At 36.9% G+C, this 54020-nt stretch carries 44 protein-coding genes, 1 tRNA gene, 1 pseudogene and 1 riboswitch (1 of these 47 only partly in view); of the genes and pseudogenes, 37 read left to right on the top strand and 9 right to left on the bottom strand.

Translation table 11 applies throughout. The features are described 5' to 3' along the window. Positions 1-85 precede the first annotated feature (85 nt). The 14 genes from JL102_RS21015 (at position 86) to JL102_RS20950 (ending at position 14845) form a co-directional block, all read left to right on the top strand. Positions 86-544 carry a DUF1493 family protein gene (locus JL102_RS21015; protein ID WP_202246436.1) on the top strand — a complete coding sequence of 153 codons (459 nt, stop codon included), beginning with the start codon at positions 86-88 and terminating at the stop codon, positions 542-544. A gap of 416 nt (positions 545-960) precedes the next feature. Beyond that, positions 961-1362 (top strand): hypothetical protein, encoded by a 402-nt coding sequence (locus tag JL102_RS21010; protein ID WP_202246435.1) that lies wholly within the window; start codon positions 961-963, stop codon positions 1360-1362. Positions 1363-1925: 563 nt separating this feature from the next. After that, positions 1926-2387 (top strand): DUF1569 domain-containing protein, encoded by a 462-nt coding sequence (locus JL102_RS21005; RefSeq protein WP_202246434.1) that lies wholly within the window; start codon positions 1926-1928, stop codon positions 2385-2387. A 347-nt stretch (positions 2388-2734) separates the two neighbouring features. Beyond that, a complete protein-coding gene (locus tag JL102_RS21000; RefSeq protein WP_202246433.1) occupies positions 2735-3142 on the top strand; it encodes a hypothetical protein in 408 nt (135 codons plus the stop codon). Then, a complete protein-coding gene (locus JL102_RS20995) occupies positions 3135-3590 on the top strand; it encodes a hypothetical protein (protein ID WP_202246432.1) in 456 nt (151 codons plus the stop codon). Before JL102_RS21000 ends, JL102_RS20995 begins: the two co-directional genes overlap by 8 nt. Positions 3591-4000: 410 nt before the next feature. Continuing rightward, the gene (locus tag JL102_RS20990; RefSeq protein ID WP_202246431.1) at positions 4001-4588 is read left to right on the top strand and encodes a hypothetical protein; all 588 of its coding nucleotides are present in this window, start codon (positions 4001-4003) and stop codon (positions 4586-4588) included. A 410-nt stretch (positions 4589-4998) separates the two neighbouring features. Further along, a complete protein-coding gene (locus JL102_RS20985; protein ID WP_202246430.1) occupies positions 4999-5550 on the top strand; it encodes a hypothetical protein in 552 nt (183 codons plus the stop codon). A 210-nt stretch (positions 5551-5760) separates the two neighbouring features. Then, entirely contained in the window at positions 5761-6297 is a 537-nt protein-coding gene (locus JL102_RS20980; protein ID WP_202246429.1) for a 3'-5' exonuclease, read from the top strand. Positions 6298-6493: 196 nt separating this feature from the next. Further along, a complete protein-coding gene (locus JL102_RS20975) occupies positions 6494-7276 on the top strand; it encodes a hypothetical protein (protein ID WP_202246428.1) in 783 nt (260 codons plus the stop codon). Positions 7277-7755: 479 nt separating this feature from the next. Then, entirely contained in the window at positions 7756-8199 is a 444-nt protein-coding gene (locus JL102_RS20970; protein ID WP_202246427.1) for an SMI1/KNR4 family protein, read from the top strand. A 21-nt stretch (positions 8200-8220) separates the two neighbouring features. After that, positions 8221-9126, top strand: coding sequence for a DUF6892 domain-containing protein (locus JL102_RS20965; protein WP_202246426.1), 906 nt, complete (start codon positions 8221-8223; stop codon positions 9124-9126). Positions 9127-9282: 156 nt separating this feature from the next. After that, on the top strand, positions 9283-10527 hold the full coding sequence (locus tag JL102_RS20960; protein ID WP_202246425.1) for a hypothetical protein: 1245 nt from the start codon (positions 9283-9285) through the stop codon (positions 10525-10527). A 23-nt stretch (positions 10528-10550) separates the two neighbouring features. Then, positions 10551-13034, top strand: coding sequence for a leucine-rich repeat domain-containing protein (locus JL102_RS20955; RefSeq protein ID WP_202246424.1), 2484 nt, complete (start codon positions 10551-10553; stop codon positions 13032-13034). 327 nt (positions 13035-13361) lie between these two features. Further along, positions 13362-13558: riboswitch (cobalamin riboswitch) on the top strand. 180 nt (positions 13559-13738) lie between these two features. Next, positions 13739-14845 (top strand): 5-methyltetrahydropteroyltriglutamate--homocysteine S-methyltransferase, encoded by a 1107-nt coding sequence (locus JL102_RS20950; protein ID WP_202246423.1) that lies wholly within the window; start codon positions 13739-13741, stop codon positions 14843-14845. A 117-nt stretch (positions 14846-14962) separates the two neighbouring features. Here JL102_RS20950 and JL102_RS20945 read toward each other — a convergent pair whose 3' ends face one another. After that, positions 14963-15556 carry a LemA family protein gene (locus JL102_RS20945; protein WP_202246422.1) on the bottom strand — a complete coding sequence of 198 codons (594 nt, stop codon included), beginning with the start codon at positions 15554-15556 and terminating at the stop codon, positions 14963-14965. A gap of 112 nt (positions 15557-15668) precedes the next feature. Here JL102_RS20945 and JL102_RS23880 point away from each other — a divergent pair, with 112 nt between their 5' ends. Both JL102_RS23880 and JL102_RS20935 read left to right on the top strand, forming a co-directional pair. Beyond that, on the top strand, positions 15669-16511 hold the full coding sequence (locus JL102_RS23880; protein ID WP_317191657.1) for a TPM domain-containing protein: 843 nt from the start codon (positions 15669-15671) through the stop codon (positions 16509-16511). An 8-nt stretch (positions 16512-16519) separates the two neighbouring features. Next, positions 16520-17179, top strand: coding sequence for a TPM domain-containing protein (locus tag JL102_RS20935; protein ID WP_202246421.1), 660 nt, complete (start codon positions 16520-16522; stop codon positions 17177-17179). A 74-nt stretch (positions 17180-17253) separates the two neighbouring features. Here JL102_RS20935 and JL102_RS20930 read toward each other — a convergent pair whose 3' ends face one another. Further along, positions 17254-18009, bottom strand: coding sequence for a class I SAM-dependent methyltransferase (locus JL102_RS20930; RefSeq protein ID WP_202246420.1), 756 nt, complete (start codon positions 18007-18009; stop codon positions 17254-17256). 216 nt (positions 18010-18225) lie between these two features. On the opposite strand from JL102_RS20930, the gene JL102_RS20925 reads away from it, so the two are divergent. The 4 genes from JL102_RS20925 to JL102_RS20910 all read left to right on the top strand — a co-directional run bounded on the left by JL102_RS20925 (position 18226) and on the right by JL102_RS20910 (position 23610). Next, entirely contained in the window at positions 18226-21501 is a 3276-nt protein-coding gene (locus tag JL102_RS20925) for an amidohydrolase family protein (protein ID WP_202246419.1), read from the top strand. Between the two features lie 174 nt (positions 21502-21675). Further along, positions 21676-21900 (top strand): hypothetical protein, encoded by a 225-nt coding sequence (locus tag JL102_RS20920; protein WP_202246418.1) that lies wholly within the window; start codon positions 21676-21678, stop codon positions 21898-21900. Between the two features lie 3 nt (positions 21901-21903). Then, entirely contained in the window at positions 21904-22296 is a 393-nt protein-coding gene (locus JL102_RS20915) for a hypothetical protein (protein WP_202246417.1), read from the top strand. Between the two features lie 132 nt (positions 22297-22428). Beyond that, positions 22429-23610, top strand: coding sequence for a glycosyltransferase (locus JL102_RS20910; RefSeq protein WP_202246416.1), 1182 nt, complete (start codon positions 22429-22431; stop codon positions 23608-23610). Between the two features lie 75 nt (positions 23611-23685). On the opposite strand, the gene JL102_RS20905 is transcribed toward JL102_RS20910, so the two are convergent. Beyond that, positions 23686-24468 (bottom strand): SH3 domain-containing protein, encoded by a 783-nt coding sequence (locus JL102_RS20905; protein ID WP_202246415.1) that lies wholly within the window; start codon positions 24466-24468, stop codon positions 23686-23688. 302 nt (positions 24469-24770) lie between these two features. Here JL102_RS20905 and JL102_RS20900 point away from each other — a divergent pair, with 302 nt between their 5' ends. From JL102_RS20900 to JL102_RS20865, 8 genes are all read left to right on the top strand, one after another. Then, positions 24771-25760 (top strand): lipoate--protein ligase, encoded by a 990-nt coding sequence (locus JL102_RS20900; protein ID WP_202246414.1) that lies wholly within the window; start codon positions 24771-24773, stop codon positions 25758-25760. A gap of 65 nt (positions 25761-25825) precedes the next feature. Then, a complete protein-coding gene (locus JL102_RS20895) occupies positions 25826-26959 on the top strand; it encodes a hypothetical protein (protein ID WP_202246413.1) in 1134 nt (377 codons plus the stop codon). 390 nt (positions 26960-27349) lie between these two features. Beyond that, on the top strand, positions 27350-29500 hold the full coding sequence (locus JL102_RS20890; RefSeq protein ID WP_237390687.1) for a protein-disulfide reductase DsbD family protein: 2151 nt from the start codon (positions 27350-27352) through the stop codon (positions 29498-29500). A gap of 642 nt (positions 29501-30142) precedes the next feature. After that, entirely contained in the window at positions 30143-31132 is a 990-nt protein-coding gene (locus JL102_RS20885; protein ID WP_202246412.1) for a fatty acid desaturase family protein, read from the top strand. A 58-nt stretch (positions 31133-31190) separates the two neighbouring features. Further along, the gene (locus JL102_RS20880; RefSeq protein ID WP_202246411.1) at positions 31191-32408 is read left to right on the top strand and encodes a DEAD/DEAH box helicase; all 1218 of its coding nucleotides are present in this window, start codon (positions 31191-31193) and stop codon (positions 32406-32408) included. 35 nt (positions 32409-32443) lie between these two features. Then, a complete protein-coding gene (locus tag JL102_RS20875) occupies positions 32444-32638 on the top strand; it encodes a cold-shock protein (RefSeq protein ID WP_202246410.1) in 195 nt (64 codons plus the stop codon). Between the two features lie 207 nt (positions 32639-32845). After that, on the top strand, positions 32846-36070 hold the full coding sequence (locus JL102_RS20870) for a T9SS type A sorting domain-containing protein (protein WP_202246409.1): 3225 nt from the start codon (positions 32846-32848) through the stop codon (positions 36068-36070). A 167-nt stretch (positions 36071-36237) separates the two neighbouring features. Continuing rightward, positions 36238-39378 carry a PAS domain S-box protein gene (locus JL102_RS20865; protein WP_202246408.1) on the top strand — a complete coding sequence of 1047 codons (3141 nt, stop codon included), beginning with the start codon at positions 36238-36240 and terminating at the stop codon, positions 39376-39378. Positions 39379-39423: 45 nt separating this feature from the next. On the opposite strand, the gene JL102_RS20860 is transcribed toward JL102_RS20865, so the two are convergent. The 5 genes from JL102_RS20860 to JL102_RS20840 all read right to left on the bottom strand — a co-directional run bounded on the left by JL102_RS20860 (position 39424) and on the right by JL102_RS20840 (position 45345). After that, positions 39424-39918, bottom strand: a complete 495-nt coding sequence (locus JL102_RS20860) for a DUF4625 domain-containing protein (RefSeq protein WP_202246407.1) — start codon at positions 39916-39918, stop codon at positions 39424-39426. A gap of 74 nt (positions 39919-39992) precedes the next feature. Next, the gene (locus JL102_RS20855) at positions 39993-40808 is read right to left on the bottom strand and encodes a DUF4625 domain-containing protein (RefSeq protein ID WP_202246406.1); all 816 of its coding nucleotides are present in this window, start codon (positions 40806-40808) and stop codon (positions 39993-39995) included. Between the two features lie 6 nt (positions 40809-40814). Continuing rightward, a complete protein-coding gene (locus JL102_RS20850) occupies positions 40815-43229 on the bottom strand; it encodes a TonB-dependent receptor (RefSeq protein ID WP_202246405.1) in 2415 nt (804 codons plus the stop codon). Positions 43230-43533: 304 nt separating this feature from the next. Continuing rightward, complete coding sequence (locus tag JL102_RS20845; RefSeq protein ID WP_237390686.1) at positions 43534-43902, bottom strand: DUF1801 domain-containing protein; 369 nt, start codon at positions 43900-43902, stop codon at positions 43534-43536. Positions 43903-44079: 177 nt separating this feature from the next. Beyond that, on the bottom strand, positions 44080-45345 hold the full coding sequence (locus JL102_RS20840) for a porin (protein ID WP_202246404.1): 1266 nt from the start codon (positions 45343-45345) through the stop codon (positions 44080-44082). A gap of 176 nt (positions 45346-45521) precedes the next feature. Here JL102_RS20840 and JL102_RS20835 point away from each other — a divergent pair, with 176 nt between their 5' ends. Together JL102_RS20835 and JL102_RS20830 are read left to right on the top strand one after the other, a co-directional pair. Next, on the top strand, positions 45522-47273 hold the full coding sequence (locus JL102_RS20835) for a hypothetical protein (protein ID WP_202246403.1): 1752 nt from the start codon (positions 45522-45524) through the stop codon (positions 47271-47273). Positions 47274-47377: 104 nt separating this feature from the next. Beyond that, positions 47378-47665 (top strand): annotated as a pseudogene (locus JL102_RS20830) (ankyrin repeat domain-containing protein); the annotation flags it as partial. 78 nt (positions 47666-47743) lie between these two features. Here the strand turns inward: JL102_RS20830 and JL102_RS20825 are convergent. Further along, a tRNA-Cys gene (locus JL102_RS20825) sits at positions 47744-47814 on the bottom strand. Between the two features lie 276 nt (positions 47815-48090). Between JL102_RS20825 and JL102_RS20820 the strand changes: the two genes are divergently transcribed. The 7 genes from JL102_RS20820 to JL102_RS20790 form a co-directional block, all read left to right on the top strand. Next, entirely contained in the window at positions 48091-48594 is a 504-nt protein-coding gene (locus JL102_RS20820; RefSeq protein WP_233778231.1) for an RpiB/LacA/LacB family sugar-phosphate isomerase, read from the top strand. Further along, positions 48591-50000 carry an NADP-dependent phosphogluconate dehydrogenase gene (gndA, locus tag JL102_RS20815; RefSeq protein ID WP_202246401.1) on the top strand — a complete coding sequence of 470 codons (1410 nt, stop codon included), beginning with the start codon at positions 48591-48593 and terminating at the stop codon, positions 49998-50000. Before JL102_RS20820 ends, gndA begins: the two co-directional genes overlap by 4 nt. A gap of 41 nt (positions 50001-50041) precedes the next feature. After that, positions 50042-51541, top strand: coding sequence for a glucose-6-phosphate dehydrogenase (zwf, locus tag JL102_RS20810; protein ID WP_202246400.1), 1500 nt, complete (start codon positions 50042-50044; stop codon positions 51539-51541). A gap of 13 nt (positions 51542-51554) precedes the next feature. Then, positions 51555-52277 carry a 6-phosphogluconolactonase gene (gene pgl / locus JL102_RS20805; protein WP_202246399.1) on the top strand — a complete coding sequence of 241 codons (723 nt, stop codon included), beginning with the start codon at positions 51555-51557 and terminating at the stop codon, positions 52275-52277. Positions 52278-52945: 668 nt separating this feature from the next. Continuing rightward, positions 52946-53482, top strand: a complete 537-nt coding sequence (locus JL102_RS20800) for a hypothetical protein (RefSeq protein ID WP_202246398.1) — start codon at positions 52946-52948, stop codon at positions 53480-53482. A gap of 4 nt (positions 53483-53486) precedes the next feature. Then, on the top strand, positions 53487-53789 hold the full coding sequence (locus JL102_RS20795) for an STAS domain-containing protein (RefSeq protein ID WP_202246397.1): 303 nt from the start codon (positions 53487-53489) through the stop codon (positions 53787-53789). 22 nt (positions 53790-53811) lie between these two features. Next, a protein-coding gene (locus tag JL102_RS20790) for a response regulator (RefSeq protein ID WP_202246396.1) crosses the window boundary here: on the top strand, positions 53812-54020 show its 5' portion. It continues 160 nt past the right edge of the window; only the first 209 of its 369 coding nucleotides appear in the window; the start codon lies at positions 53812-53814; its stop codon lies beyond the right edge, outside the window.

Here is a 54020-nt window from a genome sequence, read left to right as displayed (position 1 = left end):
GCGCTGATAGTTCTATTTTACTATATTTATAGAAAATTAGAGCTATCAGGCTCTACTCTACTCTGGAATTAGAGCAACGCAGAAAATGATCACCAAAGAAATAGAATTCTCAAAACTACGTCATGCATACACAACCATTAAGAAATTTCTGGAAGATTCTTCAGGGGTTGAAGTAAACTCGGTGAACCAGCGAATAGCTGAAGACCTTGGACTTTTTGGTGATGACAACTACTTTCTGCTTGAACAATTTGTTGAGAAGTTCGAACTAGAACATGAGGGATTGGAATACGAAAGATATTTCTATTCCGAGGCTGAACTGTTTGACTCTAAAGCCGCACTCTTCAACCTTTTTACTCTCTCCGTTTGGCTTCCCATGAAGACTATCGAACTGCTAACTCTAAACAAGTTCAAACTGAATAAACCGAGTTTCTATAAACCCGAACATCCTGTGAACGATATGACTTTTAAGGACATGCTAACGTGGTATTTGGAAGGAACCTATGCAACATCTGAACACGTACAATATCGCATAAAATCCACATAACAGACTGTATGAGGCATATGCTTACGTGCTTTCTACAAACGGCATCAGGACTCGACCGTGAGTCAGCCGTCGAGAAAGATTTGTGCTATTTGGAATCTTCAGTTCGCGGGATTTTGTGACTTTTGGAACGCAGTGCTTTCTACAAACTTTGGAAGCACCGGAAGACTTCACTGCTTTAGTATTGTCCACAAAGTGAGAGCACACCCCCGTTGCCACAATGCTCGGCATGGTGGTATGCTTACGCCAGCTCTGTTGCATAGGAAGCAAACTGTTATTGCTCTCACAAAATGCCGCCATTCATTTTTAACATTAAGTTAGATTAACTACATAAAGGAAATAAGGGGAATGTGTTTCTCTTAGATGGAGGTTTGAATTCACGATTACAACTGAAAAATAGATTTGGGTGTCTAATGAATATGAAAGCCACATCTTACATAATTTTAGCGATTATCTGCTCAACATTTGCCTGTAACTCTGATGATAGTTTATCTACATCTGAACTTGAGAACAGGATTGAGCGGCTCCAAAATGAAATTAACAAAACAATAGACTTGTCAACTGGAAAAACCTCTAAAGACTGTAGGATAAAATACATTCCTGGAGGGAATGGATGTGGCCCAATTTATGTTTATGGAATATTGGGAATTGACACGTTGGAACTTAAGAGTCTCTTCGACCAACTCAGCGGCACCCAAGCGGAGTTGTATAATCTGGAAGGTGGCCCTGTTTGTGATCTAGCATTCCCAACTAAGGATTCACTTATAAATGGAACTTGTAGAGCATGTTTTGAAAAAGAAGGAAATTATGAATGTTTTTAAAGAATGCTAACAAGCCCCCTGTTGCCGCCATGCTTGGCATGGTGNTTAAAGAATGCTAACAAGCCCCCTGTTGCCGCCATGCTTGGCATGGTGGCATGATTACCCCAGCTTCGTTGCATAGTATGGTCTGGATATTCGCATAAAACTTTAAAAGTTGGCTATTTCGGTCTGACTATGGCAGTCTTAATTATTTATAAAAACGTTAGTCAGAATTCCACATTTTTAGGCTCAAAAAAAGGCCAGAGTGATAACATAAGAATTTAGTTAATATAGTAAATTTATAAAGTCGGATCAAAGCTCGATTAATTAAATGGCGTTTAAGGTGCAAGTCATCAACCCCATCAGAGTTCTGGAGATAGGGACATTGTGAAAGACCATTTGGCGGAGCTATAAGCTACCCCGTATACAATATTTTAATTATCCCAAAGACTGTCCCCGTTCCGACCTTTCAATTTAGCGGCTGTTACCTCCCAAAATATGGGTAAGAGAATTTTTTGCTTTTAACTAAATAACAAGCCAAATTGAGTGGTTTTGCTATGTACAATTAAAAAATGAAATTGATAATGAATTTTTTAGAAAATAAAACAGAATTAAAAAACTTGCTCAAAAAATTGGATGGGAAAGAAAAACCTGAATTTGGTTTAATGACTCCACAACATATGATTGAACATTTGGCTCTATCAGTAAAGTTTTCAAATGGAAAATCACCTCAAAAACTGGTATTGCAAACTGAAATGGCTGAAAAAATTAAATTATATATCACTCAAACTGAAAATGAAATGAAACCGGGGTTCAAAACACCGATTCTCCCAACAGATAAGTTACTGGATCTAAATTTTGAAAATATTGAAGAGGCGATTAACAACTTATTTACTGAAATTAAAGACTTTGAGCAGTTTAAGAAAAAATACCCTAACGCAAAACCCATCAACCCAGTTATGGGAGAAATGCAATGGGGTGATTGGGCAATTTTTCATAACAAACATATAAGACACCATTTAAAGCAATTTAAATTGATTGAATAAAAACTGAACAGAATGATGGGTATTCATTATGTGGGTTGAAGTGATAAAATGAAATTATAACCAGCTCGATAATAATTATATTACGATTTTAACCTTCAAAGGCGTTACTTTAATTTAAAAATCATATAAAATACTATTTTTTTAGCCCCCGTTGCCGCCATGCTCAGCATGGTGGTCTGCCTCCCACAGCTCTGTTGCACAGGCTGTCCTAGCTATGCATCAAACTGTTAAAAGTCTCACAAAACGCCGCCATTCATTTTTAAGATTAAATTAGTTAGATTGACCCCATAAAAGAAATAAAGGGATAAGTTTCCGTTACACGGATGTTAGTATTTATTAGCTACATTATGATCGTCTACATATTTGGAAATGGAAATATAAAGTACTCAGACTTTGAAGAGTTTTATCTAAAATTAATTAAAAGACTAGCTAATGAAAATGTTCAGTTCATTGTCTGTGATTTTCGAGGGGTAGATACCTTAATCATGGAATACCTAAAGTGTGAAACGGAAAAGGTTACTATTATTCATATAGGAGAAAAACTAAGGTACTTACCGGATAAGTACAAAACTAAAGTAAGTCAATGGAAAATTAAAGGAGGGTTTGAAGACGATAAATCAAGAGATAATTATGCAATCAATATTTGTACCCATTTTATAGCAAAAGACTTCAATTCGAATAAAAATAGAATAAGTGGGACTCAAAAAAATATTGAGCTCTGTCAATCTTTGAATAAGATTAAAATTGATGAATGAATTACTAAAAAAAGTAAGGGAGAATCCATTGAATAAAAAGCTTCTTTCCTTTCTAAAAATTGATTTTAGCAACAATTGGCTGCATTTTAGAAACTGGAAATTATCAAGAAGCGGATTTGACGAAGGAGGAGTAGCTCTATTCGATGAGTTCGGGGTGAACATTCCTATTGAATGCAAATACTCGCTTGATATTCATAACGTTTTAATAATTCCAAATACAGGTGAAATCTTCGCTTTTCATACGGGTAGATATTCTTTGTTTTTAAAATGTGATTTTGAATTTTTTGGTCTAACGAACTCTGATAAATACCGAAAAGGATTTACGTTCGACAGTATAAGAGATATAACAGAATTAGGTGAGAACTGGGCTTTTATGGATAATTTCTCAGAAACCGAAAGTGAAACATTATATAGAACCTATGAAGTATTAAAAAACACGAAATGCTAAAAAGTTTTATTATGTCATAGCTAGTTTGCATGTTATCGTAGCTTCGGCACTATTCGGAGACCCCGTTGCCACCATCATCGGCTTGGCCGCTAGCCAAATCCTTGGGATTTATTAAAAAAGAGAAACAGAGATATATAAGAAGTTGTGTGCAAATGTTGAATTGATCTATAGTATAGTTACAAGCTTAGAGTTTGGATGAGCCTCATGATTAGTAATCTGATTGTTGAACTAAAAAATTTGAAGCCTATGAATGTTATAAAAACCATTATTGTCGGAGTGGGTGCTTTTGTGTGGGGCTACAGCAATATGACTTGTAGAATATAATATAAAGAGACAACACATCAAGACAAAAGTGATGGGGGTTCAATTCTCCCTCCCCACTCTCTGATATTGACATAAGAACTAATAATATGAGTTTAGATTTAAATGTTTTTGTAAAACAAGTTGATGATTCAATTATTCCAAAATGGATAGAGCGTATGAATCAGTTTGATATGGAATGCGAAATTCACCCAGACTTTTCATTTGCTGATCACACCGGATTTTTACCTTTTAGAATAAAGTTTAAAAATACTGAAAACGAAGAATTCAAAGACAAAGAATTTGTATCGGGATTTGAGTTCTATATGGAGGAATTCAATTTACAAAAAGAGCTTGACTTGATTCAACCTAAAAAGACATTGATTCAAAGAATACTTAATAAACCTACAGAAAGGGTTGAATATGTAAATACTGAGATAGACTCAAAACTTGCAGATTGTAAATTGGTTTTGACCTTTTATTGGGGGGCACAAAATTCGCTTGAACTTAGAATGTCTTCGCTTTCTTCAGCAATCATATCAGAATTGACTGATGGGGTTTGCTGTTATCCTGCCGATGACATTTGGTATGACAACAAAACAATTGTTGAAGATGCTTATAAAGAGCTAAAGCAATACGAAAACTCATTACAACCAAATGACTGGAAAATGAATGAATTTGAAGGTTGGAATGATTGAAAACAACGAAATCCCAACACTCTGTATAAGTAATAGCCCCCTGTTGCCGCCATGCTTGGCATGGTGGTGTGATTATCACCACAGCTCTTTTGCATAGTGTGGCCTAAGCGCTATTTGCATCAAACTGTTAAAAGTCTCACAAAACGCAGCTATTCATTTTTAAGATTTAATTAGTTAGATTGACCCTGTAAAAGAAATAGGGGAATGTGTTTCCGTTATGCGGATGTTGTGCTTAATCCCCCAGATCTGGGCTACAAAATCTTGAAAAAATAAGATCTTGTAGCTTTGTGAATTGAATCTGAACCAAATGCTAAGACTAAAGCTGTAAAATAAAGAGCCAGAATTGAGAGATCAGGTATTATTTGAGTAAAAAAATACACTTTAATAAACGCTTGAATGTATATAATAAAATGAAAATTGACTTTACTAAACTCCAAAAGGCTTTCATTATTAAAATCAAGGAAGATGAAAATCTAACTTTAAGGGGGCAAGATGTTTCATTTGAAATCAATCCCAACTATGAGTTTGAACAACATAATTTAACGATCAGAATTAAAGTTTTTGGAGAGGAATTTAGTGTAGGATATCCAAAAGAAAATACCTCAATAGATGAATTAATATTGGATTTTTACTCTAGACTTCATGACTGTAATACTGATAATGCAAGACATCACATAATTGGATTAAAAATTCTACAACTACAAAATCGATTTTCAGAAGAGATAATCTCTTTAAGAGAGAAGCTCATTAGAAAGTACCAAGATTTGAAACCTGAAGAAATAGTCATTGATTTTAGCGATTTGCCTCTAAGTGAAAATGACTTAAGTGGATTTCCTAAGTTTGGAATTTTCATTGTTATTAAAGGAAAGCAAGTATTAATGAGAGAAATAGGTTTTGATGAATTTAATTATAAGTTGGATGATGAACTTGAAACAAAAATCACAGAAAGACTAAAAAACTAAGCACAACAATCTGAATGTTGCTATAGCGTCGTTAGTGATCTAGTTTCTGAGGTAGCAAACTTGTTATCCCCTCAAAAAATCATATTTTTCGAGCAGGTTGAAAAGAATTTGGCTCTCAAGCCTATGATTTTTGACTATTTAGATTTTTAAAGCCTGTAGAAGTAGAGTGTCGCTACATCACATACATGGGACGTTACGCCCTATAAAATAATGAATTACATAATATTTGATCGAGAGGCAACGTGCTGGAAAAATAAAACTGATAGAAAAAGGGAGGTGATTGAAATTGGTGCAGTCAAGATCAGCGAACAAGCTAAAATGATCGATCAATTTAATGCGTTTGTGAAACCGGCCATACATCCCATCTTATCAGATTTTTGTCAAGAATTGACTACTATTCAGCAGTCAGATATTGATCAGGCTGATCATTTCCCGGAGGCTTTACATCGATTTAAAAATTGGATCAATCTCAATGAAAAATACATATTATGTAGTTGGGGCTTCTACGATAAAAAACAACTTGAACAGGATTGTGATTTGCATCAATTAGATAAAAGATGGCTTGCCAATCACATCAGCCTTAAGCATCAACATGCCACTGTTAATAAGCTAAAAAGAGCAATGGGACTAGCGAATGCTCATAAGAATGAAAATCTAAATTTGGAGGTGATGCATCATCGCGGAATCGATGACGCGAAGAACATCAGTAAGATTTTCTTGAAGTATTTTGATCGATGGAAGTTTTAAACCCCAATTCAATCAAAAATATATTACGATTTTGACCTTCGATGGCATTGGTAATAGCTTTAGTGCGCCATTTTTAATAGATTACTTGCATTAGTGGGGGAGGCCTTACAAATGCCTGAAACATGAGGTCGTAATAAAATTGCTACCAAGCTGTATTTTGTGATTCTTTATATGGATGTTATGAATAATAAATAAAATGGGAGATTGGAGAACGTTGCATCTTTTTGATTCAAACCGGTATAAAGAAGAAGTTGTACCTGCTATAAAAGATATCCGTAATTACTTATCTAATTTTTTAACCGAAAGTCGATTAAAATGGTTGAATGGTTTTGGAAGTGATAAGGATGAAATAATACATCAGACTATTCAGTTTATTTCAGAATTGAATTTAGATTTAAGCATTCATCCGAAATTAAAAGAGATCCAGAAACAAAAGTTAAACGAACCGTACAAAGACTATATCAAACGAAGTACAAGCGGGTTGGATGATTTTCGTAAATCCAAACTAAATGCCATTGAGTTTTTTGAGTTTTTGCTTAGTGAAACTATTTTTTCTACCGTCTCGAACTTTAATCCTTATTTTGTATTAGGAAAGAGAATATTTGAGTCTTGCATAGAAACGAAAAAAAATACGATTGCTGAAGAATTAACAAATAAGATTGTTTCCCATGAAATTGGATCAATACTTGACCTTGTAGATGGAGGGATAATTAATTGGCTGGATAGTAATGAGGTCAAAATGTTACATCTTGACTTAGATAATATCATGTCCTCAGATAATGAAAGTGAAGGATATGTCTATGAATTCAAGATTTTCATAAAGTGGGCTTATGAAAATAATCTAGGTTTAATCTCATTGAGGAACCCTTCAGAAACATATTTAAGTCAACTGCAAAAAGTTGAAAGAGATAAATTCGTCTTCGATAAATCGAATAATTTCAAAAGTATAATAATTAATAAATCAGTTCATAATGGTTAATGTAAAATACATTTTACACTGAATTTTATGTGGCATGAGTATTATGCAAATAGAACGGATGTTACCTATTTTCAAATGAAAGAACTTACATTCATCTTGACTATCTCATTTCTTCTAACCACCAATCAAATTTTGGGTGTTTGCGCGTCTGACGAGCTTCATTTAAAGAAGAAATGAAGAATTCAGATGCGCAAGGTTATTTCCATACAACTTGTGTCACTAGTTGACTCGATTGCGATCCAACTGTGTGGAAAAGACTATGTCATTTACAGAAGTAAGGATACCTACTTTGGGCAGGTGAACAATGATTTGCCATTTCAGCTAAGATGTCAATTCACCCTATCAGAGGCACTATAGGTTTCCCTGTATTTTTTCAATAAAAGATCACCCCTAAAATTCAATATCACTGAAATCAGTGATTTTATTTCCTTTAAATGTGCTCAGTTTTGTGACCATACTTTTAATAAACACAAGGGTCTATGAAATTAGAGTTTAGCGAAACCTTTCAACAAGAATTACCAAGCAAGTATCTTAAATTTCTTGATGAGCACCCCGAAGGCACCCAAATTAGAAATAAAGGGCGCTATGATGCGCGTATCTGGAATATGATGGGTAAAGAAGAGTTATTAAAACGTTGGACTATGGACGGAGTGGGGGAAGCCGCTAATTATGAATGTTTAAAGCTTTACGCACAAGTTCAAGCAGAAACTACCGAAGATGTGTATGCACATTCAGCACATTTTGGCAGGGTTAAGCTAGATCGGGTAGCCAAGGGTTTTGTGATAGCGCACGAAAATGGAGACTATCTCTACCTGGATCCGGAATGTAGTTTTTCGTTATGGGCCTATTACCACGATGGGGGAGGAATAACTAAAGTTTCAGGTTCCTTTGATAAATTCTTAAAAGAGAAAAAGCCTTTATAAAGTATTATAAATTAACTAATTATGGCAAATTTACGTCTCTCTTCAACTGGTTTTGAAATCAATAATACATCCATTTCATTCCCCGTTTCTTTAACGGTCTTAGAAAGTGTACTAGGTGAAAATCCTCGTTTCTTTAAGGGTAAAAATGGTGGTGTTTACACGTGGGATGAACTCGGTATAGTAGGTTATTCTAAAGAAAAAAATGTCATTTATGCTATAAGTGCCAGTTTTGAGAAAGAAGATTATCGATTTAGTCCTTCTCAAACTTTTTCCGGCACTTTTTATATTGAAGATGAGGATATTATCAATTACTATCATCAAAACCCAGGAAAACGGGTAAAAGTGTTTGAGGGAGACACTACGGGCGCTGTAGTGGTAAATGGCGTAAGCGCCTGGTTTGATATTGAAGAAGAGAGTGTCAAAGCCATTGAAGTCAGTGAGTACAAGCCTTACGACCGAGCAGCAGGTATTCCTAAAGATAAATATGTGATTACTACACCCGATGAAGAGCTGATCTCCTTTACCGATTTTGGCTTTAAACTCGCGGTGATAGAAGAGTTGATGTATACCCAAGGTCTGTTAACTCCTCAATTTGATGTACATGAATTTGCGAAATGGTATACCAAGAGGGAGATTGATATAGATGAAGAAGGCTACGAACCTATTGCAGAAGTGACGCAGTATTTCAAAGATTTTCCTGTACCTAAACGCCTGGCGCCGAAACTAACGGAGATCTATCAAGATGGCGGTAATGATGTTTACATGAATTTAGTCCCCTTTGCTGGTGGTGATGAGGACTACTGGGATATAGAAAGTGTAGAAGATGCTAAGCTCTTTCCCAACTTAAAAAAAGTAACCTTATGTTATGCCAAAGAGCACATAGTGGATGATTTTGAAAAATTAGGCATAGAAGCAGAGTGGCTTTGACGAAAAATGCAATTTGTATCAAAGGAAAGCGAATATCAAATCTCCGGTGCTACTATCTATCAATACTCATATCGGAGCTTAATAAAAAATAGAGACACAGCACCTTATGTTGCTGTGGTTAATGGAGTCAAAAACAAAATATGATTTTTAAATAAGATGAAAGAAATATCTAAACTACAGGAAGAGTGGAACAGATTGGGAAGTAGTTATGCTACCGAGATCAATGAGATGGTTGAGTACGGAGAAAAAAATGGTTGGGATAATTGGAAAGGGAAAGAACCCGAAGACAGAAGAGAGCATTTAACAGATGAGGTCATTGAGCTATTAAGAGAAGCTAATAAAAATGACTCCACCGAAGAATTCAGGAACAACTTTCCTCCGGCACATGCCCCTTTAATAAAGCTATTTCAATCAAAAGGCCAGAGTATAGAGCAACTTCAATTCATTGAAGATGATAAAATCATTTTTTTAACTGGCACAGCCTATGACAAACGTCAAGCATACTTACTGAATGGTAAAGAAGTAGTTGAACTTGATGCATCAATTGATGCAATTGGCAAATCCAAGAGAAACAATGTTTTTGCTATAGCCTCCAACCATAAAATAGTAACTACACAAGGATGGCAAGGAAGCATTATTCAAACATTCGAATTATCCCAAACAAAAGGATTGGCAATTACGGACCTCATTCCTTTTAATGACGGGCGTAAAATTCTATTAACCACTTCTGAGGGAATTTATATCCTATCGGCTAGCGAAGAAAAAATGATTCATCCCGTTCCAGATTTAGAGGATGATGAGTGGACTCCTTATATCGATATGGAAAATGCCACCCTCTCGAACACTAATGAATACATTGTGGTAGGGGATCAATGTGACGACCACAGAATATTGAATCAGGACGGAGAGCAAATAGGTGAAGTAGGCCCACAATCTTCTTACCCACATTTTTGTCTTTTCTCAGCTGACGACAAACAGCTAATTACTAACTCTTGTCATTTTTACAACGGGATCACCATCGGAGTTTCAACCCAAAACATAAATGGCTTAAAAATAGAAGCTTATGAGGAAAGTGAGGACTACCAGATTATTGATGATGGTATGCGTGTGTATGTAGGGCTTACTACAAAGGATTTATATATTTTAGGAGATGCCTATGGATATATCAAAGCTTTTAACCAGCAGGGTGAATGCATTTGGAGGCATTTTCTTGGGTCAACCATTAGCGGGCTGACCATCTCTGATGATGAAAAGACCTTATGGGTAGGCTCATACACTGGCATGATTCATAAACTACAACTAGGAAAAGGCCATAGAGACGATCACACCATTGGCAATGGAAATCACTATGAAGAATTCAGGCTGATTGTATGGAAAGATGAACCCATAATGATATGGTAAAATAGATAAACCTGATTTACGGGTTGATAGATAGTGAGGGGCAGTCAAACTCTCAAACAAGAGCCAAAGTTCATATAGCACAAAGACATGAAATTGCCATGAAATTTAATCCAGAAAATATATCATCTTACTACAAAGATCTACAAGAAAAAAGTAACTATCCGCTCGATAGTCTTTATGAACTTTTTATAATTGGTAAACTTAGTAGAGATAAAGAAGTTGTACAGGAAATTACGGAGACCTTCGAGAAACATGGAAACAAAGCCCAATTAAAAGCTTTTAAAACTCGTAATAAACTTCCTGAAAAATTAGATGATACTGGTAAAATAATTAGCTCGCTGGTACATTTTGCCTCTATAGATCCTGATTTTCCTATTGGCAGACTATACCAGTTATTAGGGTTTATTCGCTTTTTTATAGATGAAGAAAGTGTTGCTAAAAAAATAAGTAAAGACCCTACTATTATCACACGTCTTCAAGGTATAACGGGCTTGTTTATAGGAGATGTATTTGCCAACGGTATTCCAGAAGAATTCGGGACATTAAATTCGATACACGTGCTTCAAATTGATGGAGCATATACCCAATTGCCGGATAGCTTCAGTAACTTAAAAGACTTAGAAACTTTAAAGCTGAAAACCCCATATTTGCAAGAGTTTCCAAAATATTTCAGCCAATTAGAGCATTTAAAAGAGCTTTCTATTGATCAGAGCGAAGCAGAAGAGCCTGTGACTTTAGAAATACCGCAAGATTTACAGCAACTCAGCAATCTTGAAACCTTACAATTAGAAGGGTTAACCACTACAAGTATTGATCAATTAAAACTTCCGACTTCTATACAGGTATTGGAATTGGAGGATTTAGCGAACTTGAAAGCTTTGCCGGATATATCTTCTTTAAAAAGTCTGAAAGAAATAGAAGTTTACGACTGCCCTAACCTGATTGAAATACCAAAATGTATTCCGCAGTTAAAAACCTTAGAAAAAGCCGAGTTTAAAAAATTGCCCAAGGTTAAGAAGGTTGAAGATTACTGTGCTTTTGTGCCGAATATAGGAGCTATTCGATTAGATAAATCAGTTAAAATTATACATACAGGTAAAGCGCTGGAGATTGCTAAACTGAGTTTTCACAGAGCAGATTTATTAGCCTATGTTTTTCAACATCCTGAAAGTTTCTCGAATCTAAAAGAGGTAGAAATCTACCGTATGAATGAGCTGCCTGAGCTTTCTGCCGGCTTAGAAGGTTTACCTGCGTTAGAGAAAATTGCTTGTTTTGGTGTGGAAAAATTCGATTCTTTATTCTCTAATCTGCGAGCATGTCCTAACTTATCTGCTATAAAAATATGGAATTCTGATGTAGAGAGGCTTCCTGAAAGTTTGAAAAGTATAGCCTTACTTGATTCTTTAGAAATTCAAAGATGTCCGAATTTGATTATTGAAGCGGATGCACTTCCTCAGCAAGTTAATGATCTTTACCTTCTTCAAATCAAAGAATTTATTGTAGGAGAACAATTCATAAACACTGAAAAGGCTTTGTTACAATCCGTAAGCATTCCAGATATGGAGGGTTTTTTCAGTAAAATAATAGCAGAGACTTTAGATCTATCTTTGCCAAAAGACCTCTCAGCCCCTGCTGTCGATTATTCGGCCTGTCTTCCTAAGCCTGAATACCTAAGAAAATTGCGCTTAAAATGGTCGCCAGAAGCGATTAAAGATGTTTTAAAGAATTGCCCTAACCTTGAAAAACTATTTATCGAAAATGAGGCCGGAAGCGAAGCAGCACTTAATGCCCACCCGGCTCCTCAGTTAAAAGGGTTAAAACTCGAGAATTATAAGGCAGAAAATGTGCTGCAACTACTTCAGGAGATGCCCAATTTACAGGCGCTTTCTATTCAACAGAACCAGGTAATACAAGAATTTCCTGCCGTGCAGCTGAATCATTTAGAAAAGCTTTCTCTATCGCGTACCGAGGTGTCTTCTTTGGCCGCGCTAGAGGCTCCTAAGCTAAAAGATATAGAGTTGTCTTTATGTTATGCTTTTGATAAAGAAGCTTATGCTCAGCTTAATCAATTTACGGCCTTGCAGAGGCTACACCTTATGGGGGTTGGAGATGATATTAAAACCATACCGGAAAGTTTAACCAGCCTGGATCTTATTGATTTTAATCCTAATCATAAAATAGAAACACTTCCAGATTACGTTAAAGCGTTTTCTAATTTGGAAACCCTTTATTTAGAAGGTATACAATTTGTCGATTTCCCTAAATGGATTGCTGATCTGCAACATTTACAATACTTGGGAATTAATAGCTGCACGTTTGAAAATGATATTCCGGAGTATTTCCAAAAATTGAAACTGAAAGAAGTGAAATATTATATTTCAAAATTCAAAGGCTACAATATATCGCCCAAAACTTATCAAAATTTAATCACGCCCAATTATACAAGGTTGAAAAAAGAGTTCAGTCATGAAAAACTGTCATTCCTTTTTAGTAAGGATGACTACTAGGGTAAAAAGCACTGTGGATTTTGGATTTGACTTTAGATTAATATTGAATATGGCATAAATATCCAGTCGGTGTTATTCTTTAGGAAGTTTAAAAAGGCAGTCAGCCCAATAGTAGCTATATGCTGATAAGGTCAATTTGTATGGTTAGTTGATGCAAAACTCGCTGTTCGTAATCTCTGACTACAAACGACTTAATGTTAGATGTTATTGCCGATATGAAGAGCTACTTCTTTAGCTTTATAAGCACTATTTTCAACAGCATGCCTCAAATCATGCCATAAAATTGAAAAGGATCTTTAACTTTACCCATCATAGGTTCTTTTACATACTTCATCAAACGGAAAAGGTTTTACTTAAGGTAGATTAATAGGGAATCGTGTGAAAATCACGAACTGTCGCGCAACTGTAAGTAACATGCCAAACGATTGATCATTTTCAATGTCCACTGTTCTTAACTTAGCAAGAATGGGAAGGCTGATCAATCGGTTACAAGTCAGGAGACCTGCCTATTCTGAATGGACAATGCTTTCGCGATTTGAAGCTTTCGGTCTTACAATGAATATATGAATGATAGTGCATGTGTCATAACAGGCGAAGTCTGTCATTTCTGTATTTTATTCTTCCAAATTTTCTTTTCTCATAGCATTACGAAGCATTTTAAAGAGCTTATAAAGCATTTAAAATCAATAATTAGTAAATCAATTATGGGAACAATCCTAAACACAAAACTGACTCCATTTAAAGCGGATCATGTGGGTAGCTTTTTAAGATCAGAGGCGCTTAAAGAAGCTAGAGAAAAATTTGCAGCTGGTACAATCGATGCGGAGTCACTTAAAGCGGTAGAAGATCAGGAAATTATAAAACTGATAGAAAAGCAAAAGGAATCAGGACTAAAGAGCATTACAGATGGTGAGTTCCGCCGCTCATGGTGGCATTTTGATTTTATGAAGGACTTTCTTGGTACTCGCCAGATAGACGGCCCTCCTTATGAATTTCATGGTATTACCACTCCTGGCCGACTGATAGACATATATGAGCCTATTCGCTATAACCCTAATCATCCGTTTTTTGAGCACTTTGCCTTTTTAAAAGCCCATGTTGGAGATGATTATGTGGCCAAGCAGACTATTCCTAGCCCTAACATGTTCTTTCAGCCCAATATTAGAAATACGCCTGTATATTCAAGTATTTATGACTTGGCTAAAGACTTATCAGAGGCATATAGACTCACTATTAAGCATTTTTATGATTTAGGGTGTCGTTATTTGCAACTAGATGATGTGTATTGGGCAACATTGGTAGACGAAGGTCAGCGCAAGGCGCTAAAGGAAGAAGGTCTTGATCCTGTAGAGGTAGCTAGATTGGCCGCCGAGATATTGAATAATGCACTGCAAGATAAGCCTGATGATTTATTAGTGACCATGCACGTTTGTCGTGGTAATTTTCACTCTGCCTGGATTTACTCTGGGGGTTATGATGTAATAGCAGAGGAGATGTTTAGTGTAAATATAGATGGTTTCTTTTTAGAGTATGATGATGAACGCAGTGGTGATTTTGCGCCCCTGGCAAAGTCAAAAAATCAAAATATAGTGCTGGGTTTAATCACCTCTAAAACAGGAGATATAGAAGATAAGGAAACTATTAAGAGCCGAATAAAAGAAGCTTCTGAGTATGTGGCCTTAGAGCACTTGTGTCTCAGCCCTCAGTGTGGTTTCTCATCTACTGAAGATGGTAACAAACTGGCTTATGAGCAGCAGTGGGAAAAGGTGAAGAACATGGTAGCTATAGCTGAAGAGGTGTGGGGTCTTTGATCTCATTGCCTATATAAAAAACAAAAGCCTTGCATGGTTGCAGGGCTTTTGTTTTTGCTAATTTAGTTATAGGTGAGTTTTCCTAACATTCGAAGGGTTAGCTCCTGCTTTTTATTATTAAAAACTGACTTGAGGAGCTTTGTCTGCTCCTTGTTGAGCTTCGAAGAGAGGTCTTCTTTCAAAGCCATACATGCCAGAAAGCAAGTTGTTAGGAAATTGCCTGATATAGGTATTGTAGCTTTGAGCTGCTTCATTGTAACGTCTGCGCTCTACAGCGATCCTATTTTCTGTTCCTTCCAATTGGGCCTGTAACTCTAGAAAATTTTGATTCGACTTCAGTTCCGGATATCTTTCTACAGTTACAAGCAGTCTTGATAAGGCACCGCTCAATTGGCTTTGAGCATTTTGAAATTTTTGCATAGCCGCGGCATCTAATTTAGAAGGGTCTATTTGTATACTTGTAGCCTTTGATCGAGCTTCTACTACTTGCGTGAAAACTTCTTTTTCTTGATTAGCAAAACCTTTCACCGTATTTACCAGATTGGGAATTAGGTCTGCTCTTCTTTGATATTGTGTTTCTACATTAGCCCATTGAGTTGCTACCTGCTCATCCATAGATACCATATTATTGTACTTGCCTCCGAAAAAGCTGTAAATAATAATTCCCAGGATAACTATTATAGCTATAGTGATTAGAAGTCCTTTTTTCATATTTCTATGTTTAATTGTATTTTGCTCGTATATAATTGAGTAAATTTAAATCTTAATTATTGATCAAATATAAACGTTTATATTGCAATCTAATATAAAATTTCGCTGACTCGTGCATAAGATAGCTCCCTATATCTTTAGTTTAATTCTTCTGTTGTTCATTCCGGCTATACTTAAAGCTCAGGATGTTCAAGTGCCATCCTTAACGGGGCGCGTTGTAGATCTTACAGGTACATTAAAGTCATACCAAATAAATGCTATTTCCACTGATCTTGAAGAGTTTGAAAAGCGAAAGGGCAGCCAGATAGTAGTATTGCTATTGCCTACTACAGGAGATGAAACCATAGAGCAATTCGGTATTAAAGTGGCTGAAAAATGGAAGATTGGCCGAAGTAAGGTGGATGATGGTGTTATACTTATCGTGGCAAAAAATGATAGAAAAGTAAGGATTGAAGTAGGTTATGGGCTGGAAGGGGCTATTCCTGATGCATATGCGAAAAGAATAATAGAAGAGATTATAAAGCCGCAGTTTCGGTCGGGTAATTTTGATTTAGGTATATCTGATGCTGTGGATGCAATTATTGGGTTAGTTGATGGAGAGCCACTGCCAGAGCCAAGCAAGGCAGAGGACGATAACGATATTTCAGGCATATCCGGATTTCTTTTTGTTTTTGGTATAATAGTCATGATATCAGCAGATTATTTTCTTAAAAAATACTTAGGGAAATGGAAAGGATTAATAGTTGGTGCTTTGATAATATTTGTGCTAACTGTGATATTAATTAATTGGATTGTAGCAGTCATAATTACTGTAATTTCACTGATCTTTTTAAATGCTGGCGGCGGTGGCGGAAGAGGCGGTGGTGGATATTATGGTGGCGGCTATAGTGGCGGTGGCGGCTTTAGTGGCGGCGGTGGTAGCTTTGGTGGTGGAGGAGCCTCCGGCGGATGGTAAATAATCAAATGATGAAATCAAAGAAATTCAAATTTTCAGAAGAACAAAAGGAGCGAATCAGGTTAGCTGTAGCAGACTTGGAAGCCGCTTCATCCGGTGAAATAGTACCTTATTATACTGCCCAAAGTGATGATTATGAAGTTGCCAGGTGGAAGATGGCTGCTGTTTTTGGTTTTTTGGGTGCGTTAATTTTAGGCTTGGCTTCTTATTTTTGGCTGTTGCCTTTTTCTTTAACTCCCTTCGAAGATGCTTTATTTTTTATCCTTTTAATGTTTTTAGGCTTTATCATCCCCTTGGTGTATCCGGCCGTATCAAGAAGCATGGTAGATAGTACTATTATGAAACAAAAGGTTTTTGATAGGGCTACTACTGTTTTTTTAGAAGAGGAAATTTTTAAAACCAGAGATCGTACTGGTGTGCTTATTTATATCAGTGCGCTGGAGCGTGAGGTAGTAGTGTTGGCTGATTCGGGAATAAACAAAAAGGTGAAGCCGGAAGATTGGCAAAAGATAGTCAACCTGGTTATCGCAGGTATTAAAGCCAATAAGGTAGATGAAGGATTAGTAAATGCCATTCAAGCCTGTAAAAAGCTTTTATTAGACAATGGTTTCACTGTAAGGCCAGATGATAAAAACGAATTGCCTGATAATCTTAGACTGGAAGATTAAAATTCTTGCTTTATTTTTAAAACCTCCTTACTTTATGATTAAAGAGCTCAGCTGAATAGAGCGTTAGTAATCCACTATTTCTTAACAGCCACCACCCTTATTCGCTTATAATCAGCGTACCATTGGTCGTCATGAAACAGCTGGTGAAAAACGCCCTGTTGTACTTTCTTGGCTATTTGTATCTGTTCTACTTTGTTGATGCCTTCAAAAAACACTTTGCCAAACATGGTGATCCAGTCTTCTATACCTTTTTCCTGATCGGCTAGTTGGGTAGGTCTTTCGTAGAGTTGGGCTAAGGTTACTTCGAAGCCTTCTTTTTCTAATTCAGCAGCGTACTCTCCAATGGAAGGGAAATACCAAGGCTCCAAAGCAGCGGCCTGATCATAATCAGCCCTCTTAAGCTCTGTTTTCAATTGCCTTATTATTGTATCTACGTTGCCTTTTCCTCCAAACTCTAAAACTATTCTGCCTCCGTGCTTCAGGCTGCTGTACATAGATTTAATCGCCCCTTGGTAGTTCTTTACCCAGTGGAGGGCGGCGTTAGAAAATATAGCGTCAAAAGCATGTTTGAAATGAAAATGAGCAGCATCTTTAGTAGAGAAAGGTACGTTCGGGTATTTTTCCTTGGCTCTTTTTATCATGTCCTCAGAGAGGTCAATGCCTTTCACTTCGGCTCCCAGCTTGCTTATTTCGTAGGTGAGCTCTCCTGTGCCACAGCCTACGTCTAGTATGCGCTCTCCTGGCTGCGGGTTCAATAATGATATTAATGAATTGCCGTAGTCAAAAACAAAGGCGTGTTTGTCTTCATATAAGGTAGTATCCCATTCCATAATCTATGATTTGAGTTAGGTTTGTTTAAGATGGGTAATTAAAGGTATGAAAATGTCATTAAAATACAGATATAATTACAGCTATTTACTAAATAGTATTTTACTGTGATTCTTTATTTCTGAAAATGGGCTGTTAAAATAACCACTTATAAATACTTGCTTCATTTCTAACTATTGATCTCTTATATTTCGCCTTTCTTAAACCAAAACTGTATTATGAAATATTTATACCTCTGCGTGTTATTATGCATTGCAGGAATAGCCACTGCCCAAGACAAAAAAGAGTGGGATGTGGCCGTTCCCGAAGGAGAATGGAATTTTAAAGAAATGGAACTTTCTACCAGTGAAGGCACCTGGATGAATCTGGACGTGAGTCCTGATGGCAGTCAGGTAGTATTTGATCTGTTAGGAGATATTTATATTATGCCTACAGCAGGAGGGAAGGCTACGGCCCTTCGCTCGGGCTTGCCGTTTGAAGTGCAGCCCAGGTTTAATCCTGATGGCACTAAGATATCATTTACTAGTGATGCGGGCGGAGGTGATAATATTTGGGTCATGAATACTGATGGTTCTGACGCTCATCAAGTTACAAAAGAAGACTTTCGACTCCTTAATAATGCGATTTGGACTCCTGATGGTGATTATCTAATAGCCAGAAAGCATTTTACCTCTGGGCGTAGTTTAGGGGCTGGAGAAATGTGGATGTATCATATTACCGGAGGCAGTGGGCTGCAGCTTACTAAAAGGAAAAACGATCAGCAAGATGTAAATGAGCCGTATGCTTCGCCAGATGGGAAATATTTATATTACTGTGAAGATGTATATCCGGGAGGTTATTTTCAATATAACAAAGACCCGAATAGCCAGATTTATCAGGTCCATAGATATGACATGGAAACCGGAGAAGTGAGTAGTGTTACTGGCGGCCCTGGTGGTGCATGTAGACCTACTATATCAAATAATGGTAAATACCTCGCTTTTGTAAAAAGGGTTCGTACTAAAACAGTACTTTATCTTCATGATTTGGCTACAGGAGAAGAATGGCCTATTTATGATAAACTCAATAAAGATCAGCAAGAAGCATGGGCTATTTTTGGCACCTATCCAAACTTCGATTGGTCGCCAGATGATAAGTACATTTATTTCTGGGCGGAGGGAAAAATTAAGAAAATAGAGGTAGGCACTTCGCTGGTAACAGATATACCCTTTGAAGTGGAAAATAACATTAAAATAGCAGAAGCTCTAAAATTTAAGAGAGATATTAATCCGGACAAGTTTGAGGTGAAAGATATCAGAAATGCCGTTACTTCACCAGACGGAAAGTGGTTGGTGTTTAACGCCTTAGGTAGATTGTATAGAAAGGAGCTGCCAAACGGAGAGCCAGAGCGAATTACTTCTTCAAAGGAATTTGAATTTGAGCCAGCTTTCACTCCTGACGGCAATACTCTGGTGTATGTTTCTTGGGAAGATGAAAATATGGGAGCGGTTAAAAGGGTTTCTTTAAAAGGAAGAAAAAGACAGCCTGTAGAAGTTACTTCAGAAAAAGGTATCTACCGCACACCCTCCATCTCACCAGATGGGAAAACCATAGTTTATGTGAAGGAATCGGGTAATAGCACCTTAGGCGGCACATTTGATAAAAACCCTGGCATCTATAGCATATCTATAGACGGCGGTGAAGGGCAGCGAATTACTGAAGGGGGAGAGTATCCTCAGTTTAATGCAAGCGGAGATAGGATATTCTATCAAACAGGGGGCTATTTTTTCGGCAATCTGACCAAGAGGTTGAAAAGTGTAAATCTTGATGGAGATAATGAAATTACGCATGTAGAGTCGAAATATGCTAACCGACTAATTCCTAGTCCTGACAATAAGTGGGTGGCATTTATGAATTTGCATAAGGCTTATTTAGCTCCGCTTCCTTTAACCGGACAAACGCTGGATATTGATCCTAACAGTAAATCTGTGCCGGTGGCGCCTATCACTAGAGATGCTGGTATTAATCTCCATTGGTCAGCAGATAGTAAAAAAATCCATTGGACTTTAGGCGACGAGTATTTTACCAATGATATTAATGAGAGGTTTACTTTTTTAGAAGGATCTCCTGACAGTATTCCTCCTGTAGATACAGTAGGGGTGAAAGTGGCTCTTGAGGCCGATAGTTACCGTCCGTCAGGCATAATTGCTTTCACCGGAGCCACCATTATCACTATGGAAGGCGATCAGGTGATTGAAAATGGAACCATTGTAATTAATGGCAATAAAATAGAGGCCATTGGAGATGCATCAGTAGCTATACCAGCTGGAGCCAAAGTGTATGATGTACAGGGAAAAACCATTATGCCTGGTTTTGTAGATGTACATGCTCATGTAAGTGCTTTTGGCTATGGAATCACACCTCAAAAACATTGGCCTTTATATGCTAACTTGGCGTATGGGGTAACTACAGCACATGATCCTTCTGCTAATACTGAGACAGTGTTTGCGCTATCAGAGCTGATTAAAGCGGGTGAGATGACTGGCCCGAGACTGTTCTCTACCGGTATTATTCTCTATGGAGCAGATGGAGATTTTAAGGCAAAAATCAATAGTCTTGAAGATGCACGTTCGGCCTTAAGAAGAACAAAAGCTTTTGGAGCGTTCTCTGTAAAGAGTTATAATCAACCCAGAAGGAATCAAAGGCAACAGGTAATACAGGCAGCGAGAGAACTTAACATGCTAGTAGTGCCAGAAGGCGGATCTACCTTTTATCATAACATGACCATGGTTATGGATGGCCATACCGGAATAGAACATAATATACCAGTAGCACCTGTTTATAAAGATGTATTGGAGCTTTGGGGCAATAGTAATTCTGGATACACACCTACATTGATAGTGAACTATGGCGGTCTTAACGGTGAATATTACTTCTATCAGAATTATAATGTTTGGGAAGACGAAAAATTACTTACGTTCTACCCTAGAGGTATAATAGATTCCAGGTCTCGCTACAGAACTATGGCTCCGGAAGAAGAATATCAAAATGGACATATTTTGGTGTCAGAAACCTGCAAAGCTTTAGCTGATCATGGTGTGAAGGTAAACCTTGGTGCACATGGACAGCTGCATGGTCTTGGTGCTCACTGGGAATTGTGGATGCTTAAGCAAGGAGGAATGAGCAATATGGAAGCCTTAAAAGCTGCTACTATCAATGGCGCTAATTATTTAGGTATAGATGAGCAGGTGGGCTCTTTAAAGGAAGGTAAACTCGCTGATTTAATAGTGTTAGATAAAAACCCTTTAAACGGAATTACAAACACTAACTCCGTACGCTATACCATGGCTAATGGCAGGTTGTATGATGCTGCTACCATGAATGAGGTCGGTAATCATGAGCGGGAGAGAACTAAGTTTTACTGGGAAAATAACAAATATAACCAGTCTTTCGATTGGCATGAAACCGCTGAAAGCTATATGAGAGTAGGCTGTAGCTGCGAGGCAGATCATTAAAAGAGAATAGATTACATAAAAAAACCGGGACTTTTAGTTCCGGTTTTTTTTGTTGAATTAATTCTGTGCAGCACTTTTGAGTTGGAGTGTTATCGTTTTAATCTGAGGTTATTCCTAAAATTAAGTTTTACAATTTTAATCGTATTTAATATGCTTGGTGGCTTTTTAAAAGGAATGAATGATTCTATTAAGCAAAACCGTGACTTAAGAAATAAAAGAAAATCATTAAAGGATATTTACGAGCACGAGCATAAGAGCCACACCGATCATTTCAATGAAGCAGATGTTAATGAGCGGGTAAGCCTGCGTCTGAAACGGGAAAGGGAGCAGTCCTCTCGTAACCGAAGATTATCTGTATTGCTTTTTCTTTCAATAATAATAGGCTTTATAACTGTATAATTTGTGTTTGAGTCAGCGCCAGAAAGATTTCTGTCTCCAAAAAAAGAATATTTCAGAACCATCTATTTTAAAAAATCCGATAGAGAACAGCTTCTTGTCGATTATTATAAAAGAGGAGGGAAGGCTGCGGAATCCGAATATAGAGATAGTCTCAGGCATCAAAAATCGGAAAGCTATTATCCCACAGGAGAGCGGTTTCGATCCGCACTATATTATCAAGATTCGTTAGTTAGAGAGGCGTATTTTTTTAGAAACGGAGACACTATAAAAAATTTCCCAAAAGTGGAGCTTGATAAAGTCTACCACCTCAAATTATTAGGCGCTGATTCTCAAAAAGTTAGTTTTGACTATTGGAATGGTAAGATATTATCCGGTACTTATAATGAGAGTGAATGAGATTTGATAGAGCTTGAATTTTTTTTATAATAATTTGACTAAATAAAATAAGGATAATTATTATATGTTTGGTTTTTGTTTTATTTTGATAAAAATAATTTAAAACACATGATACCTTAAAAAAATAAACCAATGACAGTTCTATTGACAGCTTTAACCTGCATTTGTGCATCACTATTGTTATTCAGCTCTATTGTAACAATACTTTCTCTTATTGCCAATCCCAAAAAGCCTACTTCTGCTACAGAAGAGCGGGATATGGCTCTTATTATAACCGCTTACAAAAGTGTGGACCTTGTCCCTCAGCTCTTATCATCCATTTATAGATCAAATTATTCAAACTATCATGTTTATGTGGTGGCTGATGATTGCCAGGACTGTAGAGATATAGAAGAGAACCCAAAATTAACCGTATTGAAACCTGCTACTGCTTTAAGTTCTAAACTTAAGTCTATTAAGTATGCCGTCACTAATTATGTTAGAAATCATGATACGTCTATTGTATTAGATTCTGATAATCTGGTTCATAGAGACTTTTTGGCAGAAATGAATGACTACAGAGAGTGTTTTAAGGCAGTACAAGGTAGAAGAGTGGCTAAAAATCTAGATACATTCGTTGCATCACTTGATGAAATGGGAGAAATATACCATAATTATGTTGATAAATATGCTCCTTATAAATTGGGATCGTCTTCTAATTTATCAGGATCAGGCATGGCTTTTTCCACCTCTCTGCTGGAATCATTTCTTTTTAGTGAAGAAGTAGAGCAGCTTATGGAAGGAGTGATATATGGGGAAGATAAATTATTTGCCAACTTCATTGTGGAGAAAGGGCATCAAATAGCGTATCATTATGATGCTTTAGTATACGACGAAAAATTAGAGAAAAAGGATCAGATAAAAAGGCAGCGTATCAGGTGGTTTAAGAGCTACTTTATTAATCTTCAAACTGCGGCAAGCCTTGCTGGCGTAGGGTTGCTAAAGGGTAGAGTTGGTAGTGTCTTCTTCGGAGTGGTTAGTGCCTTTCCTCCTTTGTTTTTATTAGTATTGGGCACAGGCTTATTGACGTTAATTGCGGTATTTTTTAACCCTTGGCTATCATTAATTTTAGTTGGAGCAGCAGCTTCATTTGTGTTTAATTTCCTCTTCGTTTTATGGTTAACAAATGCTCCTAAGCCTGTTTGGAATGCGCTTGTCAAAATACCTTTATTTATGTTTGAACAGTTAAAGGCAATGTTGGTGCTTCATCGTCATAAAGGTGATTTCCTAGTGACCCAACATAGTAAAAGTGTAAATGTTGAAGAGGTCAATTAATTTAAAAAGAAGGTTATTTGTTTCATATATAGAAAAGCCCCCATAGGAGATAATTATTATGGGGGCTTTGTAATTTTATAATTCTTCAGTTTCTTCTACTGATTCATAATCTGTGTCTTCTGCATATTCTTCATACATTTCGTCATCTTGAGATAACTCATCTAATTTTCTGTTAATTACGGAGATAAAACTAGATGATGATAAATCAGAATTGCCTACAATCTCTTCTAAAGCCGCTACTTTTTTGCTATCGTTGCTTAAATTCAGAGCAGGCTTAGCAAATTTGGCCACAGCTACGTCTATATCTTTTTCTGAAATGTTAGCTTTCTTAACCCATCCGTTTTGAATCCATTTGGCTCCAGTTCTTTTACCTACTACTTCTAGCCAATCACCTTCAGTAGACTTGATGGCTACAATATCCATTTGAGTGAATTTTTTATCTGTCTTAGTGAGTAAGTCAGGTCTTTTGTAAATGAAAACATCCTCTAAAAATACACCTACTTTGGCATTTTCTATTATGAAGTCAGAAAGTGCCCAACCCTCAGTGCCATCAGCTAGCTGAATTTGAGTGTATTCGCGGTCATTGTCCAGACTATCTTTCTCGGTGTTACCCAAGCTGGTTAAAGATTCTCCAAGACTTATAGATGTAAGCCATTTAGATTTTGAGGAAGCCTCTTTTCTTACAGAAATATTATCCCAAACGCATACTGCGGGTGCTTCGGTCGCTTTCGCTGCTGGTGCTTCTTCATTAGAAAGGTTTTCAGATTCGGTAGATGATTCCTCAGATTCGTTACTGGAAGAACAATACGTTAATAAGCCCATAGCTGAGCATAAAAATAGAAGTTTGAAAAATTTCATAAGTGATAATTATTGTTAAAAAAATTGATAACAGCTACAATAAAGGCGCAAGTTAAAATAAATTAATTAAAAATAATAAAGTTAACATGTTAAAAATGGTGTCGTTAGGATTAAAAGCTATATTATGTCTTTTAAAAGTTATATTTAAGATGTGTTAAGAAGATGTTTTGCAGCTGATTAAGTGCATAAATGTATTGAAGTGTGAGATTGTAAAATCTAATCATTACATCTTTAAATGGCAGTCATATCTTATATAGCTTTGCGTCATTTTTTCTCTAATTTAGCCCTAAAAGAAATAGCGTATGTTATGTATAGATAACTCTAGTATTGAGCCATATTTCAATCAGGCTGCGGAAGAATATTTGTTGAAAAATTTTGAAGAAAATATTTTCATGTTATGGCGTAATGATAATGCCATTATTGTAGGGAAACATCAAAATACCATAGCCGAAATTAATGTTGATAATGTGAGAAGTCGTGGCATTAAAGTGGTGCGCAGGCTCACAGGCGGAGGAGCAGTATTTCATGATTTGGGTAATATTAATTATACTTTTATCATGGGTTATGGAGATGAAGAGGCAAAGGTGGATTTTAAAAAATATAATCAACCTATTATCGATGTATTGGAAACTCTTGATGTAAAGGCTTATTTCTCAGGTAGAAATGATATTTTGATAGATGATCAGAAATTTTCAGGTAATGCTGAGCATATATTCCGAAAAAAAAGAAGGGTGCTGCATCATGGAACGCTTCTCTATGCCTCACAGATAAAAGATATTTCAGATGCTCTTAATGTTAATCCTTTGAAATTTGTGGATAAAGCGCGTAAATCAGTAAGGAGTAGGGTGACCAACATATCTTCTCATTTAAAAGAGGATATAGGAGTAGATCAGTTTCGTAAAAAGGTAATGGATCATATTATTAACATGTATCCTGATGCTAAGCCCTATACATTAACTGAAGAGGACATAAAAGCCATTCAAAAATTAGCTGATGAAAAATACAGTACCTGGGAGTGGAATTTTGGAAAGTCACCTCAGTATGATCTGAAACATGGAGTGCGAACTACGGGAGGACATGTGGAAGTACACATGAATGTAGATAAAGGAATTATCACCAGTTTGGAAATACTAGGAGATTACTTTGTGAATCGTGAAATAGAGCCAGTAATAGAAGCGCTTATAGGTAAAGAGCACCGCGAAGAGGTAGTTTTAAGTACTCTTAAGGAAGTGAAAAGTAGTGACTATTTTAGCAATATCAGTGAAGAAGAGCTGCTAAAAGCATTTTTCTAAAAGATTACTTTCTTTTAAACCTTAAGTTATACATTTGCGAAGTATTTAAAGAATGTATTGAGCGAATGAAGGTGAGATTGATAGCTATTCTGCTAATATTAGTGATGGGAATGCAGAGTTGTGATAGTAATGAAAAGGAATTTGAGTGGACGGATGATATAGCGAATATTACTAATAAAAACATTCATCAGTGGTTGAGGAAAGCTCCTTTGGGTGAAGAATGGAATCCATATGCAGATAACGAAAATCAGGCAGTAATTACTAATGAAAAGCAAGTTTTTCCTTTCTTGGGAGGCTTCTATAATGAAGAAGGAAAGCTTACTAGCTCTGGTGATAATAGAGATATTTTTATAGATGAGACAGTAATTTATAAAGACCCTGAGTTAGGAGAATCTTTTGTACATGCAGCTCTTTTGTATGAGCCAGAGGAGGCCTTTATAAAAGACTTTTATTCTGAAATGGGTAATGTGCTTATGTCAGGGGTGGATGCCATACATGAGTCTTATCAAGCCGATCTTACACAGACTCAGATATTCAATAAAAATAAAACCTATAAAACTGCTGTGTACTGGGTGCATTCAGGATATCACACCTTTTTAATGGGATTTTACCAGCAAGGTAAATTGGTTTTCCAATTAGCTTTTCCGTGTGTAGATAAAGAAAGGGGACTGGCTAAGCTGCAACAGGTCAATCAGAGTCTCGAACTTAATATAAAAGAGTGGGAAGCGGCGGAAGCTAAAGACCTCGAGAAAACCAAGAAGGCACAGAGCTTTTGGGAGGATCCATATTATGGTATCTATCTTAATAATTTGGTGCCGCAAATGAGAGTGAAAATTAAAAATACAAATTATAAAAAATATAAAAGTCAAATAGCCAAGGAAGAAGGGGTAGATTACTTGTTCGGGTATGTTAATGGAGAAGGTGAACACAAGCTGAGATTTAGCATGAAGGAGTTGGCAGTTTCTAAAGAGGAGTATGAAGATGAAATGACTGATTTTAATGTCTTGCCCAATGAAAATGGAATCGGCCCCGTATATTTAATTAAGCAGGAAATAGATGGTAATTTGATAGAGCTTGAGGCGGAAACTTTCTTTAGAAAAGGCAAAGTACTAAAGATTAGTGCCACTTATCCTACCCAAGATAGTGCCGCTAATAAAGAGATTAATGGAGTTTTAACGCATTTGCATATTTACCGATAAGCAAAATGCTTTTTGACAATGAATAAGCCTGCAAATTGTTCTGCAGGCTTTTTTTATTATATCAGGTTGTGGGCACATTCTTTATTGATCTGAAAATTTAGTTTGAAGTTTAATTGAGTATTATATCCCTATAAGGCTTTCTAAGATCTTTGGCTTTTGATGCGGTAATGATTTTTTCGAAAAGAAGGAAGGCAAAACCAACTAAGCAGAGAATATTGACGTACTATCATTGTTGGCTTATCATTAGTATGAGCTCTCATGCCCAGGATGGAAAGAAGAATCTGCAAAATTTGGATAATTGTTACCAGCTGTCCAATTTACAGGGTTTAATTCCATCACTTGATGGCCTCGTGAAGAAGAGTTGATTTTTTGTCGAAATTTAAATGAAGTATGAAGCACCTATTTGTAGCGTTTTTATGTATTGTAGCTAATATATCTTTTGGTCAGATTTTGAAGCCAGTAAAATGGAATTTTAAAATTGAAAATCAGAAGGAGCGCTCAGCTACGCTAGTTTTTACTGCCGATATAAATGAGGGCTGGCACGTTTATTCTCAGTTTATTGAGGATGGAGGACCTATCCCTACTTCATTTCATTTTGATGAATCTAAAGATTACACCTTAAAAGGTAAAGTGGAAGAAGTATCAGACGTAATCAAGGGGTTTGATAATACGTTTGAAATGGATATTGCCTGGTTCGAAAATAAAGCAGTATTTAAGCAAAATGTCGAATTCAATAAGTCTCCAGTAAACGTAAAAGGCTACTTAGAATTTATGGTGTGCGACGATCAGCAGTGTCTTCCCCCTACAGAAGTGGAATTTGATTTTAATGTAATAGGAGTATCTAAAGATAACGGTGTAGTAACAGAGAAAGTAAATAAAGAGGAAAAGGCACCAAAGACTGCTGAAAAAGAAGAAAATGAAGTAAAAATACTAGCGAAAGCGGATGATGTTCAGGAGAAAGAAGAAAAGCCTAGCGAGGTAAAAGTTGAAGAAGCTGAAAAGATTGTTATAGAAGATTCGGTAGGAAAAGCTGATGATCACATAGTCTCAGGATCAGACACTCCTAAAGAAGAAATAGAAGATGTTCAGGAAGAGGATAACTCTCTGTGGGCTATTTTTGTGGCGGGTTTTTTAGGTGGTTTAGCGGCCATATTCATGCCTTGTATATTCCCAATGTTACCTTTAACGGTAAGTTACTTCACTAAGCAGGCTTCTAAGGGATCTGGTGTAGGTAAGGCATTGATTTATGCTTTATCCATTATTGTTATTTATGTAGTGTTAGGACTTATTGTTACGGTTATATTCGGAGCCGCCGCGCTAAACGCTCTGTCTACTAATGGTATTTTTAATTTAGTATTCTTCCTGCTATTGGTGGTATTTGCCGCATCTTTCTTTGGTGCATTTGAGATCACTCTGCCCACTAGCTGGAGTAATAAATTGGACAGCAAAGCGGATAGAGGAGGAATGATTGGTATCTTCTTTATGGCAGCCACATTGGCTATAGTGTCTTTTTCTTGTACAGGACCTATTATAGGAGCCCTGCTAGTGCAGGCTGCTAATATGGGCGAACTCATGGGGCCGGCAGTAGGTATGTTTGGTTTCTCTTTTGCCCTTGCTATACCGTTCGCTTTATTCGCTATGTTTCCTTCTTGGATGCAGGCATTGCCTAAATCAGGAGGATGGCTTAATAGTGTAAAAGTGGTATTAGGATTCTTGGAATTAGCCCTAGCACTGAAGTTCCTTTCTAATGTTGATCTTGCTTATCATTGGGAGTGGTTTGATCGTGAAGTATTCTTAGTGCTTTGGATCGTGATATTTGGTATGATGGGATTATACCTCATAGGTAAAATTAAATTTGCTCATGATAGTGCATTAAATTACCTGTCGTTTCCTAGGCTAACTTTAGCAGTAGTTACTTTTTCATTTGCTCTTTATCTAGTGCCAGGTTTGTGGGGAGCGCCATTAACTGCTGTTGCGGCATTTCTGCCTCCGCAACATACTCAGGACTTTGATCTCTATACCGCTACGCTAAACCCTGGGGCACATACAAGCAAGGCAGATGATAGTGAGCCAAGAAAATATGGAGAGATCTTCCATGCTCCTCTAGGCCTAAAGCCTTTTTATGATTATGAAGAAGGCCTTAATTACGCCAAGAAAGTAGGTAAGCCTGTGATGATTGACTTTACAGGACATGCTTGTGTAAACTGTAGGAAGATGGAGGCTACCGTGTGGCCAGAGCCTGATGTATATAGTAAAATAGCTAATGATTATGTGCTTATTCAGCTCTATGTAGATGATAAAACAGACCTGGCTGAGGAAGATCAGTTCTACTCTAAGTATAGTAAAAAGGATATTGAAACCATAGGAGGTAAGTGGAGCGATTTTCAAGCCTCAGTATATAATGCTAATTCACAGCCTTTTTATGTGCTACTATCTCCTGATGAAGAGCTGCTCGCTAAGCCTATTGGTGCTATATATGATGCTGATAAATACGCCGCCTTTCTCAACTCAGGCTTGGAGAAGTATAAAGAGCGTAAATGAAATTGATAATACTAATAATATAATTTGAAGGTTAGCCTGATAAGGGCTGACCTTTTTTTGTGGCTATTTGATAGAATGAGACTAGTATTTTTGAAATTATAAAGTTGAGGAGGAGTCAAAGAGATCACTCTGAGCTCAGGATTATTTCAATAAATTAAAACTTTTTGTATGCATTGTCATTTATTAGTATACCTTTGTAAAGTAAAAAAAAAATAAGATTATAGTATTCAATACCAAGAAACCACTTCATAACATACTTATTCCACAAGTAGTGTTATAATTTAGAGCAAAAAAATAAATAGCAGAGCAAACGAACTAAAATATGTGACACGTCGTTTGGATTAAAAAACGGAATGTCTATAAAAGTTAAAGCTTTCACTATTATTTAAAATATTTCAAAAGAACGCCCATCAGGCACTTGCCCCTAAGAATAAAGACTAGTTCAGCAAAATTATTCCTACCTTATTACCAAGAGCTTGTACAAGCTAGAAATCAAAAAACAGTATTATCAAAAATCCAAAATTCTTAATTAATTCAGGCCCCGGCTTTTCAAAAACCCTGCGTAGCAGAGTTAATGAATATTTCAAAAAAAATGATGTGAGCCCCTACGGTAACGGAGGGATGATGTTTAAATCAGCATGTATGCTTACTTTGTTTTTTGTGCCTCTGATTATAGTAAATACCGGGATAGTAACGAGCCCTTTTATGCTATTTGCCATGTATATATTGGCAGCATTTGGCATGTCAGGCATAGGTATGGGAGTAATGCATGACGCCATTCATGGTGCTTATTCTAAGAATAGGAAAATAAATAAATATATGGGGTACACTATGAATCTAATAGGCGCTAATGCCTCTATTTGGAAGATTCAACATAATGTGCTTCATCATACTTATACGAATATAGAGGATTCAGATGATGATATAAATGCGCCTTTTTTCCTTAGATTTTCTCCGCATGCTAAGCGGTACAAGGTGCATCGTTTTCAGCATTTGTATATTTGGTTTTTCTACGGTCTTTCCACTCTGTCTTGGATTACTGTAAAAGACTTTGTAAGAATGTATCGGTATAGAAAAATGGGCTTTTTTGGTTCAAAAACCGAATATAGAAAGGAAATAGCAAAGGTAATTGCATGGAAGCTCTTGTACTATTCATACGTACTTGTGTTGCCAATGATCATGGTTCCTCTGGCGCCATGGATGATACTGTTAGCTTTTGTTGTTATGCATTTCATCACAGGTTTAGCTATTACTACTGTATTTCAGACGGCTCACGTTATGCCTAGTACAGCTTTTCCTTTACCAGATGAAAATGGAATTATTGCTAGTGACTGGTTTATTCACCAGCTGGCAACTACCAGTAATTTTTCACCTAAAAGTAGGTTTTTTTCATGGCTTATTGGGGGACTTAATTTTCAAATTGAGCACCATTTATTGCCCAATATTTGCCATGTACATTATAAAAAATTATCAAAAATAGTAGCAGAAACAGCCAAGGAGTATGGTATTCCATATCATACAAAAAGAACCTTCGTTGAAGCTATTTGGGATCATGTAAAGATGCTCAGGCAGTTAGGTAGGATGGAGATGGTGCCTGTGCCACAGAGTAAGTCTCAAATGCCTGTTAAATAACCACTATATAACAATTAATAACGCATTGTATAAGTGGTTTTCACAAGAAAAAAATTAAATGAATAATATAAGAACTAAAAGAAAGAGGAACAATGGTTTCTCTAAAACCAATGCTTCAAGACCTAACGGTAGAAGGACTGGTAAGAAAAAAGCAGTTTCTTCTATAGATCCTAAGATGTTGGTGAAGAAGGCTGTGAAGAAAGAAGAAAGCAAATATGTTCCTACTCGTAGTTTTGATGAAATGCCTTTAAACGTTAATCTAAAGGCTAATATATATGAGAAGGGATTTAGTTATCCTACGCAAATTCAAGATCAGACTTTAGAGCTCTTGTTAGAGGGTAGAGATATGGTGGGGGTAGCTAATACCGGTACAGGGAAAACAGGGGCATTCCTGATTCCTATTATTAATCAGCTTTTAGATAACCCTAAAGCCTGTAGGGCATTAGTAGTAGTGCCTACAAGAGAGCTTGCAGTACAGGTGGAAGAGGAATTTAAATCTTTAACCAAAGGGTTGGGCTTGTTTGTATCTAGTTTCATTGGTGGTACCAATGTAGGTAGAGATATGTCGCAATTGAGACGAAAGAACCATGTTATTATTGGTACTCCGGGTCGACTGATAGATTTGATAAGCAGAGATGCTTTGAAAATGAATGATCTTAATACGCTTGTATTGGATGAGTTTGACAGGATGTTAGACATGGGCTTTGTTAATGATATTAAGAAAATGGTTAATCTTATGCACAACAGAAAGCAAACCATGCTTTTCTCAGCTACGATTGACAATACTCAAAAATCATTGATAAAAATGCTTTTGCATGATCCTGTAGAGGTGAAGGTGAGTAGTGGTAAAACGACTAGTGACCACATAGATCAGGATATTATACATGTGCCAGCCGGTGAAGATAAATTCAAAATGCTTTTGGATCTTATCGATGATAAGGAGTTTGAAAAGGTTTTAGTTTTTGCTGAAACTAAAAGAATGGCGGATAAAGTGGCCAAAAAGTTAAATCAGTCAGGACTTAAGGCCGATCAAATACATGGCAATAAGTCACAGAATTACAGAATGAAAGCCCTGAATAGATTTAAAAAGGGTGATGTGAAAGTGTTAGTAGCTACTGATGTAGCGGCAAGAGGAATAGATGTGAGTGATGTAACTCACGTAATCAACTATCAACTGCCTCTGAATTTTGACAGCTACGTACACAGAATAGGAAGAACAGGACGTGGTGGTAAGTCTGGAAAGGCTTTTACTTTTATAGACCCGTCTGACAATTAATCAAGAATATATTACAATTAATACAATAAACAATTATGCAAGAAGGAACAGTAAAATTCTTTAATACTACCAAAGGATTTGGTTTTATTAAGCCATCAGATTCAAGTGAAGATATTTTTGTACACGAAAGTGGACTAATCGACGATATACGTGAAAACGACAAAGTGAAATTTGATGTTGAAAGAGGAAGAAAAGGAATGAACGCTGTTAATGTTGAGTTAATCGACTAATTAGCCTCATTAAAATTCCAAAAAGCCGCTTTAGTATTTACTAAGCGGCTTTTTTGTTATATATCTGCCTATAACTATTTAATAATTCAGTAAAAAAGGTTTTCAATTCTACCCTTTCTTAAGTAATATTTGGTGTTTTTATGATTTTCACCTCACATAAATAAAGGTTATTTTCTTCATGATTTGATTAACCTAATTATAATTGTGATGAAGCTGTTACTGTTTAGTTTTTTAGTGGTGCTGAGCATACCTGTATCTGCGCAGAGTGTTGTACTGTTTGAAGATTTTGAAGGAACAATGCCTGGATGGGCAAAGACAACTAGTGTAGCAACAGATAATGAATGGCATGTTCTCAATATTAATAGCTCCTTAACTTCAGGTGCTAGGTCTTATGCGGTGTCTAAAGACGGAATTGTTAATGAATATGAGAATAATACTTCAGATCACTCTGTCTATGTAGTGCCAAATTGGCCTGCCACACCAAGCTCTCAATCAATCAATATACGCTATGATTTGCGATGTTTAGGAGTATCCCTGGCCTTGGTAAATACAGATTACATGAGGGTTTACTTAGTTAATTTGGCAGCCGTAACTACCCCTATTGCTGGTAACTTAAATGGGTCAAATTCTATATTATTAGATAGTTATGTGTTACAGGGCACATGGAGAAGGTATTCATATAATCTTACTACCACACAAAAGAACTTTATAGCTGCTAATTCTGGAAATGTGGCATTGGTATTTAATTGGGTAAATAATAGTATAAATGATAATCAGCCACCTGCTGCTATTGATAATGTTATTATTACCTCAACTCCCAATTCTCCACAGCCTTTAAATGGTACGTATGAAATAGGAAAAATATCAGGCAATGATTTTTCAAGAATTTCCAGCGCCATAAGCTATCTTAATACTTATGGTCTATCAGGTAATGTAGCATTTTTGCTGACAGATGAAACTTATGATTCTGGCTATGAAACTTTCCCTTATGTGATTGGGAATGGTACTGCTACTCCTTTTACAGGCGCAGGCACCTACAGTATCACCTTTAAACCAGCCTCAGGAGTTAGCCCTGAAATAGTTGGCTCCGGATACTCTAATGATAGAGGAGTCTTCAATATAAATGCTGTGAATAACATTATCATAGATGGGTCCGCAGCCGTGGGAGGAAGTACCAGAGATCTCACTATTTATGCGAATGATGCCAGTTCAGCCTTGCGAGCGGCGGTTTTCATCGGAGCGCGTAATGAAACCAATGCCACTTCTGACATAACAGTAAAAAACTCTATTCTGAAAACCAATAGTCAGAGTCTTGGCTACGGGGTTATTGCAGCCCATTTTACTAACATAACGGAAGGTCGCTTTAATAATATTAACATCAATAATAATGAATTTTTCAGAGCGAAAGAGGCTATTCATATTGATGGTTTAGATAGAAATGCAGGAAGCTATACAATCAATAGTAGAGCTACAAATATATTTTCTGAGAATAATGTCATTAATGGGGTGAATGCTGATGCGATCACTCAGCGTGGAATTCACTATTTAGGTGTAGATAATGGTACAATTAACAATAATGAAGTGGGTAATTTATTGTCAACTGATGATTTTAATGACTTTGGAATTATGGTTGATAAGAACAGTAAAAATATTACAGTTTCAGCAAACCAGGTTTTTAATATTACCTATACAGGAGCTAACAGCTTTTCTGGCCACGGTATAGGTGTAAATAGTGGACTTACTAATGCTAATATATTATTGAAAAATAATGTTATTCATGGTATAGGAGGTAATGGAAGCAGTGCAACTAGTGCTAGCAATATACTTTCAAATCCGGCAGCGATTCTATTAGGGATAGGTGGGCAAACAGGAACAGATTTAACTTTTACGCAAAGTGGTTGTGAAATTTATAATAACTCTATTTCTTTATATGGAGATGCTTTGAAGTTTGTTCAATCCACATCTTTTGGAGTGGCTGTAGCTAGTAATACTGTAGGAGTATATTTAGAAAGCAATGTTATTCAAAATATGCTCGGAGGAGCTTCTTCACTTTCAGGTAAAGCTCGCGCAGTAGGTATTTACGGACAGGCAGGCTCAGGACAATTTTCTTTACTTGATTATAATGATCAGTATATCAATGCAGGCACCACTCATACTGTGAATTATATAGGTGCGCTAGGGGCTTATGGTAATCTTGCTACAGCAGGAATTACCACTATGGCTGGCTGGCGTACGGCTACAGGTAGAGCAAGTTCTTCAATTGCTGCAGCCCCTGGTTATATCAGTGTTAGTAACTTGGAGCCAGATTTTGCTAATCTCAATAGCTGGAATATTCATGGTATGGCAAAGCATAATGCTAAGGTTACTGACGACTTTAAAGGGCAGCCCCGTCCCGCTACAGTAAATGATGGAGCTCCAGATATGGGAGCTTATGAATTTGGGCTTGCCAAAGCTACGTCTCCTTCTCCTAAAGCAGTAAATAAAACAGGCCCATTCACTACTCTTACACCTTATACATTTACCGTTAATCAGAGAAATTGGTTAACGGTAACGTTTCTTCCAGGGTCTGATTTGCCTACAGATTTATCTCTACAAATGTATAGTGGAGCTTGGCCTGCCAATCCTCTTGATTATTCCATTAGTAACTTTTTCTTTGAAATAGTAGATTCATATGTGGGAACACCTAATTATAATTTTACTGTCACTATGAATTATGACGATGCCTATTTGGGTACTGTTGGAGATCCTGGCCTTGTTACAACTATGATAGCCTCCTCTGTAAATGGCTTAGACTGGTCTCCCGCGATAGCGGTTCATGATGATGTTTCCAATAGCGTTACCTTGGCAGGACTTTCTGAATTTGGATATTTTACTATGAGCTCTAACATTAGCCCTCTGCCCGTGGAGATTATTGCTTTTGAAGGAGAGCAACAAAAAGATTATTTAGTATTTGAATGGACTACTGCCTCTGAAATAAATAATGCTTGGTTTATATTACAATGCTATCTAAAAGAGACAAAAAGATGGGTGGATATTGGTAGGGTTCCTGGGAGCGGAACGATTTCTGATCAGGTAGATTATGCGTTTAAGGATGAAAATCCAATGGTAGGAAGTCATATTTATCGCCTGCTTCAAGAGGATTATGATGGTGCTACAAATGAAGTAGCAATAACAAAGGCAGACTTTGCTCAATCAGAACCTATTCATGTATATCCAAATCCTGCTAATTCGCAGCTTTATGTAGCAAATAAGTATTCTGAAGATGTTCAAATTCAGCTGTTGTCTACCAGTGGAAATATTATCACAGAAAGAGAAGTACCCGCTTACCAGAAAACTGTATTAGATATCTCAGCACTAACGCAGGGTCTATATCTCATAAAAGTGCAAATGCCCTCATTTAGTTATCATCAATCATTTAGTAAAATTGATTAAATTCTATTATTTCTGTAAAATTTTAGATGAAGTGAGTTTAAGGAAGTAAATCTATTCCTTTGAAAGGAGATATTACCAGAAATTTTTAATAGAATATTTGATTTTAAAATATTAAATTATAAATAATGTTTTTTTGAATGGTTCATGTGTGAATAGGAGTGCACTTTATGAAAGCGGGAAACGAGTATAGAGCGTTAGAAGAAAAGAGACTGCATAAATTGAGGGAATATGGGGTGCTCAATCCTTACCCAGACCCCATGTTATCAGAGATTATTCGTCTGGCACATTTGATATTAAAGCAATATAAAATTCTCCTGTATTTTGCCGGTGAAAATCGTCATTGGCATAAGGCTAGTTATGATCTTTTAGGTAAATATAGTTTGCTTAATGATTCGCCATTAACCCATATTATGTCTGGAGATGGGGTCACAGAGTTATTTTCTGTTCAAGAAGACCCCCGTTTTAAATATAGTCAATGGTTACAGCAGTTAGTGGAAGTTTCTTATATAGCAGGGTGCTCTTTGAGGTCTAAAGAAGGAGTAGCGCTGGGGGGACTATGTGTATTAGGGGGTAAAAATGATAGGGTTACTCAAGAGCAGGCTGAGGGGCTTGAGGTTTTAGCTCAGCAGGTTTTAAATACTTTAGAGTTGAAACGATTGTCTCCTTATACTCTGACTTCTGGGCTGGCCACACATGCGGTCCAATCTCGTTATTCATCTCCCTTTTTGCAGATATTAAATTCTTCTTTAGATTCTATAGTGTGTATGGATGTTGATGGGAATATTGCTTTTTGGAATGATCAGGCTGAAAGAGTATTTGGATGGTCTTCCGATGAGGTTTTAGGTAAGCCTTTGGTTGAAACCATTATTCCTGCTAGATATCACAAACGACATAACGAGGGTTTTACTTACTACATGAAAACTGGTAATGGTCCTATACTTAGAAAACGTGTGGAGATAGAAGCAGTTACTAAGGAGCAAGGGGAAATAGATATCGAGCTGATAGTGGTGCCTGTGGAAGATGAGCGTTCATTTTATTTTTGCGGTTTTATAAAAAATTTAACCGAGCAAAAGAGAGCCAAGGAGTTGTTCGTAGAAGCTCGGGAAAATTTAGAGAGGGCTGAAATGCAGGTCAGTTTGGGTAGCTGGTATTTCACCGCAGATGGTCATAGGCATTGGTCTAAGCAGTTGTATAGGTTATTGGGCTATGATCCTGATACGTTGGAGCCTCCACCTGTTGAAGAGTGGATTCAAAGGTTTCATCCAGAAGATAGGTATATTTTACAGGAGAATGAAGAGCTAATGAAAGCCGGTGAGCCGCTTGAAGATCGGGTAGTTAGAACAAACCCTGAGATTCTACCGCTGCGTTACCTTTTGCCTCAAATGAGTGAGATGCGAAGCGAACATGGTCGTATTATTAGGTATCAAGGTACTCTTTTGGATATATCTAAAAGTATAGAACAGCTTGAGTCTTTAAAGCGGGCAGAGGAGAATTATAGACAGATATTTGAGAATTCGCAGGATGGAATTTTTCAATCTAAACCAAGAGGTAGGCTTATGGCTGCTAATCCGGCTCTGGCTGAGATGTTTGGGTATGATTCTCCTGATGACATGCTAAAGAGCATCAATGATATTGGGCTTGATTTGTATTGTGAAAAAGGGTTACGGGAGATGTTGTTAGACAAGGTTCGGCAAAATATTTCTGTAAAGGGAGTGGAGCTAATGGCGAATAAAAAAAATGGCGATAAAGTGTGGATTCAGCTTAACATGCATGGCATTTATGATGAGGGTGAACTGGTGATGCTAGAGGGAAGTATAAAAGATGTGACAGAACAAAAGTTAGCCAAGCAAAAGATTACGTTGGAGAAAGAATTGTCCGATAGTATTATCAATAATCTTCCGGGTATTTTTTATTTATATAATCGTAAAGGACGTTTTCTTAGATGGAACCATAACTTTATTCAAGTGACAGGTTATAGCCCTGAAGAGCTAAAAAGAATTACTGCTCATGATTTATTTGAGGAAGGTGAGGAAAGGGAGTTGATAAAGAAAAAGATCAGTGAAATTTTTGAAACTGGATATGCAGAGGTAGAATCTGACTTTTTATTAAAGAGTGGAGAGAAAATTCCGTACTATTTGAATGGCTGGCGTATCGTATATCAAAATGAACCGTGCGTTATAGGTGTGGGTATTGATATATCTGAGCGTAGAAAGGCGGAAAAGGAGCTAATTGCATCAGAGATGAAGCTTAAGGCTTTTTTTAATAATACATCTGATGGGCATTTGCTTTTAGACCTATCTGGAAATGTTTTGAGTTTTAATCCGGTGGCTAATAGAATTGCTCAGAATATTTGGCTTGAGCCATTAGAAGAGGGGAGCTCTATATGGCACAGAATGGATAAAAGGCATGAGCCTCAAGCTAAATTATGGTTTGAGACTGTGCTGGAGGGAGAAGAGATAAAAGAAGAAATAAATCTGCCAGATGGAATAGATAAGTCAGAATGGTGGCTGCTCAATGCTACGCTAGCAAAGGATAATGAAAAAAAAGCCTTTGGGGTAGCTATAAAGGTAATTAATATAGAACCTATGAAGCAGGTTAACCAAAGGCTAATGCAGAGTAACGAGCAAATTAATAAGGCTAAAAATGAATTAGATCAGTTTGTGTATAAATCATCACATGATCTGCGTGGGCCGCTTACTTCTGTTCTTGGTCTGGTAAATCTGGCAGAAAGAGATGTAAGTACTAATAGCTTCGATGTCTATTTGGATAAGATACGAAATTCAATTGTTAAGCTGGATCATTACATTAAGGATATTATAGACTTTTCCTATAATAGCAGTTCTATTGTGAAGAAAGATGGGATAGACTTAAGGCAATTATTAGAGATGGTGATGGATGACTTACGTGATTTGCCTAATGCCGATAATATTGATATTGAAATAAATTTCGATAATCAAGCCGAATTGAAAGGTGATTTTAATCGACTAAAAACTGTAATTACAAACATAGTAAGCAATGCTATTCTCTATCAGGATGTGGAAAAGATGTTGTCTTTACTGGTTATTAAGGCTCATGTAGACCAAAAAGAATTACGAATGAGCTTTAGGGATAACGGCATAGGGATCGGCTTGCAGTTTCAAGATCAGGCTTTTGATATGTTCAGTCGTGGCTGTATTTCTTCTAAAGGATCTGGCTTAGGATTGTATATTGTGAAGGAAATTATCAATACTTTGCAAGGTGAGGTGAAAATTTATTCTGAGGAGGGACTGTATACTCAAGTAGAATTTAAAGTGCCTAATGCAAGCTAAAGTATAAGGAAATGACAGGGTTGATATCACCTCCTTATCTATTTTTTATTCTGTTATTTTTATGCTGATGCCTCGTGTGGTCTGCCACCCCTCCGCATCTGTAAGCATTACTAGAAAGTGATAATCTCCGCTGTCTATATCTTCTGGAATATTTATATTCAATTCTGCTTTACATTCCTTTAGGCCTTCAGGTATAGAAAAGTTGTTTATAAATAAGAATGGGGTTTTAGCAGTTTTTATTGCGGCCAGATCACAATCATTAACTTCTGTACTATGGTTATGATGGTCAAAGTTATTATGTATATCAATGCTGTATGATCCAAGATATTGATTATCAGTGAAGTATGCGGTGAAGGTGAAGCTTTCTCCTTTTTTTATTTCACTACACTGTTGCGGATAATTGGCCTCAAAGCTCTGGTCTATTACAGGATACTCGGTGTCTAGAGATTTGTCATCATCAGAGCATCCGGTTAAAAGAATTATTGTAGCAAAAATAATGAATAGTAAGTGTAGAAAGTAATATGTTGTTTTAGATTTCATGTCTTTACTGTTTTTTGAATAATGACCAAGAGAGCTCGCTTAATGGAGCTCTCTGATAAAACCAGATAATTAAATCACGAAGCAGCAGCAACTTCAATATGTGATTCAAATTCCAGCTTATGACCTTCTTCGTCTTCAATAATGAAAGTGGCATGGTATTCTCCTACAGGAGCGGTGGCCGGAACGTCTATATGCTCATGAAATTCCACTTCTGTTTCTCCATGATAACCTTCTTCAAACTCTTGCTCAAAATGCCACTCTTCTTCGCCTTCTCCTACGGTAAGGTCATGGCCATGTATGTTTACTATGATATGATGAATACCATGATGGGCATCTATAAAAAATTCGGTATGTAGGTCTTTCCCCCTTACTACAGTTTCATCAATAGAAATGTCACTGTAGCTGATTTCTTCAGTGTCAGTCTCTCCTTCCATTATCTCAAGATGTCCTTCACTTTCGGTGGTTTTTCCTGCCTGGTCGGTTACAAGCAGAGTAATATGATACTCTCCTGAAGGGATATTGGCAGGGATAGCTATGTGCTCATGGAAAGTAGGGTTTTTTACTAAATATTTTTCATCAGTAAACACTTTTTCAAAGTCCCATTCTACTTCACCATCAGCTATTTTCAGGTCATGACCATGAATAGTTAAGGTAATACTTTTTACAGACGCTTCAGCTACTATTTTTGCTTCAGTGTGCAAATTTGATCCTTTATAACCTACTTGGCCGGTTGAATGAGAGCTGCCTTTTCCGTATTCAAAATCTGTAATAGTTGGAGCAGGTAGAGATGGCGTGTCGTCGTCATCATCACTACAAGCCATAAAAGTGCTAAAACATACTAGAGCTACTAAAAATAATCTTGCTCGTAATAATAGTTGTTTGTTCTTCATTTTTATTTATTTAATTGTAAAAGGTATGTTCAGTGATAGTATTATATTTCTTCCGGCTTCAGGCATATCAATCAGCCTGTAGAAACTGGTATGATTAAAGTATTTGCTGTTTAAAAGATTACGTGCCTGTAAGCTCACCAAAAGCGGCTGCTGACCGAAATGAATACTGGTGCTGGCTCTGAGATTAATGACTTGTGAGCCAGGTGTTTCTTTCTCTGGAGGCACTATTCTGTTTTGCCTTGCTGTAACGCGGTAGTCAACTGAAAATGAAGTTTTGCTGAGCCTTTTTATTTCTGGCGACCAGGATATTGAAAAAAGTGCTGATGGAGCAGGTGAGATAGGTAGTGAGAATCCTTGTTTTTCGCCGTTAAGCTGTTGAGCATATACAAATTCACCAGCTACTTCTGTGCTTATGGTTTTATATAATTTCCAATGGGCAGATACTTCACCTCCGTAGCGCATCACCTTGCTTTGAGTGTATTCAAATACTTGGTTGCCTGCTCCATAGAGGTAATCATGATCAGCAGTGGGATTGAGGTAAATATAATTTTGGAAATAGTTAAAAAACGGAGTTGCTTCTAATGTCCAGGAGGGAGCAGTCCAGGTCATACCAAGGTCGGCTTGGTATGATTGCTCAGGATTTAAATTTATATCACCTCTTTCATAGCTGTAATAGTGATAGTTGACGCCGTTTGCTCCCAGTTCTTTGGCTATTGGCATGCGGAAGCTTTTCCCAATATTAAACTTTAATTGAAGCTGATCATGGTTGTAATTGACTCCTGCTGACCATGTTAGATTATTAAAGTCTCTTGATTGATGGCTAGAGCGCTGAATATATATAGGAGCAGAGTTGCTTTCAGCGTTTTTTGATTCAAACCAATCATAGTATTCCCTTATCTGTATTTTGGCGTAGTCCCACCGGATGGCGGCATGTAGTAGCCATTGTTTATTGATCTCGTATTTATCATAAATATAAGTTCCTGTATTAAGCTGCTGGAACGATGGAATAAGAAAGCCCCATCCGCTTATTTTATTATCTTGATGGGCGGAGTTGATTCCTATGGTGAGGTTGTGCTTGCCTAGCCACAGTATATCTCGAAAATTGGCAGATAAAATGTCTTTATTAAACTTTCTTTCCAGATCTTCTTCAATATTCAAATTGTCGGGATAAGTTGCGGGCATGTAGCCATGGCTGACATAATTGCTTCTTTCTTCACGTAAATTATTTTGATAGCCTATTTCTGTAATTAGTTTATGGTTGGCAGACCATATAAATTCACTTGAGTTAATGACTTTGAAATGATTGACTTTCTGGAAAGGGTGAAGGATGTCTCTGCTAGAGCGGTCGTGTAATTCATGGTCTACCTGCCGAGGTTCTAGTCCGTGTGCGTTAGCAAAAAAGCCACTCTTACTGTACGTGTTGGTGATGTAAAAGGTGGATTTTATATGATCTTTTATTAAGCCTATATCCAAATGTAGATTGGTTTCTCTGCCCGCAGTATTTCTAACTTTATGGTTATTCAGCATAACAGGGGCGTTGTATACGCTTACTCTGTCAGTGGCAACTTTGTAGTCTCCATAATTCTGATGAGTAATACGAGTGTTGAAAAATAGGGCTTGGCCTCTTCCGTATAAGTTGAAAGAGCCTCCTAGTAAATTATTGTTGCTTTTGCCGATAATATCTACTGCTCCGGCAAGGGAGTTTTCTTTAGGCGCAGGAGGAGGTAGTATGTCTATTACTCCGCCTATGGCATCTGATCCGTAAATAAATGAAGCAGGGCCTTTAAGTATTTTGATTTTGGAGGCTCGAAATTGGTCTATTTCCAGACCATGATCCGCGCCCCATTGTTGAGCTTCATGCTTAATGCCTTTATCTATAACGGATACCCTATTGAAGCCAAGTCCGCGTATCAATGGCTTAGATTGACCTGAGCCTATGCCTATGCTGCTTACTCCAGGTAACCTTTCCAAAGACTCCATGAGGCTACCGCCCATGTTCTTTCTTATAAAATCATCGTTTACAGTTTCAATATTTAATGCTTCTTCTCTTCTTTCAAGTTTATCGATATTGGAGCTTATAGTTACTTCTTGAAGTTCTTGTAAGGAAGGTTGCAGGAGCATATTCATGGGTGTTTTGAAGTCTTGGGAAGAAAGTGATATTTCTTTCGTAATGTAGCCTACATATGATACCGTTAGTGTATTTGTTTTTTTTGAATTAATAGGAATCGAGAATTTACCATTGGCCGTAGTTATAGCAATAGTTTTGGCAGGGTAAGCGGCAACTGTGGCTCCTTCTAAAGCCTCACCTTCATGGTTATAGATAAAACCGGTTAGTGTTATTTCTTGGCCAGATGCCAGAAGCACAACGTAGAGTGAAAGGTGTATGGTGATGAATAAAGATTTAATTGTGGTGCCTCTCATGTGGCTAAAAAGTAGAATTTTAAATGCAGCACTGTTGCTTTAAGTTGCAAGGATACAAAGGAGGGCTCTTAAATGCAACTATATTGCATATGAATCAATGTTGCGATTAAGGTGAATTAATTGCCAGGGTGATTATTTGGGAGTTGTAATAATAGGAAATTGAAAAAAGAAGAATGGCGTATCATTTGGCTATTAATTGAGCTGGCCAAGAGTCATTTATCTGCTTCTGTAAAGTAGGGAGGGGCAATGGATGATTTGTTATTATCTACTTACCGATAATAAAAGCGATGAAAATTTTGTTGTATTAGGCCTTTATAATTCCTTTTCTGTAGAGGTCTAAAGCATCCTTCAATACGGTAGTGATTATTTTTTCAGGAATGTCTTCAGTAGATTTTACTCTTAGTATTTTCATCCTTGAGCGATTGCCTTGTTCCAATACTGCGTGTTTTAAGGATTTTCCTTCAACCATAAGTATATATGGCTCTTTGGTTTTTTTATCTGTCCATAAATAGCAAAATGCCTTTTTCTTATAGCAGAAGCAGGGCATCCCGTATTTCATGGTTTCAAATATGTTATTATCCTGTTTTAAAATGATGTCTCTTAGAGCCATAAGGCAGCTCTTATTCGGCTCTTCCTGACTTAGGTAGAAGTTTTGAATTATTTCTTGAAGCATGGTTTAGGTGCTAATTAGGTTTTGATATTTATAGACTTTCGTTTACCTATAAGTAACCCATTAACACCAATAATTTGTAAAGTGTTTTATGTGAAGTTATTGGTTATCAGTGTAGTATGTTTTTTTAGTATTGGTCAGCTTAAAATGAGAAAAGATTGCGATGAGCTTCCGTGAAATTTAAAAGGATAAATCCCACTGTACCCTAAAGCGTAGTTCATCAGCCGTTTGGTAATCGCTTGTTTGTATATCAAACTGAGATACTTCCATCGATAATTTATTTCTATGCCCTTTAAAAAACCAATTCATGGCTAAAGATGCCTCTTCAAGAGTGGTGTTTAAACCGGTGTTGGGTCTGTAATTAGAATATCTTACTGCAATTTCTAATGGTTCTGGCCACCACTTGATTGATTGGTGAGCCAGATAACCTGCCTGTAGGTAAAAGCCTTTTAAGGTCGTAGTGCTGTTTTTTTGTTTATCTATAATTTCTTTTTTATGTAGCTCTGATTGCCAGCTGAATCCACTATATACAAAAGCGGTTTCCAGGTTCATCTGGTTAATTCTGTACTGACCAGGCTCACCATTTTCAAAACCCTGTAAATAACCACCCCCTGAAGAAGAAAATCGCGTAAAAGAACTTCTATTAGTCACAGCTGATAAGGCAATAATGGCCTCAGGTGTTTTATGCAGAGAAAGATCACTGCTCTTAAATCCTAAATTTTCTCCTGTAACATTCCATTGCAAGCGGCCAAAGTACATGAGGTTTTTATCGTCATTTTCTTGAGTTCCTCTACCTGTTCCTGTAAATACACCGGCCCAGTAGTTAAAATCTGCTATGCTGGCTCCATCAAGCCTGCCGTATATCTCTACTCCCTGTTGCCGATCTACAGTAAAGGCTCTGTTTAATATTGACCGGTCTACCATTTGCTGAGATCCACTGCTAATTCGTCTTTCTCTAGTAAACTCTACCTTCCATTGGCCTATCTTTACATTAAACCATTTCCATCTTTCTACCATTATCCTGAAGTCTAGCAAGTTAGATCTGCCTAGCTCATATTCCCAGTAATATTTTAGCCAAGGCTGATACGCATGACCGCCTACCTTAAGTCTTGCTCGGTTGATTTTGAATGCAGGAGTATTATCATATCCAAAGTCATTAAAAGTAACAGGGTCACTGTCATTAGGTGTGGCAAAACGAAATTGCAATCGGCCTTGTATCCGAAGCAAATAGGCATTGTTATTAGATCTTAATTCAAATCCTTTAGATCCATAATTAATATGCCATGGCGGCTTGTTTTCAGTAGAGTCATTGTGAATACCCTGAGCCTGCAAAATATCGAAAGATAGGACTGATAAAAATAATACCAGTGATGGAATAAAACCCCTCATAAAATCTACACTAACCATTAAATCTGCAAAAATATAAATATTAGCGTTACTTAACATTAAATAAATATATAAGTAATAATTACTTAATGTGAATGACTGTTTTAACAATGGGGGTAAATTAGTAGTCTCACATAGAATTATAGTTTTCTGTAGAATAAAAGATCTTTACATTTTTGTAGGTGTAACAAATCGATAGATATAGAGTCTCCTTCTAAAAGAGAATAGTTGGCCTTATGAAACAAACAATTAAACTGTTTATGTTGATGGTATTGATAATGCCATTTGTTAAGTGTAGTAACGAAGCCTCACGACTTAAAAACGCTATAAAATATCATCCAGGAGATCCTTTTGAGAGGACAATGGTGGCAAATCAATTTTTCGAAATAGACACAGAAAAAGATAATGTTGTTGAGGGAGATGGAGGAACGCTTGTGGTTGTACCTAAAGGAAGTTTTATGAATTCCGATGGAGAAACTGTTCAGGGAATGATTCAAATAGAATTGGCAGAGGCTTTATCTATGTATCAGATGTTACAATCAAACCTTACCACCACATCTAATGGTAAGCTCTTAGAGTCCGGAGGAATGCTTTACCTTAATGCTTCTTTAAATGGAGAATCACTTATTATAAATGAAAAAAATCCGCTCTACATTCAAGTGCCAACAAATAAAAGAAAGCCAGAAATGATGGTTTATCAGGGTCAGAGAGATGAATATGGCAATATGGATTGGAAGGCTCCTAAGAAAATGGATAACTTTCTGATACCTGTAGACATTAATTCGCTCAATTTTTATCCTGAAGGTTTTGAGGCTGAAGTAACGGCTGGTATGCCTTTTAGAAATTATTCTGTAGCTACTCCTGAATTGATAGATAGTCTCTATTACAGTTTATCAGTATCAAATGGAAGAGAGCTTACCCGAGGGCTGGAGATAACAGATGAAAATGAGGAGTATTATAGAAATAAAGAGGATGAGCTTTTTGATTATGCGGATACTGATACGATTTCTTCATTTTCATGTAGTATAGACCCTGCAATTATTAGGGTTATCAAATCAGAGAAATATCAGAATACGCTGATTTCTACACGAGAGTTTGAAGAAAGGCTTCAATTAATTTTTAGAACATGTAGAAATGATATTATAGAAGATTACATTCAAGGGCTTGACAAAGATCTTTGGGTTTTAGATAGCATGGCGGCAGAAAAAGAGGAAAATATAGAGCTTCGTAAAGCTTTTATAGCATATTCAAAACAGAAGTTGACGAATGTGAAAGGAGCTGAAAAGTATTCGCAATTGCTGAAATCCTATTATAGCGAACATTTAGCAAAGGTTAAGGCGGAGTTGCGTAAAGCTCGGGAAGAGGTAGTCGAAATTCTGAATGCAAAGAATGAAGCGGCTCAGAAGGTAGAGAAGGAATATAAGCAATTGCTGCGGCAGAGAGAAAAATATCGAATGGAAACTTATGGCTTTGAATTGACAGAAATGGGGTGGATAAATATAGATAGGGGAGTAATAGCAAAGCAATGGGGATATCAAGGCTTAGAGGTTCAAGTGCAAAATGTAGAAAAATATGACATGCTTCATTCTTATGTGGTTTATACTTCCATTAAAAGTCTATATCGTCTAAATACTAAAGGTGGAGGTCTATTTTATGTGGGCAATGATGGACAAAGAGAGATGCTTATGCCTAAAGGTAAAACGGCTGTCATTATTTCTATTGGGTATCAGGGAGATGATGTTTTTATAGCTTTTGAGGAATTTAAAACAGGTATTAAATCTGAAATCTCAATGAGTTTAAAATCTTCATCAGAAGAAGAGATTAAGGATATTATTAATAGCTATGCTAATTATGATGAGGAAAATAATATTGAAAATGATCTAGAGTATATGGTTCTATTTCAAAAGGAGAAAAATAGGCAAAGGACATTGAAATTAGAAAGTGATTTTATTTATAGGCTTTGTTTGGTATGCAACCCAAAATTATAAAGCATTAAAATGTAAGCACTGATAATTTCTGCTTGCTATAGAGGTAGCTAAATGGATGTTGCATTAAAAATGTTTAGAATACGGTTTGATCAACCCCTTTACACTATGCCGCCAGGGTGAAGAGTGTGCCAGTGGTCAAATGCCTTTTGCGGGCCGGTGCTGATGTGGACTCTGTTTCTGAAAATGGAGAAACACCTTTAAGGTTGACTTTTCAAAATCACCCTTTTAGCTTAGAAGCTGTTAGCTTACTATTAAAGCATGGGGCCGATATAGATCATTCATATAATGGAGGTGCTACTATTTATGATTTAGCAAAGTCGGTGTGTCATGAGCAGAGCGATTTGGCTATTGTTGATTTAATGGAAAACCGCAGAAATGTTTATGTAAAATGAGTATAAGTAAGCTACTAAGTACAAAAGATTATAAAAAAATAAAGCCCCTGATAATCAGAGGCTTTTTAAAATTACTTGAGGCGCTGAGCGGATTCGAACCGCTGTACAAGGTTTTGCAGACCTCTGCCTAGCCACTCGGCCACAGCGCCTTATTGTTTTAGGAGTGCAAATCTATAAATAAACACATATCCATACAACCTTAGGTCGAAATATTTATTCATTCTTTATGTAATACATCGTAACCTATTGAAAAAGAGCGGTTAATAAAATTAATTTGGATTTTAAATCACGCTTGCTGCAAGTGAATGCGCACTAAGTAAAATGCTTTTGTAGTATTTCAAATTATTAAATCTGATTTATAGAATCTTTTTCTTATTGAAATAATTAATAGAAGTGTATTACTTATTTTAAAACCTTTTTTTACTTTGAGGAGTATAATAATTAGCAACGAACTAACTTTTGCTATGCTTAAAATTGGAATAGCAGCCGATCACGGCGGCTTTGAACTGAAGAAACTGATTACCTCTAACCTAGATATCACCAACAAATATACAATTCAAGATTTTGGGGCAGATGCTTTGGATAATAATGATGATTATCCTGACAGAATATTGCCTTTAGCTGAGGCTGTTTCAGCAGGAACAGTAGATAAAGGAATAGCCATTTGTGGTAGTGGTGTTGGAGCCTCTATCATTGCTAACAAGCTACCCGGTGTAAGGGCGGCCCTAATCACGGAAACATATTCTGCCCATCAGGGCGTGGAGCATGACGATATGAATGTACTTTGTCTAGGTGGTAGAGTTATTGGCTCTGCTTTAGTAATGGAGATTATCAACGCCTTTTTAGGTGCCAGTTACATTGGCGAAGGAAGGTTCGAGAGAAGATTACAAAAATTAATTCAAACAGAAGAAAAATACTTAAAGAAATGAGTAATACAGGTTACGACTTCGGGATGGTAGGTCTTGGAGTAATGGGAAGAAACTTATTATTAAATATAGCTGATAGTGGTTACAGTGTAATAGGTCTTGATAAAGATACAGAAAAGGTAGCTTCATTGACGGAAGAAGCCGATAAGGATCATGTAAAGGCTACCACCTCAGCAGAAGAATTTATTTCTTCATTAAAATCACCTAGAAAAATTATGATGTTGGTGCCTGCTGGTGCGCCAGTAGATTCTGTTATCGCTGAGCTAACTCCTTTTTTGTCAAAAGGAGATTTGCTTATGGATGGAGGTAACTCATACTTTCCTGATACGAATAGGAGATATGATGCACTTACAGAGAAGGGCATTCATTACATGGGCGTAGGTATTTCTGGAGGTGAAGAAGGAGCTCGTAGAGGACCAAGTATTATGCCTGGTGGCAGTGCCGCTTCTTATGATTTTATTAAGCCCATTTTAGAAGCAGCAGCAGCTAAAGTTAACGGAGAACCATGCGTGACTTTTATAGGTCATCGAAGCGCTGGAAACTACGTAAAAATGGTTCACAATGGTATAGAGTATGCCTTAATGCAGTTGATTTCTGAGGCTTACCATTTGCTGAAATCTGGCGCAGGGCTTTCTGATGAGGAGCTGAAAAATGTTTTCACAGAATGGAATAAAGGAGAGCTTAACTCTTTCCTAATAGAGATTACTTCTGAGATTTTTGCCAAGAAAGATGAGGATGGAGAAACATTGATTCTTAACAAGATACTTGATAGAGCAAGATCAAAAGGAACAGGAAAGTGGACTTCTCAAAATGCTATGGACTTACAGGTACCCGCGCCTACCATAGATCTAGCAGTGGTGGCCAGAGATATTTCAGCCATAAAAGAAGAAAGAGAAGCTGCCGGAGAAATATTCCCTGCTAAAGAATATAAGCTTGATGCAAGTAAAGAAGAAGTGATAGGTAAGGTGGAAAATGCACTGAAGTTTGCATTTATAACAGCCTATGCTCAGGGTTTTGCTATGATTAAAAAGGCTAGTGATGAATACAACTACGAGGTGAAGATAGCTGAAGTGGCTAAAATATGGAGGGGAGGATGTATTATTCGTGCAGCCATGTTAGAAGATTTTCGTAAGGCTTTTGAAGCTGATGCTTCTCTTAAAAATATAATGGTTAATGATGACCTTGCTAAAAAGTTAAATGCTTACCAAAGTGATATTAGAGATTGTGTGAAAATGGGAGTAGACGCAAGCATACCTATGTCTGCTACTATGGCATCGCTTTCATATTTTGATTTGTATAGAAGCGGATGGCTGCCTCTTAACCTTATTCAAGCTCAGAGAGATTTCTTTGGTGCTCATACTTATGAGAGAATAGGTGAAGAGGGTGTATTTCATACCATCTGGAAATAAATTTTGATATTAACATTATATAAATATTCTTCATTGTGAACATGATTGAATCCACAAAAAAACCTGGCTCTACAGTGTTAGTGATTTTCGGTGCGTCTGGAGATTTGAGCCAAAGGAAACTAGTGCCTGCATTATATAACTTGATGCTTGACTCTTGGTTGCCTGATAATTTTGCTATGATTGGTGTTAGTCACCATGATAGGACTACAGATGATCTTAGAGAGATTCTGAAGGATGGAGTGAGTAAGTATTCAAGAAGAGATTTTAGAGGCAATGGAGACTGGGAGAGGCTTTCTTCCAGTATTACCTATTATAAGGCTGACTTTACTAATCCTGAATCTTATAAAGGACTAGCAGAAGAGTTAGATGCCTATGACGAAAAATGGGGTACTAAGGCCAATAGAATATTCTATCTTTCGGTATCTCCTCAGTTTATAGAGCCCATTGCTCAAAATATTAATACTTCAGGAATAGCTAATAGCATTGAAAATAGCCGAATAGTAGTAGAAAAGCCTTTCGGACGTGACTACGATTCTGCAGAGCATTTAAATAAGAAGTTGCGTGAGCACTTTAAAGAAAGTCAGATTTACAGAATAGATCACTATTTAGGTAAAGAGACGGTTCAAAATATTATGGCTTTCCGTTTTGCGAACACCATATTTGAACCTCTTTGGAACCGGAATTACATTGATAGTGTGCAGATAACGGTAGCTGAAACCGTAGGGGTAGAGCATAGAGGTAACTACTATGATAAATCTGGTGCTCTTAGAGATATGATCCAGAATCACCTGCTTCAGTTGCTTTGTATGGTAGCTATGGAACCCCCAATTACGTATGAGGCGGATGAAATCCAAAACAGAAAAGTAGATGTGCTGCATTCTGTAAGACCTTTCTCTACTGATGAAAAAGTGCAGGAAGATACCGTAAGAGGTCAGTACTTTGAAGGTGTGGTAGAGGGAGAAACAATAGAAGGTTATCGTGATGCCAAAGGAACAGCAGAGGAGTCTAATACTGAGACCTATGCGGCCATGAAAGTATACCTTGATAACTGGAGATGGAAAGATGTGCCTTTCTACCTGAGAACGGGTAAAAGCATGCCTGAAAAGAATACTTCTATCACTATCCAGTTTAAGCCTGTATCACACAAGCTTTTCCCTAGTGAGGCTACAACTAATTTGCCTAACTTGCTTACTATAAATATACAACCTTCTATGGGTGTTAAATTATGTATGCAGGCTAAGAAGCCAGGATTAAAGATGTCTTTGAACAAGGTAGGAATGACTTTCGACTATGACGATGCTTTTACCGAAGCGACACCAGAGGCTTATGAGACGCTGTTGCTAGATGTGATGCAGGGAGACTCTACTCTCTTCATGCGAGCTGATCAGGTGGAGGCAGCTTGGAAAATAGTGATGCCTATTTTGAACTATTGGGAAAATAACAAAGAAAAAGAATTCCCTAATTATGCAGCAGGATCTTGGGGCCCTCAAAAGGCTGATGATCTATTAGAAAGAGATGGACGCTCGTGGCTCAATGTCTAAAAGAAGTGATTTTATGATTAAAGTATATAATTCTCAACAAGAGGCCAGCGAAGCAATGGCTGAAGAATTTAAAAATATTGCTAATCAATCGATAAAGGAAAGAGGTCGGTTTAATGTGTCATTAACCGGGGGTAGCTCACCCAAGGTGCTTTATAAGCTTCTTGCAGAGAAGCCGCTCGTAGATCAGATTCCATGGGATAAAACATTTGTTTTCTGGGGTGATGAAAGGTGTGTGCCGTTTGATCATGAGGACAATAATGCAAAAATGGCCTTTGATTTATTGTTAGATAAAGTGCCCTTGCCTAAAGATAATACCTTTAGGATGGATGGGAGAAGTAATCCTTCTGAAGGAGCTCAGGAGTATGAACGTATTTTGAAGCAGCATTTTAAAAATGAAGACCCTGCTTTTGATCTAATTCTGTTAGGAATGGGAGGAGATGGACATACAGCTTCAATTTTCCCTGGCACAGAGGTAATTAATGAAAAAGATAAGTGGGTAGATACAGGGTATAATGCAGAGCTAAAATCCGATCGCATAACCTTAACGGCCCCCTTTATTAATAAGGCCAGAAATATTTTCTTTGGAGCATTTGGAGAAGGTAAAGCTGAAACCTTAAAGTCGGTAATTGAGGGAGATTATAGACCTTCAGAGTATCCTTCGCAGCTTATCAACACTGAGCAAGGGAACTTGGTCTGGTACTTGGATGAGCCTGCAGCGAAGCAGATAAAACATTAAGCAAAAGGGCTGTCTAAAAATTTAGACAGCCTTTTTTATTGCACTAAGATCACGCCTTGATTTGATTTTTTTAAGTTATTAGCTCTTCTTAAAGCAAATTTTCTACCCTTCCAGTAAATCAGCTATTGGCATTAAAATAAAGTTTTTATACTGTCAAGACGTACCACTGATATTAAAAATTAATAAAAAGATAAAAATGTAGCTGATGACGTTTACCTCGGAAAGATTTAGTATATTAATATTAAAATAAGGTGTTAGTGAAATAATAACACAAGCTATGTAATCTGAGGTGATTAAATGGGTGAATATACTACCTGCATATAGAATTATCCTTTGATATAAGTAGGCTGAAGTAATGTTATGACAGGTTCCAACTGCCTTTAATCTACTGCTAACCTAATTGCAATAATCTATTTGCTGATTTTTCTTTGCCTCCTATTGTGTATGTGCCTAAATATGGTATTACATCAATAAACTACAAGGCGTTTTCAGCATTGCCTTTCATCAGCACCTATTTTTGATTTTTGACATGTTTAACGGGTAAGAGATAGAAAGAAATGAATGTACGATGTCATCTAGGCAAAATAGACCTTATTCTAAATGATTTGTTGACGGTTACCAGCTCTGAATTCCTATATGTGTGCAATTATGTTAAAATTCATATTTCTATGCTTGGAGGAGAAGAGAAACATAATTGCTTGATTTTTCGAATAGCGGAAGAGCTACAATATTTGGATTTATTAACCCAGAAGGTAGAGCATATAAGGCAGATTCACTCTAGAATAGACCTGGAAAGCCCTGTTCTAATTGATGAACACTGTGCTGGTAAAGACTGGTCCGTATTTGGTCTCAGTAAATTACAGGTGGAAGTGGCCGTAATGAGTTTGATTCAAAAATTGAAGAGCATTAATCGTATGCTAGAGAAAATAAACCCTTCTTTTACCATTCGCCAGGAGTTTATAGAATTAGTAACTATGTACAGCAAGAACCTGACGGAAAATTTAGACATTATTTGTGATCACTGTCATAAGTACCAATTTTTAAATATACAAGAGGAAAGAGATATGCTATATAAGTTATATTCAACTGTGTCTGAGAGATTAGTTCTGGATATGTATCTTGACAATAGTGCCGTTACCACAGAGGAGATTGTAGCTTCTTTGAAGAATGGAATAGATAAGGCTTCTACTCCGGATTTTTTTTAGCATTATGAAGCCACAAGTGCAGGTTTTTGAAGAGGATGAAAGTCTTATCGTTAAAATACAAGGAGAACTTACATTAAGATTTGGAGATGATATAAGGAGAATATTAGCAGAATTGCCCATTTATCAAAAAAATGTGGAGCTTGTATTGGAGCGGCCGGAAGGGTTGGATTTGTGCGCAATACAAATGATATGGGCTTTTAAAAAGTCTTGTCAGTCTTCTAATATTAATTTTCATATGGAGGCTAATTTGGAAGATACCGAACGGCAACTAATTGAGAATACTGGTTTTTCTTCTCTATTCATTTAAAGAATAAACTATAGATACATTCATGAGTAAAACAGTTTTGATTGTAGATGATTCCGAAAGCATCAGAGATCTGGTAGAAATGACACTTGAAAATGCTGGTTACACAGTGATTAAAAGTTTTGACGGGGAAGATGCGACCTATAAACTGAATACCAGTAGGCCGGTAGATTTAATAATTACTGATTTAAATATGCCGAATTTAGATGGTATTGACTTTATTAAAAATGTGAG

Source organism: Fulvivirga sediminis (assembly GCF_016757215.1).
Lineage (GTDB): Bacteria > Bacteroidota > Bacteroidia > Cytophagales > Cyclobacteriaceae > Fulvivirga > Fulvivirga sediminis.
The sequence above is the reverse complement of the archived record's forward strand: the minus strand, read 5'-3'. Positions and strand labels throughout refer to the sequence as shown.

What these genes read in the sequence shown, in the direction of transcription:
- JL102_RS20970 (WP_202246427.1), top strand. Translation starts at nt 7,756, where the DNA reads ATGAAATTAGAGTTTAGCGAAACCTTTCAACAAGAATTACCAAGCAAG.
- JL102_RS20800 (WP_202246398.1), top strand. Translation starts at nt 52,946, where the DNA reads ATGCTTGGAGGAGAAGAGAAACATAATTGCTTGATTTTTCGAATAGCG.
- JL102_RS20835 (WP_202246403.1), top strand. Translation starts at nt 45,522, where the DNA reads ATGAAACAAACAATTAAACTGTTTATGTTGATGGTATTGATAATGCCA.
- JL102_RS21010 (WP_202246435.1), top strand. Translation starts at nt 961, where the DNA reads ATGAAAGCCACATCTTACATAATTTTAGCGATTATCTGCTCAACATTT.
- JL102_RS20920 (WP_202246418.1), top strand. Translation starts at nt 21,676, where the DNA reads ATGAATGATTCTATTAAGCAAAACCGTGACTTAAGAAATAAAAGAAAA.
- pgl (WP_202246399.1), top strand. Translation starts at nt 51,555, where the DNA reads ATGATTAAAGTATATAATTCTCAACAAGAGGCCAGCGAAGCAATGGCT.
- JL102_RS20885 (WP_202246412.1), top strand. Translation starts at nt 30,143, where the DNA reads ATGCTTACTTTGTTTTTTGTGCCTCTGATTATAGTAAATACCGGGATA.
- JL102_RS20860 (WP_202246407.1), bottom strand. Translation starts at nt 39,918, where the DNA reads ATGAAATCTAAAACAACATATTACTTTCTACACTTACTATTCATTATT.
- JL102_RS20870 (WP_202246409.1), top strand. Translation starts at nt 32,846, where the DNA reads ATGAAGCTGTTACTGTTTAGTTTTTTAGTGGTGCTGAGCATACCTGTA.
- JL102_RS20875 (WP_202246410.1), top strand. Translation starts at nt 32,444, where the DNA reads ATGCAAGAAGGAACAGTAAAATTCTTTAATACTACCAAAGGATTTGGT.
- JL102_RS20795 (WP_202246397.1), top strand. Translation starts at nt 53,487, where the DNA reads ATGAAGCCACAAGTGCAGGTTTTTGAAGAGGATGAAAGTCTTATCGTT.
- JL102_RS20980 (WP_202246429.1), top strand. Translation starts at nt 5,761, where the DNA reads ATGAATTACATAATATTTGATCGAGAGGCAACGTGCTGGAAAAATAAA.
- JL102_RS20855 (WP_202246406.1), bottom strand. Translation starts at nt 40,808, where the DNA reads ATGAAGAACAAACAACTATTATTACGAGCAAGATTATTTTTAGTAGCT.
- zwf (WP_202246400.1), top strand. Translation starts at nt 50,042, where the DNA reads ATGATTGAATCCACAAAAAAACCTGGCTCTACAGTGTTAGTGATTTTC.
- JL102_RS20845 (WP_237390686.1), bottom strand. Translation starts at nt 43,902, where the DNA reads ATGCTTCAAGAAATAATTCAAAACTTCTACCTAAGTCAGGAAGAGCCG.
- JL102_RS20865 (WP_202246408.1), top strand. Translation starts at nt 36,238, where the DNA reads ATGAAAGCGGGAAACGAGTATAGAGCGTTAGAAGAAAAGAGACTGCAT.
- JL102_RS20905 (WP_202246415.1), bottom strand. Translation starts at nt 24,468, where the DNA reads ATGAAATTTTTCAAACTTCTATTTTTATGCTCAGCTATGGGCTTATTA.
- JL102_RS20930 (WP_202246420.1), bottom strand. Translation starts at nt 18,009, where the DNA reads ATGGAATGGGATACTACCTTATATGAAGACAAACACGCCTTTGTTTTT.
- JL102_RS20990 (WP_202246431.1), top strand. Translation starts at nt 4,001, where the DNA reads ATGAGTTTAGATTTAAATGTTTTTGTAAAACAAGTTGATGATTCAATT.
- JL102_RS21015 (WP_202246436.1), top strand. Translation starts at nt 86, where the DNA reads ATGATCACCAAAGAAATAGAATTCTCAAAACTACGTCATGCATACACA.
- JL102_RS20935 (WP_202246421.1), top strand. Translation starts at nt 16,520, where the DNA reads ATGATGAAATCAAAGAAATTCAAATTTTCAGAAGAACAAAAGGAGCGA.
- JL102_RS20895 (WP_202246413.1), top strand. Translation starts at nt 25,826, where the DNA reads ATGAAGGTGAGATTGATAGCTATTCTGCTAATATTAGTGATGGGAATG.
- JL102_RS20840 (WP_202246404.1), bottom strand. Translation starts at nt 45,345, where the DNA reads ATGTTAAGTAACGCTAATATTTATATTTTTGCAGATTTAATGGTTAGT.
- JL102_RS21000 (WP_202246433.1), top strand. Translation starts at nt 2,735, where the DNA reads ATGATCGTCTACATATTTGGAAATGGAAATATAAAGTACTCAGACTTT.
- JL102_RS20960 (WP_202246425.1), top strand. Translation starts at nt 9,283, where the DNA reads ATGAAAGAAATATCTAAACTACAGGAAGAGTGGAACAGATTGGGAAGT.
- JL102_RS20950 (WP_202246423.1), top strand. Translation starts at nt 13,739, where the DNA reads ATGGGAACAATCCTAAACACAAAACTGACTCCATTTAAAGCGGATCAT.
- JL102_RS20910 (WP_202246416.1), top strand. Translation starts at nt 22,429, where the DNA reads ATGACAGTTCTATTGACAGCTTTAACCTGCATTTGTGCATCACTATTG.
- JL102_RS20850 (WP_202246405.1), bottom strand. Translation starts at nt 43,229, where the DNA reads ATGAGAGGCACCACAATTAAATCTTTATTCATCACCATACACCTTTCA.
- JL102_RS20975 (WP_202246428.1), top strand. Translation starts at nt 6,494, where the DNA reads ATGGGAGATTGGAGAACGTTGCATCTTTTTGATTCAAACCGGTATAAA.
- JL102_RS20985 (WP_202246430.1), top strand. Translation starts at nt 4,999, where the DNA reads ATGAAAATTGACTTTACTAAACTCCAAAAGGCTTTCATTATTAAAATC.
- JL102_RS20880 (WP_202246411.1), top strand. Translation starts at nt 31,191, where the DNA reads ATGAATAATATAAGAACTAAAAGAAAGAGGAACAATGGTTTCTCTAAA.
- JL102_RS20945 (WP_202246422.1), bottom strand. Translation starts at nt 15,556, where the DNA reads ATGAAAAAAGGACTTCTAATCACTATAGCTATAATAGTTATCCTGGGA.
- JL102_RS20890 (WP_237390687.1), top strand. Translation starts at nt 27,350, where the DNA reads ATGAAGCACCTATTTGTAGCGTTTTTATGTATTGTAGCTAATATATCT.
- JL102_RS20900 (WP_202246414.1), top strand. Translation starts at nt 24,771, where the DNA reads ATGTTATGTATAGATAACTCTAGTATTGAGCCATATTTCAATCAGGCT.
- JL102_RS21005 (WP_202246434.1), top strand. Translation starts at nt 1,926, where the DNA reads ATGAATTTTTTAGAAAATAAAACAGAATTAAAAAACTTGCTCAAAAAA.
- JL102_RS20995 (WP_202246432.1), top strand. Translation starts at nt 3,135, where the DNA reads ATGAATGAATTACTAAAAAAAGTAAGGGAGAATCCATTGAATAAAAAG.
- JL102_RS20925 (WP_202246419.1), top strand. Translation starts at nt 18,226, where the DNA reads ATGAAATATTTATACCTCTGCGTGTTATTATGCATTGCAGGAATAGCC.
- JL102_RS20965 (WP_202246426.1), top strand. Translation starts at nt 8,221, where the DNA reads ATGGCAAATTTACGTCTCTCTTCAACTGGTTTTGAAATCAATAATACA.
- gndA (WP_202246401.1), top strand. Translation starts at nt 48,591, where the DNA reads ATGAGTAATACAGGTTACGACTTCGGGATGGTAGGTCTTGGAGTAATG.